A 56,489-nucleotide genomic window follows, 5' to 3' on the forward strand; every position below is an offset into this window, starting at 1 on the left:
TTTTCAGAAGCTTTCGAAGATTTCTTCAACAACTTCAACCACTTGCGCTTCCGATCTCTCGTCAGCGGGAGGCGAATTCTACAGCGTTACACGCTGCTGTCAACACCTCTTTTTCAACTTCCTTTTGGCTTCGATGAACTGAAGCAACCTACTGCCGAAAACTACATAACTCATTGTTTACCAAGGAGTTTTCCGTTTCGACTGCGCCGGAAGTGGGGCGAATTATAGACGTCTGAAATCTGCCGTCAACCCTTGATTTTGCTTTTCTATCAATTAGTTAAAATTGATTAAAAAACCACCAATAAAGGGCCATCAGCATCTTCTATATAGAAGATGCGACTCAAATAACACCTGCCGCCTTAAGAGCAACCACATTCGCCGCGCCCAACCCCAATACATCCTGAAGCACTTGAGCCGTATGCTCACCCAGCAGAGGAGGCGCATTGCGGTACTCCACCGGCGTCTTGGACAACCGTATTGGACTGGCAACCTGAGGCACCATCCCCGCCAACGCATGGGGCAGCGCCATTGCCAACCCGCGCGCCTTGACCTGAGGGTCGGCGAACACCTGCGCCAGGTCATTGATCGGCCCACAAGGCACGCCCACGCGCTCCAACTGCGACACCCACTCAGCCGTCGTCTTGAACACCGTCGCCTGACGAATCAAAGGAATCAGTTCCGCTCGATTCGCTACCCGCACCTTATTAGTAGCGAAGCGCGGATCATCCGCCCACTGTGGCTGCCCAGCCACTTCGGCAAACTTACGAAACTGCGCGTCATTACCCACTGTCAGGATGAAATCACCGTCGGCGGTAGGGAAATCCTGATAGGGCACGATATTCGGATGCGCATTACCCAGTCGCTTTGGCGACGCCCCTGTCGTCAGGTAATTCATCGCCTGGTTGGCCAGACAGGCCACCTGCACATCCAGTAACGCCATATCGATGTGCTGCCCGCCACCGTCATGATCCCGATGAGCCAGTGCCGCTAGTATCGCCACTGTAGAGTAAAGCCCCGTAAGAATGTCCGTCAGCGCCACACCCACCTTTACTGGCCCGGCACCGTCATCCCCCTCAGGGCGACCGGTCAGGCTCATGAGGCCGCCCAACCCCTGAATCATGAAGTCATAGCCCGCCCGCGCCGCGTAGGGCCCGGTCTGGCCAAAGCCCGTGATCGAGCAGTAGATCAACTCGGGATTGATCTCCCTGAGCGACTCATAGTCCAACCCATACGCGGCAAGCCCGCCCACCTTGAAGTTTTCAATGAGGATGTCCGACTTGGCCGCCAGCTCACGCACCAGCGCCTGCCCCTCCGGCCGCGTGAAATCGATCGTCACCGACTGCTTATTGCGATTGGCCGACAGGTAGTACGCCGCCTCACTGGTGTTCTCGCCATAGGCATCCTTAAGAAAGGGCGGCCCCCAAGCGCGCGTATCGTCGCCGCTACCCGGCCGCTCAACCTTGATCACTTCAGCCCCAAGGTCCGCAAGGATCTGGCCGGACCAGGGGCCCGCCAGTACTCGCGATAGATCCAGTACCCGCAGATGCGAAAGCGCGCCCATGGCCGTGCTCCTATTAATAGAACGCCTGAAGACCGGTTTGCGCACGCCCCAGAATCAGAGCATGCACGTCATGAGTACCTTCATAGGTATTCACGACCTCCAGATTGACCAGGTGGCGCGCCACGCCGAACTCGTCGGAAATACCGTTGCCGCCGAGCATGTCGCGCGCCATACGCGCGATATCCAGGGATTTGCCACAGGAGTTGCGCTTCATGATCGAAGTGATTTCAACCGCTGCCGTACCCTCATCCTTCATACGCCCCAGACGCAGGCAGCCTTGCAGGGCCAGAGTGATCTCGGTCTGCATGTCGGCCAATTTCTTCTGGATCAGTTGGGTTGCAGCCAATGGACGCCCGAATTGCTGGCGATCCAGGGTGTATTGGCGAGCGGTATGCCAGCAGAACTCAGCAGCACCCAAAGCCCCCCAAGAAATGCCATAACGCGCAGAGTTGAGACAGGTGAAAGGCCCCTTCAGACCACGCACGTCCGGAAAAATGTTCTCTTCCGGCACGAACACATTGTCCATGACGATTTCACCGGTGATAGAAGCGCGAAGCCCGACTTTGCCATGAATCGCCGGCGCACTCAGGCCCTTCCAGCCTTTCTCCAAGACAAAGCCACGGATGTCACCGGCGTCGTCCTTGCCCCACACCACAAACACATCCGCGATCGGGCTGTTGGTGATCCACATCTTCGCGCCCGTCAAGCTGTAACCGCCGTCCACTTTTCGAGCCCGGGTAATCATAGCACCTGGATCAGACCCATGATTGGGCTCGGTCAGGCCGAAACAGCCGATCCATTCCCCAGACGCCAACTTCGGCAAGTACTTCTGTTTCTGCGCCTCGGTGCCGAACTCGTTGATCGGCACCATCACCAGCGAAGACTGCACACTCATCATCGAGCGATAGCCGGAGTCGACGCGCTCCACTTCGCGCGCGATCAACCCATAACTGACGTAATTCAAGCCACTGCCGCCGTACTGCTCAGGAATCATCGCACCGAGCAAACCGGTCTCGCCCATCTCGCGAAAAATCGCAGGGTCGGTCTTTTCATGGCGAAAGGCTTCAAGCACGCGCGGCGCCAGCTTGTCCTGGGCGAACTGCTCGGCACTGTCGCGCACCATGCGCTCTTCTTCGGTGAGCTGTTGATCCAGCAGCAGTGGATCGATCCAGTTGAAGCTTGCCTTGCCAGCCATGAATAAGTCCTCGCGGAAAGAAACGGATGTCGTGGAACCAGCCTAGGCGCGACAAGCGCTCGGAGCAAACGAGGTTTCCGCATAGGGTTGTGCTAATTTCTCACTTCGAAACCGCCAAAAAGCGCGCATATGCGCTTTACATGTGAGGACACGGTATATGCGCAGAAAAATTCCCAGTACTACCGCCTTGGTCAGTTTTGAAGCGGCGGCCCGCCACGAAAGCTTTACCAAGGCCGCACACGAGCTTTCGATCACTCAAGGCGCCATCTGTCGACAGATCGCCAGCCTTGAGGAGTTTTTGAGTGTCGAGCTGTTTCGTCGCTCACGCCGAGGGGTAAAACTGACGGAAGCAGGGCTGTCATACAGCCGCCGCGTAGCCACGCAACTGGATGCGGTGGAGCGCGACACGCTTTCCGTCATGGGTCAGCAGGGCGCTAACACCATCGAGTTGGCCGTGGTCCCGACATTTGGTACTCAGTGGCTGATCCCTCGCCTCAAGGATTTCCAACGCCAACATCCTGAGGTCACGGTCAACCTGACGAACCGAACACGGCCCTTCCTGTTTGCCGATACCGAATTCGACGCCGCCATCTACTTCGGCGATGCCGATTGGTCCGGTACGGAATCGCACCGCCTGATGGGAGAGAATCCTGTCCCTGTGTGCAGCCCGCGACTGCTTGGTAACAGCACGCAACTCAGCCCCCAGGAAATCGCAGAACTGCCCCTCCTGCAGCAAACGACGAGACCTTACGCGTGGCGCCAGTGGTTCAACGCCCAGCAGCTGAGCGTACCTCGCGACATGACAGGCCCCCGTTACGAGCTATTCTCGATGTTGTCTCAGGCCGCCATGCATGACATGGGGATCGCGCTGATCCCGCCCTTCCTCATTCAACGCGAACTAGAGGACGGCCAACTGGTGATCACAAGCCCCGAAGCACTGAGCAGTTCGAAGGCCTATTACTTGATGATTCCTGACAGAAAGGTCGAATCCGCTTCATTACACGCATTCAGGGACTGGCTGATCGACCAGTCACAGCGCTACAGCCCTTGTATTTAAAGGTCAAAATAACATTATTGACTCTGTAGTCAGCAAATTTTCAATCCTACAGATATACATATATGTCGCATTTCAACAGACTGTATCTGTCAGGCGAAAATAGGACTCAAAGCCATGATCTATATGGCTTGCAGCGACTAATACAAGCCAATGACCGACTATTCACACCAACGATGTCAAAAGATTGCAGAAGCGCCTGCAGCCCTTTAAGCCCATGTATTTGAAGAGGTTATTTCAGCGTGTTGCGACAATCAGTCACAGGGTGACTTGTAGTTAATTTTTCGTCACCCGTCATAATCCCTTGAAGGCCGTAAAGTTCGCCTGCAAAATGCCGCGCCCCGCTGTCATTTCAGCGGGATCGTGCTGATCGGCCGCCCCAGTTGCGCCACTCGCGGTGCACTGGCCTTTTTACAAAAAGATCAAAAGCAAAAAGATCATGCAGGAGATTTGACGTGCACATTGGTGTTCCTCTCGAAACCCAGACCGGTGAAACGCGGGTGGCTGCCACCCCGGAAACCATCAAGAAGCTGATCGGCCAGGGCCATAAGGTCACTGTACAAAGCGGAGCCGGCATCAAAGCCAGCGTCGTCGACAGTGCCTATGAAACGGCAGGCGCAACCATTGGCAGTGCCAACGATGCGTTTGGCGCCGAGCTGATCCTCAAGGTGGTAGCCCCCAGCGACAGCGAACTTGCGCTGATCAAAAGCGGCACCGTATTGGTGGGCATGCTCAACCCGTTCAGTAACGAAACCATCGCCAAGCTCGCGGAGCGCGGCATCACCGCCTTTGCCCTCGAAGCTGCGCCGCGGACCTCGCGCGCTCAAAGCCTCGACGTGCTGTCGTCCCAGGCCAACATTGCCGGCTATAAAGCCGTGCTGCTTGCCGCTCATCACTACCCGCGCTTCATGCCGATGCTGATGACCGCCGCAGGCACCGTGAAGGCCGCACGCGTGCTGATCCTCGGCGCCGGCGTTGCAGGCCTGCAAGCCATCGCCACCGCGAAACGCCTCGGTGCAGTGATCGAAGCGTCTGACGTACGCCCGGCCGTTAAAGAGCAGATCGAATCCCTCGGCGCCAAGTTTGTCGACGTGCCTTACGAGACCGATGAAGAGCGCGAATGCGCCGTCGGTGTCGGCGGCTACGCCCGCCCAATGCCGACCAGTTGGATGCAACGCCAGGCCCTGGCCGTGCACGAACGCGCCAAGCAGGCCGACATTGTCATTACCACCGCCCTGATTCCCGGCCGCAAAGCGCCGACCTTGCTCAGCGCCGAAACCGTCGCACAGATGAAGCCCGGCTCCGTGGTGATCGACCTTGCCGCTGCCCAAGGTGGCAACTGCCCTCTGACAGTTGCCGACCAGGTGGTCGTCGAGAACGGCGTGATCATTTGCGGCCCGACCAACCTCGCCGGCGCTGTCGCCGCCGATGCGTCAGCCTTGTACGCGCGCAACCTGCTGGACTTCCTGAAGCTGGTCTTCACCAAGGAAGGGCAGTTTGAAATCAACCTCGAAGACGACATCGTCGCCGCGTGCCTGATGTGCCGCGACGGCCAAGTCATCCGCAAAAACGCCTAAGCAGGGATTCAGACGATGGAAGAGCTTATCTCCCCCGGTATCTACAACCTGATCATCTTTGTGCTGGCGATTTATGTCGGTTACCACGTGGTCTGGAACGTTACCCCCGCGCTGCACACACCATTGATGGCGGTAACCAACGCCATTTCCGCGATCGTGATCGTCGGCGCCATGCTGGCTGCGGCCCTCACTGTCACGCCACTGGGCAAGACTATGGGCACCCTGGCCGTGGCACTCGCCGCAGTCAACGTGTTCGGCGGCTTCCTGGTCACCCGCAGAATGCTTGAGATGTTCAAGAAGAAAGCCCCGAAAGTAAAAGAAGAGGCGCCTAAGTAATGAGCATGAATCTCGTCACGACGCTCTACTTGATCGCGTCGATCTGCTTCATCCAGGCTCTCAAGGGCCTGTCGCACCCCACCACGTCGCGACGCGGCAACCTGTTCGGCATGCTCGGCATGGCGCTGGCGGTGCTCACCACCGTGGGCCTCATCTATAAGCTGGGCGCTGAGTTGGCTACCGCAGGCATTGGATACGTAATCGTTGGCCTGCTGATCGGCGGCACCGCCGGCTCGATCATGGCCAAGCGCGTAGAAATGACCAAGATGCCTGAACTGGTAGCGTTCATGCACAGCATGATCGGCCTGGCTGCAGTGTTCATCGCGATTGCCGCGGTGGTCGAGCCGCAGTCCCTGGGCATCGTCAAACACCTGGGCGACTCGATTCCTGCCGGTAACCGCCTGGAACTGTTCCTCGGCGCGGCCATCGGTGCCATTACCTTCTCCGGTTCGGTGATCGCCTTCGGCAAATTGTCCGGCAAGTACAAGTTCCGCCTGTTCCAGGGCGCACCGGTACAGTTCGGCGGCCAGCACAAACTGAACCTTGTGCTCGGCCTCGCTACGCTGGGCCTGGGCCTGGCGTTCATGTTCACCGGCAACCTCACCGCCTTCGCGCTGATGCTGGCCCTGGCCTTCGTGCTTGGCGTGCTGATCATCATCCCTATCGGCGGTGCGGACATGCCTGTGGTCGTCTCGATGCTCAACAGCTACTCCGGCTGGGCAGCGGCGGGCATCGGTTTTTCGCTGAACAACTCGATGCTGATCATCGCCGGCTCTCTGGTGGGCTCCAGCGGCGCGATTCTGTCGTACATCATGTGCAAGGCGATGAACCGTTCCTTCTTTAATGTACTGCTCGGCGGTTTCGGCAATGCGCCGGATGCCGGTGCAGCGGCGGGCTCTAAAGAAGCACGCCCGGTCAAATCGGGCTCGGCTGACGACGCGACCTTCCTGCTGACCAACGCCGATACCGTGATCATCGTCCCGGGTTACGGCCTGGCCGTAGCACGTGCACAACATGCGCTCAAGGAACTGACCGAGAAGCTGACCCACCACGGCGTCACCGTGAAGTACGCGATCCACCCAGTGGCCGGCCGTATGCCAGGGCACATGAACGTCCTGCTCGCCGAGGCCGAAGTGCCTTACGACCAGGTGTTCGAGATGGAAGACATCAACTCCGAGTTCGGCCAGGCCGACGTGGTGCTGGTACTGGGCGCGAACGACGTGGTCAACCCGGCCGCCAAGAACGATCCGAACTCACCGATCGCGGGCATGCCGATTCTCGAAGCCTTCAAGGCCAAGACGATCATCGTCAACAAACGCTCAATGGCCAGCGGCTACGCCGGCTTGGACAACGAGCTGTTCTACCTGGACAAGACCATGATGGTCTTCGGTGATGCCAAGAAGGTCATCGAAGACATGGTCAAAGCCGTCGAGTAACACTGCTTCAGCGCAATACTCGAAACCCCGGCCTCCTGTAGGCTGGGGTTTTTTATTACCTCATGAAACCCGACCAAAGGCTCTAAATCGCTGCCTGGCATTCGACCATGGTAGCGGGCCGAATTTTTTTGAAATCACTAAACTGCGCACCTTGCTTCCGTAGCCTGAGATAACAATCCATGTACCGTGATCGTATCCGCTTGCCTTCGTTGTTGAACAAGGTCATGAGCGCGGCAGACGCCGCCGCACTGATCGAGGACGGCATGACCGTCGGCATGAGCGGCTTCACCCGTGCCGGTGAAGCCAAGGCCGTCCCCCACGCTCTGGCCGAACGCGCCAAGACCTCGCCGCTGAAAATCACCCTGATGACCGGCGCCAGCCTGGGAAATGACCTGGACAAGCAACTGACCGAAGCGGGCGTACTGTCGCGACGCATGCCGTTCCAGGTCGACAGCACCTTGCGCAAGGCGATCAACGCCGGCGAAGTGATGTTTATCGACCAGCACCTGTCGGAAACCGTCGAGCAGCTGCGCAACAATCAGCTCAAGCTACCGGATATTGCGGTGATTGAAGCGGTCGCGATCACTGAGCAAGGCCATATTGTGCCCACCACGTCTGTGGGCAACTCGGCCAGCTTTGCGATTTTCGCCAAGCAGGTGATCGTCGAGATCAACCTGGCGCACAACCCGAACCTGGAAGGGCTGCACGACATTTATATCCCGACGTACCGGCCAACCCGTACGCCGATCCCGCTGGTGAAGGTCGATGACCGGATTGGCAGCACTGCTATTCCGATCCCACCGGAAAAGATCGCCGCCATCGTCATCACCAACCAGGCCGATTCCGCCTCGACCGTGACGCCACCCGACAGCGACACCCAAGGCATCGCCAATCACCTGATCAATTTCCTCAAGCAGGAAGTCGACGCCGGCCGCATGACCAACAAACTCGGCCCGTTGCAGGCCGGCATCGGCAATATCGCCAATGCAGTAATGTGTGGCTTGATCGAATCGCCGTTCGAAGACCTGACCATGTATTCGGAAGTGTTGCAGGATTCGACCTTCGACCTGATCGACGCGGGCAAGCTGAGCTTTGCTTCGGGCAGCTCGATCACCTTGTCAGAACGGCGCAATGCCGACGTATTCGGCAACCTGGAGAAGTACAAGGACAAACTGGTGCTGCGCCCGCAAGAGATCTCCAACCATCCGGAAGTGGTGCGTCGCCTGGGCATCATCGGCATCAACACCGCGCTGGAGTTCGACATCTACGGCAACGTCAACTCCACCCATGTCTGCGGCACGCGGATGATGAATGGTATTGGCGGCTCCGGGGATTTCGCGCGCAATGCGCACCTGGCGATCTTTGTTACCAAATCCATTGCTAAAGGCGGGGCGATTTCCAGCGTGGTGCCGATGGTCAGCCATGTGGACCACACCGAGCATGACGTCGATATCCTGGTCACCGAAGTTGGGCTTGCCGACCTGCGTGGCCTGGCGCCACGGGAACGAGCGCGGGTGATCATCGATAACTGTGTGCACCCTGCCTATCGCGATGCCCTGAACAGTTACTTCAACGCTGCTTGCGCCGTCGGCGGGCATACGCCCCACATCCTGCGCGAAGCACTGAGCTGGCACATCAACCTGGAAGAAACCGGGCATATGCTCAAGGCGTGATTGATACAGATCCGGGCTGATGCAAAAACAGTTTCATCAGCCCGGCATTCTCAACGCCACTCCTGCAAAAAACTGTACTGCTGTACCGGTCATTTCCTACCGAAATATCCCACACATCACCTCGAAAACACCAGTTTCGCACCACTTCAGTGCAGATAGGTACAGTTGCCTCATTTCTGTACAGTACAGCACCCATAAACAGTTAACTGGCCCCTCACAATACAGGTGAACTGTATCTAGAGAGTCTTGCGTCGGAAGAGGATCATTGGCGTCAGTTAAACCACTACCTAATCCCGCCACAAGCGGAAGGATGTCATCATGGAACGTACACTCAGTTCCGATCTGTTCTTCGAAGAAAAAGCTGTAAACACCCAGGCCTCCCTGCCTCTGCGCGTTATCGCCAACCTGATGTTGTGGCAGCGCCGCATCTCCAGCCGCCACCAACTGGCTCGTCTGGATTCGCGTCTGCTGGCTGACGCAGGCATCAGCGAAGCTCAACGCTACGAAGAGCTGAGCAAGCCGTTCTGGCGCTGATTTAGCGCTCGCTGGCCCTGACCTACCGGGTCCACCGCCAGCACCCTGATTTGTCAAAGCAAAGCCCGCCCCGGGAAACCGGAGGCGGGCTTTGTTGTTTTCGGGGTATGGGTTTTCAACGGGAAAACAGTGACACAATTCGTGGACAGGTACAGTTTAAAAAATACAACAGTTAAGCAGTACAATTTAACTCCAGTGTATCTGTATCGGTCACATCCTCTCGCTGAACATGGTGTTCCAAGACCTCATGAAAGGTGCACGCCATGGACACGCCATCCCACAGCTATAAGCGGTTGTTAAGTCGAGCCGCTTCGATCCTCGCCAAATGGCTACGCCAGGCCTATGAACGGCGCCAACTGTCTCAGCTTGATAGCCGTGAACTGTCCGACCTGGGCATCAGCCCTGGCGACCGAATGAACGAGCTGTCCAAACCGTTCTGGCGTGACTAGGCAGTCAAGACGCTTCCCGAACGGATAAACGGCGGCTTAATATCCAGTCACCACGTGGCGAACCGCGTAGTACGGGCGTCTGATCCCCAATGGCTGCCCTGCGCCACCTTATCCGTTCATCTACAGGAGTCATCCCATGTCCCGTCTTCGCCTGCTGAGTGCCGCCGCCCTGTTGGCCCTGGCTGCCAACGCCAACGCGACCAGCTTCATCGTGACCACCGACTCCATCGTCGGCGCGCTTAAAGCCACCTCCGACGCTACTTCCGATGCCACCTCGTCCCTGCGCGACAATAAAGTCGTGCGCGCCGCCCGTGACGACGCCGCCAGCTTTGTTGCCAGTGAAGGCGCCATCCGTGGTGTGAAACTGGAAAGTGCCCTGGCACAGATTCGCCAACAAGCGCCGCAGTTGAACACCGCGACTGACGCACAGTTGGCCCAGGCCATCCTGGCGATCTGAATACAGGGCTGATGCCTGGGCGCTGGCTCTCGCCCGGGCATTACGCTAGCCTTGGCGCTCGTTTTAAGTTGTCGAGTCCCATGGCTTTTTCATACCGCCTTTTAATAGTTCCACTATTGCTTTGTGGCGCCTGGTCGCCCGTGGCTTCGGCTTTCGACCTGAGCACCCAAAGCACCGTCGCCAGTGCGTACGCCACCAGCAAGGTGACGTCCGCGCCCTTCGACAGAAAAGTGATTATGGCCGCCCAGGACGACGCGGCTGCGTTTATCGCCACTGACGGCCAATGGCGGGGCGCACGGCTGGAATCCGCGCTGGATTATCTGCGCCGCAGCCAACCAAAACTTAACGCCAGCGACCTTGAACTGGCGCAAGCAATTCTCGTCCAATAATCATCTTTGTATTCCATCTTTTTCATTGGAGTCATCTCATGCGTAGCCCGCTGATCGCCGCCGCCCTTGGCCTGCTGTTATTGGCCGACGTTGCCCAGGCACAGACCCTGGTGGCCACCAGTAACATCATTGTTCGCGCCTCTGGTCGCACCATTGATTTCACCTCGGACACCACCACCTCCATACGCGACTCCAAAGTCGTGCGCGAAGCCCACGACGACGCTGCCAGCTTCGTCGCCACCAACGGCGAAATCCGTGGCGCACGCCTGGAAGCCGCCTTCGACACCCTGCGCACACGTCTGCCGGAAGCCCGCGACGCCAGTGACCAGACCCTCGCCGAAGCTATCCTCGCACTGTGAGGCGAATTGCCGCCTGGCTCCTGGCCGGGGTTGTGCTGCTGTGCGCCAGCGCAGCCCAAGCCGGCCTGCAACTGCGGCTCAAGACCGATGGCTTGAGCCCGGCTGAACAGCAGGCCAGCCAGGCGTTGCTCGACGAAGCGATGCGCGCTTTACCGCCTAGCTTCATCGAGCAGTTGGACCGGCGCATCGATGTCGGCTGGACCGACAAGATGCCCGAGAACGCCTACGGGCAAGCCTCCCTGGTGTCCGAGCTGGACCTCAACCGCAACTTGCTCGCCAGCCTGACCGACGGCAGCGCCGCCACCCAGAAGACCAATCGCCCCCACGGCACCGTGCGCCGCGAAATGCTCGCCACCGTGCTGCATGAGCTGACCCACATTTATGACCGTGCACGCCTGTGGTCCAAAGCAGACCGCGCACTGATCAACCGCTGCAGCCGCCAGAACAATCTCACCGGCCTGATCGGCCTGCCTGATCAATGCCGTGGCCAGAATGGCCGACGTTTTACCCTCAGCGATGACCCGCGCCTGCTGGACCTTGCCGGCTGGCCGCAATACGTCGGTCGTCGTGGCGAACGCGAACAGAACAACCATCAGGTCGCACGCAGCCCGGACATCTACGAAACCACCAGCCCCTTGGAATTCGTCGCAGTCAACATGGAGTACTTCCTGCTTGACCAGAGCTACGCCTGCCGCCGTCCCTCGCTGTTCCGTTATTACAAAGAACACTTTGGCTGGGCGCCGCCGAACCAAGAAACCTGCGCCAACACCTATGCGTTCCTGAACGCCGGCAACGATTTCGCCAAGACGCCGCTGGGCCATGTCGACCCGGAGCGCGTCTACGAAATCGACTACCTGCTGGCCGAAGCCAATCAAAACCTGGTGAGCCGCTGGGGCCACAGCATGTTGCGCCTGGTGATCTGCGCGCCAGGCCGTCCGCGTGGTCCGGATTGTCGGCTGGATCTGGACCAGCACCTAGTATTGTCCTACCGCGCGTTTGTCGGTGACGTACAGCTGTCGAGCTGGGACGGCCTGGTCGGCAAATACCCGTCGCGCCTGTTTGTCCTGCCGTTGGCGCAAGTGATCGACGAGTACACCAAGACCGAGTTGCGCGGCCTGGCCTCCGTGCCGTTGAAACTGACCCGCCAGGAAATCAACGACACCGTCGAGCATGCCGCCGAGATGCACTGGAGCTACGACGGTAATTACTTCTTCATTTCCAACAACTGTGCGGTGGAGAGCCTGAAACTGTTACGCAGTGGCAGCGCCAACCCGCAACTGACCGGCCTGGACAACATAACCCCCAACGGTTTGCTTGAGGTGTTGAGTGCTCGTGGCCTGGCCGACACCAGCGTACTGGACGACAAACGCCGGGCGTTACGCCTGGGCTATCACTTCGACTCCTTCCGCGAACGCTACCAAGCGATGTTCGATGTACTGCGCAAGCATCTGCCGATCCAGCAGACCCAGGTCGAAGACTGGCTGTCCCTCAGCGCAGAGGAGCGCCGCCAGTGGTTCGGCCAGGCCGATCTGCGCACCAGCGCCGCATTGCTGCTGCTTGAACAGGCGAGTTTTCGCAAGCAGTTGATGCTGGCCCAGGACGAAGTCAAACAACGCTACCTCGGCGCCCGCGAGCTGAAAAACGGCGGCATGGAGAAAGCCAACGCTACGCTGCAACAGATCCTTGCCAACAGCGGCTTCCTCAGCCGTCCGGCAGAACTCTTGGGCAGCGGCGGCTACGGCCTGCCGCAGCCTTCGGAAGCCAAGCGCCTGGAATCGGAAAGCGCCGAGCGCCAGAAGCAACTGCAATCACTGACTGGCGAGCTGGATAAAGAGGTGAGGGCGCTGCTGGACCCCTCGCGCTCCGCCGAGATTGCCGCCTGCGAAGCCAACCTCAAGCAGGTAGGCGAGCATTTGCGGGCCTTGCACAAGGCGGCAGGCGGCCTGGAACTGCCCTGAAACCCCGCCGCAGAATCTGTAGGAGCGGGCTTGCCGGCGATGCAGACACCTCGGTCGTTCAGTTGAACCGAGGTGATGCTATCGCAGGCAAGCCAGCTCCCACATTTGGTCTGTGCAAACCTGAAGACCATATACCTACCCTCCATCGTCTGTTTTGTCAGCGAAAGCTGGCTGAAAGCTTACCCGTCTAGGATCGCCCCCACTGCCGGCAACAGACCGGCTGTTAACAACAACAATGGTGATTCCCGATGTCCGCTCGTACCCGCCTGTTCGCCCCAACTCCACCCGTACGCCTCGTGCCTTTCGTTCTGCGCTGACCCCCTCGGTTCGCCATTCCCTAGCCGCGCTACGCCTGGAGTATTCCTATGCTGACTTTCCTTGGCTTTGCCATGGTCATCACGTTCATGTTCCTGATCATGACCAAGCGCCTATCCGCGCTGATCGCCCTGATCATCGTGCCGATCCTGTTCGCGCTGTTCGGCGGTTTCGCGCCGGAGATCGGCCCGATGATGCTCGCGGGCATCACCAAGCTCGCGCCGACCGGCGTGATGCTGATGTTCGCCATTCTCTACTTTGCCCTGATGATCGACTCCGGCCTGTTCGACCCGGCCGTGCGTAAGATCCTCAAGATGGTCAAGGGCGACCCGCTGAAAGTCTCGGTCGGCACCGCCGTGCTGGCCCTGGTGGTGTCCCTCGACGGTGACGGCGCTACCACCTACATGATCTGCGTGGCCGCCATGCTGCCGCTGTACCAGCGCATCGGCATGAGCCCGCGGATCATGGCTGGCTTGATCATCCTCGCCGGTGGCGTGATGAACATGACCCCTTGGGGTGGCCCGACCGCCCGCGCCGCCAGTGCGTTGCATGTGGACCCGTCGGACATTTTCGTACCGATGATCCCGGCCATGGCCGCCGGCGTCGTCGCAATCCTGGTGATCGCCTACATGTACGGCCTGCGCGAACGTGCACGCCTGGGTGAATTGCACCTGCAAGGCGACGAGATCGACCACAGCGAAATCAGCGTGTCGCAATTCCCGGACGCTCGTCGCCCGAAACTGATCTGGTTCAACGGCGCGCTGACGTTCGCCCTGATGTGCACGTTGATCGCCGGCCTGTTGCCGCTGCCGGTGCTATTCATGGTGGCGTTCAGTATCGCGATGATCGTCAACTACCCGTGCCTGCAGATGCAGAAAGACCGCGTCGCCGCCCACTCCGGCAGCGTATTGGCGGTGGTGGGGCTGATCTTCGCGGCCGGTATCTTCACCGGCATCCTGTCGGGCACCGGCATGGTCGATGCCATGTCCAAGAGTCTGCTGGCCGTTATCCCTGACGCGCTGGGCCCGTACCTGGCCGTGATCACCGCGCTAGTGAGCATGCCGTTTACGTTCTTCATGTCCAACGATGCGTTCTACTACGGCGTATTGCCAGTACTCGCCGAAGCCGCCAGCCACTACGGCATCACTGCGGCAGAAATGGGACGTGCGTCGATCGTCGGCCAACCTGTGCACCTGTTGAGCCCGCTCGTACCCTCGACCTACCTGCTGGTCGCTTTGGCCGGTATCGAGTTTGGCGATCACCAGCGCTTTACCCTCAAGTGGGCAGTGCTGGTGTGCCTGTGCATAATGGTCGCCGCTTTGCTGATGGGGATTATTCCGCTGTTCAGCACTCTATAATCCAAACACCCAACCGCGCGGCGCTGCAGCTTGCGCGGTTTAACACTCGCTCAAAGGAATACACATGGAATGGCTGACCAATCCGGAGATCTGGATTGCCTTCTTCACCCTGACGGCCCTCGAGATCGTCCTGGGCATCGATAACATCATCATGATTTCGATCCTGGTCAGCCGCATGCCCAAGCATATGCAGGCGCGCACCCGGATCTTCGGCCTGGCGCTGGCCATGGTCACGCGCATTCTGTTGCTGCTGTCGATCACCTGGGTGATGCAACTGACCGCCGACCTCTTTGTGGTCTTCGGCCAAGGCATTTCCGGTCGCGACCTGATCCTGTTCTTCGGTGGCCTGTTCCTGCTGTGGAAAAGCTCCCAGGAGATGTACCACGCGCTTGAAGGTGAAGACGAAACCCACGACGAGCCGAAGGGCGCCGGTGGCAAGTTCATCTACACCATCATCCAGATCGCGATCATCGACATCGTGTTCTCCCTGGACTCGGTCATCACCGCTGTCGGCATGGTGTCCCATGTTCCGGTCATGGTCGCGGCGATTGTCGTGGCGGTATTGGTGATGATGTTGGCTGCTGGCACCATCAGCGAGTTCATCGACAAGCACCCGTCGCTGAAAATGCTGGCGCTGTCGTTCCTGCTGGTCGTGGGTACCGTGCTGATCGCGGAATCCTTCGATGTGCACGTGCCAAAAGGCTACGTCTACTTCGCCATGGCGTTCTCGCTGGCGGTGGAAGCGGTGAACATCAAGATGCGCACCGCCATCGCGAAAAAGAAAAAACAGCAGGATCCGGTGAAACTGCGCAAAGACATTCCGGGTCAATAAACCCGAGCCAGACAAAAAGGGGCTTTTTAAGCCCCTTTTTTGCATCCACAAAAAGTTGATTTCATGACAGTTTTGTTTCAATCCCCACTTTAGCTATGCGATGCTGGCGCAGAGCCCATTCGCCAACTACAGCTTAAGTACAAGACGTAGAGCGGCACGCGGCAACTTTCATTCGCTCACTTTAGAGCGCACCCACACGGGGGGCCGAGCATGCTGACCTTGCTCAATCTGCTTTCCGCCGTGACCCTGCTTATCTGGGGCACGCACATCGTCCGTACCGGCATCCTGCGGGTCTACGGTTCCAACTTGCGCCAAGTCATCGGGCAGAACATGTCCAAGCGCTGGCTGGCGTTTATCGCCGGTATCCTGGTGACGGCCATGGTGCAGAGCAGCAACGCCACGGCGATGCTGGTGACCTCCTTCGTCGGCCAGGGCCTGATGGGCCTGATGCCCGCCCTGGCGACCATGCTCGGGGCGGATGTCGGTACTGCGTTGATGGCGCGGGTGCTGACGTTCGATTTGTCCTGGCTGTCGCCGCTGCTGATTTTTCTTGGGGTGATTTTCTTCCTGTCGCGCAAGCAAACGCGGGCAGGGCAGTTGGGACGCGTGGGGATCGGCCTCGGGCTGATCATCCTCGCGCTGCAACTGATCGTGGAAGCCGCCGGCCCCATCACCCACGCCCAAGGCGTGAAAGTGTTGTTCGCATCGTTGACCGGCGACATCTTGCTCGACGCCCTGGTCGGCGCCTTGTTCGCGATGATTTCCTACTCCAGCCTGGCCGCTGTCCTACTGACCGCGACTCTGGCCGGCGCAGGCGTGATCGGCTTGCATGTCGCGATCGGCCTGGTGATCGGCGCCAACATCGGCAGCGGCGTGTTGGCCTTCCTCAGTACCAGCATGCAGAACGCGGCCGGGCGCCAGGTCGCGCTGGGCAGCCTGCTGTACAAATTGATCGGCCTGTTGCTGATCATTCCTGTGCTGGACCCGCTGGTGCTGTGGATGGATGGCTTGGACTACAGCGCCCAAGGCATGGTCATCACCTTCCACCTGCTCTACAACGTGAGCCGTTGCTTGATCCTGTTGCCCACCATCGGCCCGATGGCAAAACTGTGCGCCTGGCTGCTGCCCGAGCGTGAAGAGGTCAACGGCAAAGCCAAGCCGCGCCATCTGGACCTGACGGCACTCAGCACCCCAAGCCTGGCCCTGGCCAACGCCGCCCGTGAAACCCTGCGCCTGGGCGACCTGATCGACAACATGCTGACCGCCATGCAGGAGGTGCTGCGCGGCAAACAGACCGCCATCACCCAGGAAATGCGCAGCCTCAGCGACGACGTCGAATCGCTGTACAGCGCGATCAAGCTCTACCTGGCGCAAATGCCCCGCGAAGACCTCAGTGAACAGGACAGCCGGCGCTGGGCCGAAATCATCGAGCTGTCGATCAACCTGAAACTGGCCGGCGACCTGATCGAACGCATGCTGCGCAAAGTTCAGCAGCAGAAAACTTCCCAGCGTCGCCAGTTCTCGGAAGTGGGCCTGGAAGAACTCACTGGGCTGCACAGTCAGTTGATCGCCAACCTGCGCCTGGGCCTGTCGGTGTTCCTCAGCGCCGACCCGGAAAGTGCCCGCCAATTGCTGCGCGAAAAACGCCGATTCCGCGCCCAGGAACGCCGCCTGGCCCACGCGCACGTGAGTCGCCTGCAGAGAAAAATCGTACAGAGCCTGGAGACCAGCTCCCTACACCTGGAGCTGATTGCGGACATGAAACGCCTCAACTCGTTGTTTTGCAGCAGTGCTTATGTAGTGTTGGAAACGTCCGACACCGGCGCGCTCTCCGCCGAAGATATTGCCGACATCACACATTCGCCCTGAACGTACTATGGCCCGCGAAGTCAGTTAAAACTGACCTCACTCGCCAGGAAGCTTGTTATGCGTCGCCTGTTGTTCGCCTGTCTGCTCATGGGCTCTGCCCATGCCTTTGCCTTTGACCGCCTGCAAGTCGAGGGCTACACCTTGCCCAATGGCCTGCAATTGCTGCTCAAGCCGGGCACCGAACGCGGGCATGTGGCGATCCGCCTGGTGGTGGGCGTGGGTCTGGATGACTTCAGTTGCGAGGACAAAGAGCTGCCGCACCTGCTGGAACACTTGCTGTTCAGCGGCATCGACGGCGGTGGAGAAGGTGAGCTGGAAGACCGCATGCAAGCCCTGGGCGGCGAGTGGAATGCCTATACCAGCAACGCCGACACCACCTTCGTGATCGAGGCGCCCGCGCAAAACCAGCGCAAGGTGCTGGACCTGCTGCTGGCGATCCTCACCCGCACCGAATTGACCGACGCCAATATCGACGCCGCCAAGCGGGTGGTGGAGCGCGAAGACGGCGGCCACTACTCACACCTGCAACGCCTGCTGGATCGCCAGGATCTAGGCCACACCGCCAGCAATCAACTGGCCGTCGAGCTGGGCCTCAAATGCGCCGAACGCGCCGAGGTCGACCATCTGACTCGCGACCAGTTGGAGAACCTGCGCAAAAACTGGTACGCGCCCAACAACATGAGCCTGATCATCGTCGGTGACCTCGACAAACTGCTGCCGGCCTATCTGGAACGTACCTATGGCCAGCTTGACCCGGTCGAACCGACGGAACACCCGGCACTCCCGGAAATCCAGCATGCCGCCGCCACCCACCGCGAACTGATCCACGGCTGGGTCGGCGATAGCGCCAAACTGCACTGGCTGTTCCCTGAGCCGGTACTGGACGACGGGCATGATGAAACCTACGACCTGCTCAAGGACTACCTCGACTGGGCGTTGTACCGCCAACTGCGCCTCAAGCACGGCTTGTCCTACGGCCCGTGGAGCGAGCGCGAAGTGCTCGGTGGCGTCGGCTTCCTCAGCCTGAATGCCGACCTGGAGCGGGAAAACCTCCCCAAAGCTGAGCAGGTCTTGCAGGACCTCAGGGCGCAGTTGCTCAAAGACGGTCTCGACCCGGCGGTATTCGCCCGCCTGCAACAGGCCGCCGTCGCCCGTCAGGCCTGGGCCGTGCAGGGCAACAGCGCACTGGCCGACTATTACTGGAGCGCTTCCGGCGATTACAACAACGGTCACTTCAGCGACCCGGTCAAACGCATCAAGGCCGTGAGTCTGGACCAGACCAACCAGGCCATGCGCCAAGTGTTCAAGCAACCCGGCTACTGGCGTATCGAGAAGCCGCTGCTCAGTTACGACCTGCTGAGCTGGATCGGCGCCGGTGTCCTTGGGCTGATCGCCTTTGTGTTGATCGGCGTGCGGCTTTATCGCAAACGGATCGCGTAATGACGCAACGGACGACGGGCTAAGACGTTATTCTGTCTAGGATTTTTTCCTACAAAGACTGCGAACCGCCAGATGCCAAACCTGACCCACGTAATCCAGCGCATTCTCGAGCTGATGAAGCGCTACCCAGGGGTGATTGCACTCGGCGGCTTCATCTCGGGGGTGGGCAGCTTCATCCTGGTGGACCGCCAACAGGGCATGGCCAGTTGGATCGCGGTGATCATGCTGGTGAGCTGGCTGTGGCTGATGCTGGAAAACAGCTTCACCCAAATGTTCACCAAGGTCTTCAAGCGCGAAATCCCCGAACCGCTGCTGCGCTATGCAACCCAGATGATCCATCAGGAAAGTCTGTTTTTTGTGCTGCCGTTCTTTTTCATCACCACCGCCTGGAACAGCGGCCAATCGATTTTTACCGGCCTGCTCGGCGCGGCGGCACTGGTGTCGATTGTCGACCCGCTGTACTACAAATGGCTGGCGCCCAAACGTTCACTGTTCCTCGCGCTGCACACCTTCACACTGTTCGCCGCGCTGCTCACCGCGCTGCCGATCATCCTGCACCTGACCACCGCCGAGAGTTACAAATTGGCCCTCGGCGTGGCCATGGCGTTGTCGATCCCAAGCCTGGCCGTGAGCCTGCCGCTACGCAGCCTTAAAGGCTGGGCGATGTTGCTCGGGGTCACGGCCGCCATTGGTTGCGCCGGATGGTTCCTGCGCAGTTGGGTGCCACCAGCCACCTTGTGGATGACTGAAGTGGCCATCAGCACACAGTTGCAAGACCGCACGCCGGGCGACGACCTCAAGGAAGTCACCGCCGCCCAACTGCGCAGCGGCGGGCTGTACGCCTACACCGCCATCAACGCACCGCGCGGGTTGGATGAGCGCATCTACCATGTGTGGCAATTCAACGGCAAAGAGGTCGACCGCATCGCCTTGGATATCCATGGCGGACGCAAAGAGGGCTACCGCGCCTGGACCCACAAGCAGAACTTCCCCGGCGACGCCGCGGGTCGCTGGCAAGTACGCGTGCTGACTGAAGACGGGCAGGTAATCGGCGTGCTGCGCTTCAAAGTGACGGACTCAGCACAAACGGACAACCCAAAGTAGGCAGGTTCGTGCTATTACGTAGGAATTGTGGATAGCCAAACAAGCTCGGAGCTTATGACCCCCCCTACGACGGCCGGTGCAGCCCACCTCGATACGTCCACCACCCCGCCACAGCTGAGGATTACGGGGGACTGGACGCTTGCCCACTATGCCAACCTGAAGAAGCTGTCGGACAAGCTCGACGGCCAATACGACGCCGGCGCACGCATCGACCTCAACGGCCTCGGCGCCCTGGATACTGCCGGCGCGTCGTTGCTGGTGGAGTTGCTGGGGCCAAGCCGCATCGAGCAATCCGCCGAACAGACCGACTGCAGCCTGTCTGCCGCCGACCGCGCCCTGCTCAAGACCGTCTACCGCTCCCTGAATGACTTTTGCGTGCCGGACAAAGCACCGGAAGAAGCCGCTGGCATTCAGGTGCTAGCGCGCATTGGCCGGGCGGTGGACACCGTCTGGCAGGACAGCAAGAAACTGCTGGGTTTTATCGGCCTGATTCTCGAAACCTTCGCCCGTGGCATTTTCCGTCCCAAGCGCTGGCGCATCACGCCCATGGTCGCGCATCTGGAGCAGGTCGGCCTCGACGCCGCGCCCATCGTGGCCCTGCTGACCTTTTTGGTGGGTGCCGTGGTGGCATTCCTCGGCGCCACCGTGCTCAAGAGTTTTGGCGCGACTATTTTTACCGTCGACCTGGTGGCGTTCTCCTTCCTGCGGGAATTCGGCGTGTTGCTGACGGCGATCCTGATCGCCGGTCGCACCGCCAGTGCCTTTACCGCCCAGATCGGCTCGATGAAGGCCAACGAAGAAATCGACGCAATCCGCACCCTGGGCCTGGACCCGATGGAGTTGCTGGTGCTGCCTCGCGTACTGGCGCTGCTGGTGGCATTGCCGATGCTGACCTTCCTAGCGATGCTCTCGGGGATTGTCGGCGGCGGCGTGGTCTGCGCGGTGGCCCTGGATATTTCGCCGGCAATGTTCCTGTCGCTGCTTCAATCGGACATTGGCGTCCAGCACTTCCTGGTGGGCATGGTGAAAGCGCCGGTTTTTGCGTTCCTGATCGCCGCCATTGGCTGCTTGGAGGGCTTCAAGGTCAGCGGCAGTGCCGAGTCGGTCGGCGCCCACACCACCTCCAGCGTGGTGCAATCGATCTTTGTGGTGATCGTGCTGGATGCGGTCGCCGCGCTGTTCTTCATGGAGATGGGCTGGTGAGTCGTCTACACCGAGCGCCCGCCGAGGCGGTGATTGAAGTGCGCGGCCTATGCAATCGCTTTGGCAGCCAGAGCGTGCACGAGAACCTCGACCTGGATTTGTACAAAGGCGAGATCCTCGCGGTGGTCGGTGGCTCCGGCAGCGGCAAGTCGGTGCTGCTGCGCAGTATCGTCGGCCTGCGTCGACCCAGCGAAGGCGAAGTGCGGGTGTTCGGCAAGAACCTGCCGAGCCTGCCGGAACATGAGCGTTCCCTGGTGGAACGGCGCTTTGGCGTGCTGTTCCAGAAGGGCGCGCTGTTTTCTTCGCTGACCGTGACCGAAAACGTCGCGCTGCCGTTGATCGAACATGCCGGCCTCAGCCGCCGCGACGCCGAGCACTTGGCCGCGGTGAAACTCGCCCTGGCCGGGTTGCCATTGTCGGCGGCCGACAAGTACCCGGCGTCACTGTCCGGCGGCATGATCAAACGCGCCGCCCTGGCCCGTGCGTTGGCCCTGGACCCGGACATCCTGTTCCTCGACGAACCCACCGCCGGCCTCGACCCGATCGGCGCGGCGCAATTCGACCAACTGATCCTGACCCTGCGCGATGCGCTGGGCCTGAGTGTGTTCCTGGTCACCCACGACCTGGACACGCTGTACACCATCACCGACCGTGTGGCGGTGCTGGCGCAGAAGAAAGTGCTGGTGGCCGATGCCATCGATGTTGTCTCGGAAACGGACGACGCATGGATCCACGAATATTTCCACGGCCCCCGTGGCCGCGCGGCATTGGATGCCGCTCAATCGCTTAACGAGGTATGACATGGAAACCCGAGCCCATCATGTGATGATCGGTCTGTTCAGCGTGATCGTGGTGGTCGGCGCGATGCTGTTCGGCCTGTGGCTGGCCAAGTCCAGCGTCGACAGCGCCTTCCAGGACTACGAAGTGATCTTCAACGAGGCCGTCAGTGGCCTGTCCCAGGGCAGTTCGGTGCAGTACAGCGGGATCAAGGTGGGCGATGTCATCAGCCTGAGCCTGGACCCCAAGGATCCGCGCCGCGTCCTGGCACGTATCCGCCTGGCCGGGCAGACGCCGGTCAAGGAAGACACCCAGGCGAAGCTGGCCCTGACCGGCATCACGGGTACCTCGATCATCCAGCTCAGTGGCGGCACCCCGCAGAGTCCCGAACTCAAGGGCAAGGACGGTAACCTGCCACAGATCATCGCCTCACCATCGCCCATCGCGCGACTGCTGAACAATAGCAACGACCTGATGACCAGCATCAACCTGCTGCTGCACAACGCCAACCACATGTTCTCCCGCGAGAACGTCGAGCGCCTGAGCAACACCCTGGACAACCTGCAACAAACCACCGGCGCCATCGCCGACCAGCGCGGCGATATCAAGGTGGTGATGCAGCAACTGATGCAGGTGAGCAAACAGGCGAGCGCTGCCCTGGAGCAGACCACTGTGCTGATGCGCAACGCCAACGGCTTGCTCAACGAACAAGGCAAGCAGGCCTTCGGCAGTGCCGAACAGGCCATGAAATCCCTTGAACAAAGCACCGCGACCATCAACACCTTGCTGACAGACAACAAGGACTCGGTGAACAGCGGCATGCAAGGCCTCAACGAACTGGCGCCGGCCGTGCGCGAACTGCGCGAAACCCTCGGTTCGCTACGCGCCATCTCCCGCCGCCTGGAAGCCAACCCCAGCGGTTACCTGCTGGGCAGCGACAAGAACAAGGAGTTCACGCCATGAAGCGTGCTTACCAAATGATCGCCCCTGTGGCCTTGGCGCTGGTGAGCGCGTGCTCGATCCTGCCCAAGGCCGACCCTTCGGATGTGTATCGCCTGGCCGCGACACAGGCTGCCAGCCAGGCCACGCCGGTCAGTTGGTCGCTGCGCGTGAACAAGCCGCAGACCAGCGAATTTCTCGACAGTCCGCGCATTGCCGTGGTGCCCAATGGCGACCTGATCAGCAGTTATGCCAACTCGCGCTGGAGCGACCCGTCGCCGGTGCTGCTGCGCAACCGCTTCATGGACGGCTTCCAGCGCGATGGCCGGGTGACGCTGCTGAGCACCGACGACACCAACCTGCAGTCCGACTATGAGCTGGGCGGGCAATTGCAGGCATTCCAGAGTGAATACCACGGCAGTGCGGTGGAGGTGGTGATTCGCCTGGATGCGCGGTTGGTGCGCGGCAGTGACCAGCGAATTGTTGCCAGCCGACGGTTTGAGGTGCGGCAGCCGGTGAGCGACACCAAGGTGCCAGCGGTGGTGGCCGGGTTTGGGCAGGCGGGGGATCAGTTGAATAAGCAGGTGGTGGATTGGGTGGTTGCGCAGGGCAATAGTGCACCGAAACGCTGAGGGCCTCTTCGCGGGCAAGCCCGCTCCCACATTTGACCGTGTTCATCCTGACGAAACGCGGTCGAATGTGGGAGCGGGCTTGCTCGCGAAAGCGGTATAAGCCTCAGCCAAAGAACCAGTAGCACACCGCAATAGCCGCCACGACACCGGCCAACTCCGCCAGCAACGCACACCCCACCGCATGTCTGGCCCGTTGAATTCCCACCGATCCAAAGTACACCGCCAACACATAGAAGGTGGTCTCAGTACTGCCCTGAATCGTCGCCGCGACCAGCGCCGGGAAGCTGTCCACACCTTGAGTCTGCATGGTCTCGATCAACATCGCCCGCGCAGCGCTGCCGGAAAACGGCTTGACCATCGCAGTCGGCAAGGCATCGACAAAGCGTGTGTCCATACCGGTCCAGGCGACCACATGGCGAATGCCTTCCAGGCCGAAATCCAGGGCGCCCGAAGCGCGCAACACACCCACGGCACACAGCATCGCCACCAGGTACGGCAGCAGGTTCTTGGCCACGTCGAAGCCTTCTTTTGCGCCTTCGACAAATGCCTCGTAGACCTTGACCTTGCGCAACGCGCCGATCACCAGAAACAGCATGATCAACCCGAACAGCGTGAGGTTGCCGAGGATCGACGACAAGCCAGCCAGCGCCGTCGCGGAAAGGGTCGCCAGCAATGCCATGAAGCCGCCCAACACCAGTGCACCCGGAATCAGATAGGCCAGCACCACCGGGTCCCACAGCCGCAGGCGCTGCATGATCGCCACCGAGAGCAGGCCGACCAGGGTTGAGGCGCTGGTCGCCAGCAGGATCGGCAGAAACACCAGCGTCGGGTCCGCCGCGCCTTGCTGGGCGCGGTACATGAAGATGGTCACCGGCAGTAGCGTCAGCGACGACGCGTTGAGCACCAGGAACAGGATCTGCGCATTACTCGCGGTGTTGGGGATGGGGTTGAGTTCCTGCAGCGCCTTCATCGCTTTCAAACCGATAGGCGTCGCCGCGTTATCCAGGCCCAAGCCGTTGGCGGCGAAGTTGAGGGTGATCAAACCGATCGCGGGGTGGCCGGCAGGCACTTCCGGCATCAGGCGGCGAAACAGCGGGCCAAGGGCCTTGGCCAACCAATCGACGATTCCGGCCTTCTCGGCGATGCGCAAGAAACCCAGCCACAGGGTCAGGGTGCCGAACAGCAGCACCATTACTTCCACCGACAGTTTGGCCATGGCGAAAATGCTTTCGACCATTGCCGCGAAAATTCCGGCGTTACCGCCGACCAGCCATTGCGCCAGTGCCGACACCATTGCCACGACAAAGAAGCCAAGCCACAGGCCATTGAGCATCAGTTGAATCCCCCAAAGAATGGAGCGAATGATAGCGGGGCTGGCAGAAACGACAAACCCCGGAATTATCCGGGGTTTGTCTTAGAGCTGTAGTGCTATCAGCTGCGGGTCGCTTGGGCGGCCGGCGCGGCTTCCTTGCTGCGCCAGTGCGGCAGCGAGTTCCAGTAGCGCTCGCCCTTGGCGTCGTCGTACATGCCTTCCCAACGGGAGATGACCAATACGGCCAGGGCGTTGCCGATCACGTTCAAGGCGGTACGCGCCATGTCCATGATGCGGTCGACACCGGCGATGAACGCCAGGCCTTCCAGCGGAATGCCCACGCTGCCCAGGGTCGCCAGCAGCACCACGAAGGACACGCCCGGCACACCAGCGATGCCTTTGGAGGTGACCATCAGGGTTAGGACCAGCATCAACTGCTGGCCAACCGACAGGTCGATGCCATACAGCTGGGCAATAAAGATTGCCGCGATGCTCTGGTAGAGGGTCGAACCGTCGAGGTTAAACGAGTAACCGGTCGGCACCACGAAGCTGCAGATGGCTTTCGGCGCGCCGTAGGCTTCCATCTTCTCGATCACGCGCGGCAGCACGGTTTCGGAACTGGCGGTGGAGTAGGCCAGGACCAGCTCATCCTTGAAGATACGGATCAGCTTGAGGATCGAGAAACCAAACAGGCGAGCGATCAGACCCAGTACTGCAAAGGCAAAGAACAGGATGGCGACGTAAACCAGGATCACCAGCTTGGCCAGCGGCAGCAAGGAGGCGAAGCCGAAGTTGGCGACGGTCACGGCGATCAGTGCGAATACGCCGATCGGGGCGTACTTCATGATCATGTGGGTGACTTTGAACATGCTCTCGGACACGCCCTGGAACATGGTCACCAGTGGCTCGCGCAGCTCAGGCTTGAGGCTCGACAAGCCCAGGCCGAACAGCACCGAGAAGAAGATGATCGGCAGCATTTCGCCACGGGCAACAGCGGCGAAGATGTTCGACGGGATCAGGTTGAGGATGGTCTCGATGAACGCATGCTCATGCTGCACTTCGGCGGCGGTGGCGGTGTACTTGGAGATGTCGACGGTACCCAGGGTACTCATGTCGATGCCGGCGCCTGGGTGGAACAGGTTGGCCAGCAGCAGGCCGACCACGATGGCGATAGTGGTGACGATTTCGAAGTAAAGGATGGTTTTGACGCCGATACGCCCGAGCTTCTTCGCGTCACCGACACCGGCAATGCCGACGATCAGCGAGGAGATCACAATCGGGATCACGATCATCTTGATCAGGCGGATAAAGATATCGCCCGCTGGCTGCAACACATTGCTGATCCACCAGGCCTTTTCAGCACTGAAATGGTTGAGCACTGCACCGATTGCGATCCCCAGCACCAAACCGATGAGGATCTGCCAGGCGAGGCTTAGCTTTGCCTTCTTCATGTCATTACCCTTACTTCAAGTGAACTTAAGGCAAATGCGCCAGCTGCAACGCTCGAGAGCGAAAAAGTGTGTGCATCTGCCTCCATGGAAGGTCACCGCAGCATGGCCGAAATGGCTTACTGGCAGGCGAAAAAAGGCGCAACTATTCCCATGCAAGGGAGCGACGTCTAATGCCGTAAACGCCTACCCTATGCCGAATCGGCATGGCTTTTTTTCATAATAACTGTCCGAACGGTCAGTTCAAATGTGACATTTTGTCCGACATACATGCCGTGAACCGGCCAAACCCGGCTCGCTCAGAGAATTAGGACGTCTTTCAAGCGCTGGCAGAAATGCTTGGGAATTCCGTTGTTTAGTGTCGGAAATGTCCTATGGGCACCATCAAATTTTATCGATAGATGGTCGACCGGACATACCAAGAAATGGTTCTGAACAAGCAGAAGGGAAATATTCGACTAAGGAGGGCATAACAAAAGAGAAATAAGCCCGCCGCAAGTTCAGCAAGCCGTGAGCTTGTGAACCTGCGTCGCAGCTTTTCGCCTGACCCGGCCCTTGCGCAGGCACTCCCTGTGCCCGTAGGTCACGCCGATCCCGATTGATCAGAGCAACCCGACCCCTTGGTCATGCATCACCCTTGGCGAGCGATGCAAACAGAAAGAAGCGAGGGGCTTCTTCCTATGGACGCAGGCTTCGCAGACGACAGACGCGTCATCAGGCGGAACCTAATACCAATTCGGATCTTTCTTCAGCTGCTCCATGAGCAACTTCTGCATGCCTTCATCCGGCTTACCGATAAAACGGTAATCGGCATGCCGCGTCGGGGATTTGTCCGCCGGAAGACCGGCCGGGACTTCCACCAACATGGCGTAGGCATCTTCCTTGTCGAGGCTGAAGGCAACGATCAGGCGTTTGTTCAGGCACGTGTCAGCGGTTTCGCATAGCGGCCCGACCAAATACTTGTCGCCATCTTCTTCCACGGCATTCATTTGTTCGGCCGTACCGGACAGGTTCATCACCCATTCCGGCAGACGTTCTTCTTTCTTCACCACGCCTTGCCAGGTTTCGCGGTATTGCGGGTCCGCACTGAGCAATTCGTTGGCCCGGGATTGGCCGTCATTGGCGGCCATCGCCAAGCCGCTGCCGCCCAGGAGCAGGGCGGCAGCAAGAGCTTTAAGGGACAAAGTCGTCATGTTCAGCCTCGGCCGCGACGACCAAAGAAGAAGGAAGCGATGAACATCACCAGGAAGACCACAAACAGAATTTTTGCGATACCCGTGGCGGTGCCCGCGATACCACCGAAGCCCAGGACTGCAGCCACAATGGCGATGATCAGAAATGTGATTGCCCAACTCAACATGGTGATTCTCCTTACGCTTTTATAGGGGTAACAGCGGTAGTGCCGTGCAGCCGCTCAATACAAGCGGCTGTTGGTGCCTAGAACACCCAACGCTCCTGGGATGGCAGTTCACTCAGGGCAGACTCCTGGTCAACCATCCGCAATTGCGGGGCTGTTGCATCGGCAGCAACACTGCCAACGGAACGGAAATGGGTTTGGGTCATGGCCGGACGTTCAAACTGGGGGATCTGCTGCTGACTCTGCTGCCAATGTTGCAACTGTTGGCCGCCAATCAGCGTGACCATCAGGGCCAGGCTGGCAAACAGGCCTTGTTGCAAGCGCAGTGGCGATACACGCAATTGGCTGAGGCTTTGGCGAGTCATGCTGCTGTTCTCCCGCATTTTGATTATTCGTTGGGAGAGGTATTGCAGAGTGCATGCCAGCTTTTTTACAAAATAAAACTCAATAAAATCAATGAGTTGAATATTGACGATTGGGTTGCCCCCCAGCATCCTGCACGATGCCCCTCTGAGGGCCGTGCGAAATGCACGATGGCCAGCGGTCGGATCAATGGATAGAAAACGGAATGAGTGTTGCCCAAGTGGCAAGACGGCATGAAAACGCCATCAGCCGGGGCTTTGTAGGCAACGGTGCAGATAGCTGCGCGACGCTGCCTTTTATCGATCAGAATAAACCATGCAACTTGCCCGATTATTCCGGGACTAAACACCATCATTCATAGTTTAAGGAGCGCGGGACAGATGGAATCAGCCAAGGAACTTCAAGGCCGCATTCTTTTAGTGGATGACGAATCCGCGATCCTCCGCACCTTCCGTTATTGCCTGGAAGATGAAGGCTACACCGTAGCCACCGCGAACAGCGCCGCTCAGGCCGATGCCTTGATGCAGCGCCAGGTGTTCGACTTATGCTTCCTCGACCTGCGCCTGGGCGAGGACAATGGCCTGGATGTACTGGCCCAGATGCGTATCCAAGCGCCGTGGATGCGTGTTGTGATTGTGACCGCCCACTCTGCAGTCGATACCGCCGTTGATGCGATCCAGGCCGGCGCTGCCGATTACCTGGTCAAGCCTTGCAGCCCTGATCAACTGCGCCTCGCCACCGCCAAGCAGTTGGAAGTACGCCAACTCTCCGCACGCCTCGAAGCCCTTGAAGGCGAAGTGCGCCAGCCCAAAGACGGCCTCGATTCCCACAGCCCTGCAATGATGGTGGTACTGGAAACCGCGCGCCAGGTGGCCGGCACCGATGCCAATATTCTGATCCTGGGCGAATCCGGTACCGGTAAAGGCGAACTCGCCCGCGCCATCCACGGCTGGAGCAAGCGCTCGAAAAAATCCTGCGTCACCATCAACTGCCCGTCGCTGACCGCAGAACTGATGGAAAGCGAGTTGTTTGGTCATAGCCGCGGTGCGTTTACCGGCGCCAGCGAAAGTACCTTGGGCCGCGTTAACCAAGCGGACGGCGGAACGCTGTTTCTCGATGAGATCGGCGACTTTCCCCTCACATTGCAACCCAAGTTGCTGCGCTTTATTCAGGATAAGGAATACGAGCGCGTGGGCGATCCGGTCACTCGCCGTGCCGACGTGCGTATTCTGGCAGCCACCAACCTGAATCTGGAAGACATGGTCCGCGACGGCCGCTTCCGCGAAGACTTGCTGTACCGCCTCAATGTCATCACCTTGCACTTGCCGCCGCTGCGCGAGCGCAGTGAGGACATCCTGACCCTGGCCGATCGCTTCCTGGCGCGCTTCGTCAAGGAATACGCCCGACCGGCGCGTGGCTTCAGCGATGAAGCGCGCGAAGCACTGCTCAACTACCGCTGGCCCGGCAATATCCGTGAACTGCGCAACGTGGTGGAGCGCGCCAGTATTATCTGCCCGCAAGATAAGGTGGAAATCACCCATCTGGGCATGGCCGAACAACCTGGTAACAACGCCCCACGCATCGGCGCGGCACTCAGCCTGGATCAGTTGGAAAAAGCTCATATCGGCGCCGTGCTCGCCACCAGCGACACACTGGACCAGGCCGCCCGCACCTTGGGCATCGACGCGTCGACCCTGTACCGCAAACGCAAACAGTACAACCTGTGAGCTGCACCTTATGAAGTTAGCGATGAAGCTGCGTACTCGGTTGTTCCTGAGTATCTCAGCGTTGATCACCGTCGCCCTGCTGGGCTTGATCCTGGGCCTGGTCAGCGTCATGCAAATGGCCAAGACCCAGGAATCCCTGATTCGCAGCAACTTCATCACACTGGACTTGGGGCTGAAGCTGCGCCAGAGCTTGGGCGATCAACTGATCATGATGCTGGAGGAACGCCCCGACCCTGAGGCACTGCAAGCCTCCAAGCAACGCTACTTCGACCTGCTGGACCAGGGCATCGCCCATGAGCAGCGCGACGATCGCGGGACTGGGTTCAGTGAGGCCCGAGGCCAGTATCAGGATCTGCTGGACGCCTTTGACGAATCCCAGCAACCGACGCCTCCTCCAGGCTCCAAGGAAAAGCTCACCGAAACCTTCAATACGTTGCGCAACGGCCTGATCAACGAACACAAGCAGGCGTTGGAGAACATCAGCAACAGCGAGCACAAATCACGTGAGCGCGCGTTGCTGATCGCCGGCTTGCTGGGCTTGGTGGGGCTTGCAGTGCTGATCATCGGGTTTGTGACCGCCCATGGCATTGCCCGGCGCTTCGGCGGGCCGATCGAAGCTCTGGCCAAAGCCGCCGACAAGATCGGCCAGGGCGATTTCGAGGTCACGCTGCCGATCTCGTCCGCAGCAGAAATGAACCAGCTGACACGCCGCTTCGGCATCATGGCCGAAGCGTTGCGCCAGCATCAGGCAACCAATGTCGATGAGTTGCTGGCCGGCCAACAACGTCTGCAAGCTGTACTCGACAGCATCGACGATGGCCTGCTGATGATTGACCGCCAAGGCCGTCTGGAACACCTCAACCCCGTGGCCCAGCGTCAATTGGGCTGGGACGAGGAACGCCTCGGTCAAGGTCTTGGCGAAGCACTGGCACGCCCCGAGCTGGATGAGCAACTGCAACTGGTACTGCGCGGTGGTAACCTGGAGCGGGCGCCGGACGATTTGGAAGTGGAAGTGGAAGGCGAACTGCGCCTGCTGACGTACAGCCTGACCCCGGTGAGCCATACCCAGGGGCATATCCTCGGCGCAGTGATGGTGCTGCACGACGTCACCGAACAACGCGCCTTCGAACGGGTACGCAGCGAGTTCGTATTACGCGCCTCCCATGAACTACGTACGCCGGTGACCGGCATGCACATGGCATTCGGGCTGTTTCGCGAGCGTGCGAAGTTCCCGGCCGAGTCCCGTGAAGCGGACTTGCTGGATACGGTCAATGAAGAAATGCAGCGACTGATGCAGTTGATCAATGACCTGCTGAATTTCTCGCGCTACCAGAACGGTCTGCAGAAGCTAACGCTGGGGCCGTGCGATGTGACTGACCTGCTGGAGCACGCCCGTGCACGCTTCGTAGAGCCGGCCAATGCTCAGAACATCGAATTGCTGGTAGAAGCTCAATCCGATTTGCCTCGGTTGTATGCAGACCAGGCACAGCTTGAGCGGGTGTTGGACAACCTGCTGGGCAACGCCCTGCGCCACACGGCGGCGGGTGGGCAGATTCGCCTGCAGGCGCGCCGTCATGGTGAGCGAGTGATTGTCAGCGTCGAGGACAACGGCGAAGGCATCGCTTACGGGCAGCAGGGACGGATCTTCGAACCCTTTGTCCAGGTGGGCCGCAAGAAAGGCGGCGCCGGCCTGGGCCTGGCGCTTTGCAAGGAAATCGTGCAACTGCACGGCGGCCGCATGGGCGTGTATTCGCGGCCGGGGCAGGGCACTCAGTTTTATATGGCGTTGCCGCTTTAAGTTCGATTCAACGCGCGCAGGATTGCGGCACTCTCCGCATCCGGTGTGCCGTCAAACAGCGACGGCCGGAAATGCATCTGGAACGCCGCAATGACATGGCGCGTGGCGACATCCAGCTCCCCGGTCTGAGGCGTCTGGTAACCCAGACGGGCCAATTCTTCCTGGAACCAGGTAATGCTCGGTAGCTCCGCCGCGTATTGCATCTGGAACCGCGCAACAGCCTGGGCATTCGGCCACACGCCCAACCCTTCATCGGCCAGGCGTTTCCAAGGGAACAATGGGCCCGGGTCCAGCTTGCGCAACGGTGCGATGTCACTGTGGCCAATGATGTTCTTGGGGTCGATGCCGTTGCGCTTGCTGATGTCCTTGAGCAACACCACCAGGGATTTAACCTGCGCTTCGGAGTACGGGTACCACAAGCGACCGGTCGGGGTGTCCTTGTAGCCAGGGTTCACGATCTCGATGCCGATGGAGCTGGAGTTGAGCCAGGTGCGGCCCATCCATTCGCTTTCGCCGGCATGCCAGGCGCGCTGGCTTTCATCCACCAGCTTGTAGATGGTGCCGGAGGCGTCGTCGCCGATCAGGTAATGACTGCTGACCTGGCCGTGGGTAAGCAATGCCAGGGAGCGTTCAAGGTTCGTGGAGGTGTAGTGGACAATCACGAACTGCACGCGGTTGTCGTGGTTCACCGAAGGATGGCTGGTGTCCAGGCGCGGGCCGCTGGCGCAACCTGCGAGCAGAAGAAATACAAAGGCGAAGTACAAGGATTTCATGGCGGAAGACATTACACGGAAGACGATAATGCAACAGTGTAACGTACCCTTTGTGACCCAACCGTCAAATTACAAAATGGAACATCTTTTATGCGGCCTGCACCTGGTTCCTTCCCGCCGCCTTGGCCCGGTACAGCGCCTCATCGGCACGTTTGAGCGCCAGGTCACTGCGCTCTCCCGGCTGAAACTGCGCCACCCCCATTGAAACGGTGATGGTCACCGGTTCGCCCTTGAAGTGAAACGGGCACGCTTCAATCGCTGCGCGCAACACTTCGCCCGCCGCCAGCGCATCCGACAGAGAAGAGTTTGGCATCAGCAACACAAACTCTTCCCCGCCAAAACGCGCGATAAAGTCGCTCGGACGCAGGCGCTTGCGCAGCACGTTGGCGATGATCTTCAGTACCTTATCGCCGGCCAAATGGCCGTAACCATCGTTGATGCGCTTGAAATGATCCAGGTCCAGCATCGCCAGCGACAGGTGGTTGCCACGCTGGTGCCAGGTGTTGACCTCCTGATCCAGGCGCTCGCTCCAGGCCGCGCGGTTGGGCAGCCCGGTGAGCGGATCGATCAGGGCCTTCTGGCGCTGCACCTCCAGGTGCTCGCGGTAGCCCTGGGCTTCCTGCTCCATATTGGCAACACGCTCGGCCAAGCCTTTGAGACGCGCTGCCGTTTCCTGCTCGCGCTGGTCACGCTGCTGCTGATGCTCGTCCATTGTGCCCAGTAGGCCTTCAAGGTGGCTTTCCAGCACGTGCTTGAGGCTGTCCAGGTCGGCAGCTTCCTGCACGCTGCTTTGCAGGCCGTCGACCTGTTCGCGGATCTGCGTGTCCAGCTCGCGGGCGGCAGAACGGCTATCGGCGTGTCCGTCGCTGGCGACCTGCAAGTGCCCCTGGAAGGCTTCCAGCCGCTCGTTGAGCTGCTTGAGATATGCCTCGAACTCATGCTGACCACTGTCGGTGATCGCCAGCATCAATACGGCAAGGTCGTCGAGGATCGGCAGCAGTTCGTACCAGTTCAGACCGTGGGCAAGGCGCTCACGCATGGCTTCGGCCTGGGGTCGGTGGCGCTCGGGCAGCGAGAGTTCCTCCAGGAGGCCGAGCAGGGTGTCCTCGATGTGCTTGGCCACGGAGCTGTAGGACGGTTCCGGCGAGTCGGGCAAGGCATAGGCGCCATCCGCTTGCAGCTCGTCGGGATCTGGCTCTTCGACCTCCAGCACCGGAGGCAGCGACAGACTACCGATGACGGTCTCATCCGGCGCTTCGACCTGAACCTCAGGCGTTTCGATGAAGGCGGCGAGCGCGCTTTCCGGCGCAGGCTCTTCGACTTGAGGCTCGGGCTCGACCCGCGCTACTGGCGTTTCAATGGGTGCGGCTTGAGGCGGGGCCTCGTAGACGAAGGTTTCGCTGGAGGGCTCGGCCAGCTTGGCGGGCGCTACGGGCTCACTGACAGGGGCAAGCGTTTCTTGACGCTGCGGCGCAAAGGCGCGCAACGCTTGCGTCAGTTCCTCGGATTGCTCGGGCGGCTGTGGCTCGGCATCCGCAGGCTTGGCTAACGCAGGCTGCGGGGCCAGGCGGGGCGTCGGTTCATTTTCCACCGCCTCGTTCACGACTTCTTTGGAGCCAAACAAGCGCTGCAAAAGCCCGGGCCCCGGACGCGGGGTTTCGCCGTCCGGCTCCAGGTTGTTCAACGCCTGGCCTTGCAGGCCACTCAATTCGCTGAGCAGCAAGGGAATCTCGCGCGCCTGGCTGACTCGGCCGTCTAGCTGCTTGGCGAACGTCTTCAGCGGACGGGCCACTTCACGCGGTAGCGGCAGCTTTTGCAGTTGCGTGACCAGGGACGTCAGCGCCGTGCTGATCTGGTCCACCCGGGTTTCACGGCGCTGTTCCGAATCCAGCACGGCCTTTTCCAGGCGCGGCAGCAAGGCGGCAAGGGCGGCGTCCATATCATCGGTGCGGACAACGTCGCGCATTTCCTTCATGCATTGATCGACCGCGCGGTCGGTGCCCTCAGCGGCCAGGGTGCTGCGCACCAGCCCACGGCGCAGCAGGTCGAGGCGGGCCGCCCAGCGACGTTCGAGCTTTTCTTGTTGCTCGATGCTTTTAAGGTATTTTTCTTTCCAGCGCTGGGCGTCGTCGCTCATGCAAGGGGTCCGCGAGGGCCGGAACTCAACGCGGGCAACGCATCAGCCGTGAGCGAACCCGGCAGACGAATCTCTACCGCGACCGGCAGGTGATCGGAGATGGGCTGCGCCAGCACCTGCACACTTTCAAGTGTGAGGGTAGGACTGAGCAGGATATGGTCAAGACAGCGTTGCGGGCGCCAGCTAGGGAAAGTGGCTTCGGCTTGTGGCGCCAGTAGCCCGAGGTCGCGCAACGGAGAATTCTGCAACAGGTCACTGGCGTGGGTGTTCATGTCCCCCATCAGCACCTGATGTTTGTAATTGCCGATCAGCTCTCGGATGTAGGCCAGTTGCATGGTGCGGGTGCGGGCACCCAGCGCCAGGTGCATCATCACCACCACCAAGGCTTCCGGGCCTTCGCCAAACCGTACGAGGATCGCGCCCCGGCCCTTGGGGCCTGGCAGCGGGTGGTCTTCGATAGCGGAGGGTTTCAAGCGGCTGAGCACGCCATTGCTGTGCTGCGCCAGGCGCCCGAGGTTGCGATTGAGTTGCTGATACCAGTAGGGGAAGGCACCGAGTTGGGCCAGGTGTTCGACCTGGTTGATGTAACCGGAGCGCATGCTGCCGCCGTCGGCTTCCTGCAGGGCAACCAGGTCGAAGTCGCTCAACAGGTTGCCGATCTTCTGCAGGTTGCCAGCTCGACCGTTGTGGGGCAGCAAATGCTGCCAGCCACGGGTGAGATAATGCCGGTACTTCTCGGTACTGATACCCACCTGGATATTGAAGCTCAGCAGACGCAGGCGGCTGTCTGCCGGCAGGCCTGTGGATTCCAGGTGATGTTCGTTGACCTGCGGGTCATGCAGGCCAACCACACGTTCGGTACCCCAGCGACGCATGACAGGCCCCTTACTTGGCTGCGCGCTCTTTGGCGATCAGCTGGTCGGCAACATTGAGGGTCTGCTCAGGACCACCGGAGGTGCCCAGGTCGAAACGGTATTTGCCGTTGACGATCATGGTCGGAACGCCTTGCACGCCGTACTTCTGCGCCAGCTCTTTGGCCTGTTTGATCTGGCCCTTGATGGCGAAGGAGTTGAAGGTGGCCAGGAACTTGTCCTTGTCGACACCTTGGGTGGCCACGAAGTCAGCCATTTCGTCTGGCTTGGTCAGGCGCTTGCCCTGTTTCTGGATCGCATCGAATACTGCGTTGTGGACCTTGTGCTCCACACCCATGGCTTCCAGGGTCAGGAACAGCTGGCCGTGGGCATCCCATGGGCCGCCGAACATGGCGGGGATGCGTCTGAAGTTGACGTCCTTGGGCAGTTTCTCAACCCATGGGTTGATGGTCGGCTCAAAGGCGTAGCAATGCGGGCAGCCGTACCAGAACAGCTCCACTACTTCGATCTTGCCGGGCTCCGAAACCGGAACAGGGTTGGTCAATTCGACGTAGGTTTTACCGGCTTCAAGCGGCACGTCGGCAGCTTGTGCGGTCATGCCGAAGAGGCTGGCAGTGACGAGAGCGGCGCTGAGGATCAGATTACGCATGCTTTACTCCTGGACAAATAAAGTCGCCTCACGCGACCTTTGTTGTGACAGGTCTACGCGGGCATGAGTTCGTTAGTGTAACGGTAGCGGCCACAAAAAAGGGCAGCCTAAGCCACCCTTTTTATGCTTGCATCGATGGATTAATCGAGCGTTAACGTTGTGTGTGCACCTCAGTGCAGGCCCTGGATGTAGCTGGAGACCGCCGCGATGTCTTCATCACTCAGCTTGCGAGCAATGGTGCGCATGATTGCCGCGTCGCCATCGTTGGCACGCCCGGCCTCTTCCTTGCGGAAATCGGTCAACTGCTTGGCGATATAGGTGGCGTGCTGGCCGCTCAGGTGCGGGAAGCCGGCGGCGGCGATGCCCGCGCCATTGGGCGAGTGGCAACCGGTGCAGGCGGGCAGGCCTTTTTCCAGGTCACCGCCACGGAACAGTTTCTCGCCACGGGCGACCAGTTTCGGATCAGCAGCTCCCACGCTGCCCTTCTGGCTGGCAAAATACGCCGCGATGTCTGCCAGGTCCTGATCGCTGAGGTTGGTCAACAAGCCGGTCATTTCCAGGACCGTGCGCTTGCCGGACTTGATATCCTGCATCTGCTTGCTCAGGTAACGTTCGCCCTGGCCGGCCAGTTTGGGGAAGTTCGGCGCCGGGCTGTTACCATCCGGTCCATGGCAAGCACCACATACGGCGGCTTTCGCCTGGCCCGCTGTAGCGTCGCCTGCAGCATGGGCAGCACCGGTGATGCCCAAGGTCAACAGCAGACTCACGATCAGTTTGTTCATCAGCTAATCCAACTACGGCTAAGGGGTTTAAGAGTTATCTACCGGGTTTACTCACCATCAATTGAATGACGGCCTGGTAATCCTCAGTACTGCAGTCCATGCACAAACCACGCGGCGGCATTGCCTTGAAACCCTGGGTCACGTGCTGCACCAGCGTGTCCACGCACACTCGGTTGTACACCGCTTCCGGATCCTGTGTAGCCTGAGCGCCGTAAAGCGGGGCCAGGACACCGATAGCGAGCAACCACTTGGTCATACGTCGACCATTTCAGGGTTTGAGAGCGTTTTGCGTTCTAATGCGCAATAAAGGTCTATCGCTCCCGTGAACTTCATCCTTCGCTGGGACAAAGCACACACAAAATCTGCGGCATTATATACTGGCGCTACTGAAACGGAAACGACACCGCTTGCCGCACCCTTTTTCGGCACCGCCCACATCGGAAATCTCATGCAACTCAAGAATCCCATCCTCGGTCTGTGCCAACAGTCCACGTTCATGCTCAGCGCCGCCAAAGTTGACCAATGCCCCGATGACGAAGGCTTTGAAGTCGCCTTTGCCGGCCGTTCCAACGCTGGCAAGTCCAGCGCGCTGAACACCCTGACCCACGCCAGCCTGGCACGCACCTCGAAAACCCCGGGCCGCACGCAACTCCTCAATTTCTTCAAGCTAGACGATGATCGGCGTCTGGTCGACCTGCCGGGCTACGGATATGCAAAAGTACCTATCCCGTTGAAGCTGCACTGGCAGCGTCACCTGGAGGCTTACCTGGGTGGCCGCGAGAGTTTGAAGGGTTTGATTCTGATGATGGACATCCGCCATCCGATGACCGACTTCGACCTGTTGATGCTCGACTGGGCCGTCGCCAGCGGCATGCCGATGCACATCCTGCTGACCAAGGCCGACAAGCTGACCTACGGCGCAGCCAAGAACACCCTGCTCAAAGTGCAGTCCGACATCCGTAAAGGTTGGGGTGATGCGATCACTATCCAGCTGTTCTCGGCGCCCAAACGCATGGGCCTGGAAGAGGCTTACACGGTGCTGGCAGGCTGGATGGAATTGGCAGACAAGGGCGCGGAACTGGCCGAATAACTTTTCTGCAGGCAAAAAAAACCCCGGACTTCTTATGGGGAGGGGAAGTTCGGGGTTCAAGTTCCGGACCGCTAGGGCGGGGTCCAGATATCTGCCAACACTTAACACAACATAGGAGCATTGAAGGGCTTCACCACCCATTCAGTAACTCTGAGTAGCAGTTCACGGGTTAAGTTCCGGCAGGTTCGAAAAACTATTTGAAATAACCGACGGCGATTTCCGGACTAAAGCACTCTGCCAGCACGCAAGGTGATGGCAGAGTCCCGGACTCAGTGCGCTTCATCCCAGTTGTTGCCCACGCCCACTTCCACCAGCAGCGGCACATCCAACTGCGCGGCAGCGCTCATGTGCTCGCGAATCTTCTCGCTGACCTGCGCTACCAGATCCTCACGCACCTCCAGCACCAGTTCATCGTGCACCTGCAGGATCACCTTGGCATCCAAGCCTGAGTCGGTCAGCCAATTGTCCACCCGCACCATGGCTTTCTTGATGATGTCCGCCGCCGTGCCCTGCATCGGCGCATTGATCGCTGTACGTTCTGCTGCTGCGCGCTCTTGAGGCTTGTTGGAGTTGATGTCCGGCAAATACAGGCGGCGGCCGAAGAACGTCTCGACATAACCCTGATCAGCCGCCTGGGCGCGGGTGCGCTCCATGTACTCGCGAACCCCGGGATAACGGGCGAAATACACATCGATATACGCCTTGGCCGTCTTGGTATCGACGCCAATGTCCTTGCCCAGCTTCTGCGCGCCCATGCCATAGATCAGGCCGAAGTTGATCGCCTTGGCGCTGCGGCGTTGATCCGAAGTGACCTCGCCCAGTTCAACCTTGAACACCTCTGCCGCCGTGGCGGTGTGCACGTCCAGGTTGTCGCGGAAGGCGTTCATCAGGCCTTCGTCCTTGGACAGGTGCGCCATGATCCGCAGTTCGATCTGCGAGTAGTCCGCCGCCAACATTTTGTAGCCCTTGGGCGCGACGAACGCCTGGCGGATCCGCCGCCCTTCGGCGGTACGCACCGGGATGTTCTGCAGGTTCGGATCACTGGAGGACAACCGCCCGGTCGCCGCCACCGCCTGGTGATAGGACGTGTGGATGCGCCCGGTGCGCGGGTTGATCTGCTCCGGCAGGCGATCGGTGTAGGTACTTTTCAGCTTGCTCATGCTGCGGTACTGCATCAGCACCTTGGGCAGCGGGTAGTCATCTTCGGCCAGCTTGGCCAGCACTTCTTCAGCCGTGGATGCTTGGCCCTTGCCGGTTTTTTTCAGTACCGGCAGGCCGAGTTTCTCGTAAAGGATCGCGCCGAGCTGTTTGGGCGAGCCCAGGTTGAACTCCTCGCCAGCGATCTCGAACGCCTGGCGCTCCAGCTCGACCATCTTGTTGCCCAACTCGATGCTCTGGATGCCCAGCAAATCCTTGTCGACCAGCGCGCCTTGGCGCTCGATACGGGCCAGCACAGGCACCAACGGGATTTCGATATCCGTGAGCACACTCGCCAGGCTTGGGATGGCGGACAGTTGCGCAAACAGCGCCTGATGCAGGCGCAAGGTGATATCGGCGTCTTCTGCCGCATACGGGCCAGCCTGCTCCAGCGCGATCTGGTCGAACGTCAGCTGCTTGGCGCCTTTGCCGGCGATGTCCTGGAAAGCGACAGTGTCGTAGTCCAAGTACTTCTTGGCCAGGCTGTCCATGTCGTGGCGGGTGGCCGTGGAATTGAGCACATAGGATTCGAGCATGGTGTCGAAGGCGATGCCGCGTACGGTAATGCCGTGCGCCGGGTCGCCACCGATGGCGCAGTTGGCCAGGATGTTCATGTCGAACTTGGCGTGCTGGCCAACCTTGAGCTTGGTCGGGTCTTCCAGCAGCGGCTTGAGGGCCAGCAGTACGGTGTCGCGATCCAACTGCTCCGGCGCACCGATGTAGGAATGGGTCAGCGGGATGTAGGCCGCTTCGTGGGGCTGGACGGCGAAGGACACGCCGACCAACTGCGCCTGTTGGGCGTCGATACCAGTGGTTTCGGTGTCGAAAGCGAACAACTTCGCGTCGTTGAGCTTTTTCAGCCAAACATCGAAGGTCGCCTGGTCGAGGATAGTGGTGTAGCTCGCCTCTGTCGGCGCCACTGCCTCAACGACTTCCTCAGCAACAGGTGCCGCCTTGAGCTCCACACGCTTGGCGTCGCGCTGGATTTCATCAAACCAGCTCTTGAACTCCAGCAGCGTATACAGCTCCAGCAGCTTCTCGCGATCCGGCTCGATCAGGTGCAGGTCATCCAGGCCGACATCCAATGGCACATCGCACTTGATCGTCGCCAACTGGTAGGAAAGAAACGCACTCTCGCGATGTTCTTCCAGCTTGGCCGGCAGCGTCTTGGCGCCACGGATAGGCAGGGTCGGCACGATATCCAGCTGTTCATAAAGCTCTTTGATGCCGCCGTTCACGCCGACGAGCAAGCCGGAAGCAGTCTTGGGACCAATGCCCGGAACGCCTGGAATGTTGTCGGACGAATCCCCCATCAGCGCCAGGTAGTCGATGATCTGCTCCGGAGCGACGCCGAATTTCTCCTTTACGCCGTCGATATCCATCGAACTACCGGTCATGGTGTTGACCAAGGTAATGTGCCCGTCGACCAGCTGCGCCATGTCCTTGTCACCGGTCGAGATCACCACCGGGCGGTTGGCAGCCGCGCTGCTGCGCGCCAGGGTGCCGATCACGTCATCGGCTTCGACGCCTTCGACGCAGAGCAACGGGAAACCCAGGGCGATCACACTCTGGTGCAGCGGCTCGATCTGCAGGCGCATGTCATCGGGCATGCTCGGGCGGTTGGCCTTGTATTCGGCGTACATGTCATCGCGAAAGGTCCCACCCTTTGCGTCGAACACCACCGCGAATGGGCTGCCCGGATACTGCTTGCGCAGGCTCTTGAGCATGTTCAACACGCCCTTGACCGCACCGGTGGGCAGGCCTTTGGAGGTGGTCAGCGGTGGCAACGCGTGGAAGGCGCGGTACAAATAAGAAGAACCGTCCACCAGGACGAGGGGTGCTTGGCTCATGAGCAGAATCAACCTTTTCGGCGGGTCAGGCGCTAGAATAGCCGGACCAATGACGACAAAGGGACAAGGTTATCATGCGTACATTCAATCGCCTGCTGTTGACCGGCTTGATTGCACTCGCTCCGATGGCTGCCATGGCGGCAGACGATGCGCCTGGGGGCGATCCGGAAGTGACCATTCGCACGGAAGGCGACAAGACCATCCAGGAGTACCGTCAGAACGGTTTCCTGTACGCAATCAAGGTAACGCCGAAGGGCGCGCCTCCGTATTTCCTGGTGCGCGCGGACGGAACCGATGCGAACTTCATCCGCTCTGACCAGCCGGATATGCTGATCCCGTCATGGAAGATTTTCGAATGGAAATGATTTCTTAACTTCAATTGGCGCCGCGCACTGCGGCGCCCGTACTGGCAGTTTTAACCATGTCTGTGTTCACCCCCCTGGCTCGGCCCGAGCTGGAAACCTTTCTCGCCCCTTACGGCCTCGGCCGCCTGATCGACTTCCAGGGGATTGCCGCCGGTAGTGAAAACACCAATTTCTTTATCAGCCTGGAGCAGGGCGAGTTCGTCCTGACCCTGGTTGAACGCGGTCCGGTCGCGGAAATGCCGTTCTTCATTGAACTGCTCGACGTGCTCCACGACGCCAATCTGCCCGTGCCCTACGCCCTGCGCACCACCGACGGCGTGGCCTTGCGCGAGCTGAAAGGCAAGCCGGCACTGCTGCAACCGCGCCTGGCCGGCAAGCACATCAAGGATGCCAACGCCCAGCACTGCGCCCAGGTGGGTGACCTGCTGGGTCATCTGCACCTGGCAACACAGGGCGAGAAGGTACTGGAGCGCAAGACCGATCGCGGCCTGGACTGGATGCTCAGCGAAGGCGCGCAGTTGATTTCGCACTTGAACCACGCACAACAACGCCTGCTGCAGGATGCACTGAACGAGATCGAAACCCACAAGGCCCAGATCCTCGCCCTGCCGCGCGCCAACGTCCATGCCGACCTGTTTCGCGATAACGCGATGTTCGAAGGCACGCACCTTACAGGCTTGATTGACTTCTACAACGCCTGCTCCGGCCCGATGCTGTACGACGTGGCAATCGCACTGAATGACTGGTGCTCGGACGCCGATGGCGTGATCGACGGGCAACGCGCCCGGGCATTGCTGGGAGCCTATGCAGGCCTGCGACCGTTTACCGCCAAGGAAGCCGAGTTGTGGCCGACGATGCTGCGCGTGGCCTGTGTACGGTTCTGGTTGTCACGCCTGATCGCGGCTGAGTCGTTTGCCGGGCAGGACGTGTTGATCCATGACCCGGCGGAGTTCGAGCATCGGCTGGTGCAGCGTCAGCACGTGACTGTGCAACTGCCCTTCGCACTCTAACCTTTGTAGGAGCCGGCTTGCCGGCTCCTACAAGGACTCCAGGCAACCCGCCAAGTCATTACCCAACTTCTCCAACACCTGCTCATAACCCTGAGCGGTAGCCGGGGTATACCCGCCCAACGCATCCAACTCCGCCAGCTTCACCGGCAAATCGGAGACCAGCGTTTCAGCCAGGCGCGGACGCAACGGCGGCTCGCTGAACACGCAGGTCTTGCCCACTTCCTGCAAACGCGTACGCATCGCCGCCACATGCTGGGCGCCGGGTTGTACCTCCGCGGCAACGCTGAACACACCAGTGTGCTTGAGGCCGTAAGCGTCTTCGAAGTAATCGAAAGCTTCGTGGAACACGAAGTAAGGCTTGCCATCGATCGGCGCCAGGCGGGCTTTCAGACGAGCGTCCAGCACATCGAGGCGCTCTTCGAAGGCCTTAGCGTTGCTCTGATAACGCGCGGCATTGGCCGGGTCGGCGGCAGCCAAGTCAGCCGCCATGCGCGCAGCAATCACCCGAGCATTCACCGTCGACAACCACAAGTGCGCATCCAGGCTGCCCGGGCGGTGATCGTGGTCGTGTTCGTCGGCTTCATCGGCGTGTGAGTGGCTATCTTCGGCAAAACGACGCAGCTTCATGCCTGGCAGGTCCTGCACTGCCACTGTCGCGGCCGTACGACCTTTCAGCACGCGCGGCAGGAAACTCTCCATATCCGGGCCGATCCAGTACAGCAGGTCCACCGACTGCACGCGCCGTACGTCGGATGGACGCAGCGCATAGTTATGCGGCGATGCACCCGGCGGCAGTAAAACCTCAGGAACCGCTACTCCGTCCTGCACAGCTGCGGCAATCAGTTGCAACGGTTTGATGCTGGTCAGCACTTTGACCTCGGCCTGAGCGGCGCTCGCGATGAACAAACTGGTGACAAATACGACAAAAACGGGAAAAAGTCGGGACACGATGACCACTCAATGGCGTAGGAACGGGTAACATAATAACGTCTCTATCAAATGTCTGCCGCCGCTTATGCCTAAAACACCGCTTGCCAGCCGTCCCCACGACCACTCTCACTGCGTGCATACCGCGCTGTCGGAGGCCGATACCCTGTGCACACAGAAGGGTCTGCGCCTGACCGCCTTGCGTCGCCGCGTGCTGGAACTGGTGTGGCAGAGCCACAAGCCGCTGGGCGCCTACGACATCCTGGGCGTGCTCAGTGAGCAGGATGGCCGCCGCGCCGCGCCGCCAACCGTGTACCGTGCGCTCGACTTCCTGCTGGAAAACGGCCTGGTGCACCGCATCGCTTCGTTGAACGCCTTTGTCGGTTGTAGCCACCCGGAACACGCGCACCAGGGCCAGTTCCTGATCTGCCGCGAGTGCCACGCCGCCATCGAGCTTGAACAAAAAAGCATCAGCGACGCCATTATCAAGAGCTCTGCCGACGTCGGCTTCCGGGTCGAAGGGCAAACGGTCGAAGTGGTCGGCCTGTGCGCGGGCTGCCAGGGGGCTTGATGAGCAACGCGTTAATCCGCCTGGAACAGGTCGGGGTCACGTTCGCCGGGCAAGCCGTGTTGGATAACATCGCGCTAAGCGTCGAGCCTGGGCAGATCGTCACCCTGATCGGCCCCAACGGCGCCGGCAAGACCACCCTGGTGCGCGCCGTACTCGGCCTGCTCAAGCCCGACACCGGCAGTGTGTGGCGCAAGCCCAAGCTGCGGGTCGGCTACATGCCGCAGAAGCTGCACGTGGACCCGACCCTGCCACTGTCCGTGTTGCGCTTCCTGCGCCTGGTGCCGGGCGTGGACCGTGCCCGCGCGCAAGCGGCGCTCAAAGAAGTCGGCGCCGAACAGGTAATCGACAGCCCGGTGCAAAGTATCTCCGGCGGCGAAATGCAGCGCGTGCTGCTGGCTCGTGCCTTGTTGCGCGAGCCGGAACTGCTGGTGCTGGATGAACCCGTGCAAGGCGTCGACGTCGCCGGCCAGGCCGAGCTGTACAGCCTGATCACCCGTCTGCGCGACCGCCATGGCTGCGGCGTGTTGATGGTGTCCCACGATTTGCACCTGGTGATGAGCACCACCGACCAGGTGGTGTGCCTCAACCGTCACGTGTGCTGCTCTGGCCACCCGGAACAAGTCAGCGGCGACCCGGCCTTCGTCGAGCTGTTCGGCAAGAACGCCCAGAGCCTGGCGATCTACCACCACCATCACGACCACGCCCATGACCTGCATGGCGCCGTGGTCGACGATCCCGCCACACCTCATACCCACGTTCATGGAGATAGCTGCAAGCATGGCTGATTTTCTGCTCTACGCCCTGCTGGCAGGCTTGGCTTTGGCGTTGGTGGCGGGCCCATTAGGTTCGTTCGTGGTGTGGCGGCGCATGGCCTATTTTGGCGACACGTTGTCACATGCCGCGCTCTTGGGCGTCGCCATGGGCTTTTTGCTGGATGTCAGCCCGACTATTGCGGTAACCGTGGGCTGCCTGCTGTTGGCGGTATTGCTGGTGACCCTGCAACAACGCCAGCCACTGGCCTCCGACACGTTGCTGGGCATCCTGGCGCCCAGCACGCTGTCCCTGGGCCTGGTGGTGCTGAGCTTCATGCATGAAGTGCGCATCGACCTGATGGGCTACCTGTTCGGCGACCTGCTGGCAATCAGCACCACTGATCTTGCGTGGATCCTCGGTGGCAGCGCGGCCGTGCTGGTCTTGCTGGTGGCCCTGTGGCGACCGTTGCTGGCAATCACCGTGCATGAAGAACTGGCCACGGTGGAAGGCTTACCCGTGCCAAGCCTGCGCATGGCCCTGATGTTGTTGATCGCCGTGGTGATTGCTGTCGCGATGAAGATTGTCGGCGTATTGTTGATCACATCGCTGCTGATCATTCCCGCAGCCGCCGCCCAGCGCCATGCCCGTTCGCCGGAGCAGATGGCGGTCGGCGCCAGTGTGCTGGGGATGCTTGCCGTGTGCGGGGGCCTGGCGCTGTCCTGGTTCAAGGACACGCCAGCCGGGCCATCGATTGTGGTCACGGCCGCCGCCCTGTTTCTGCTGAGTTTTGTCCTGCCCCGTCGAGGGGTGTAGACTTGCTCGCTTTTTGCGCAAATAGAGAGTCGCAGGAATGAAGCCGTTCACCTCCCGTTATCTGCTCCTTGCCGCATTTTCCCTGCTGCTGGGCGCCTGTCAAAGCACACCGCCCGCCGCCCCCGAGGCCCCGGACGCACGCGCTGCGGCCATCGCGCAGCTGGAACAAAACCTGGCCAGCAGCGAGTTGGCCACTGCCGAAGACCAACTGGCGGCACTGCAAGCCCAGTCGCCCAACGACCCGGCGCTGGAAAACTATCAGCGTCAGTTGGCGGAAGCCTACCTGCAGCGCAGCCAGATCGTGCTGCAAAAGGGTGACGTCAACGCCGCTGCAACCGCCCTGAGCCGCGCCCGCGCCCTGATGCCCAAGGCGCCCGCACTGACCGGCGGCGTCAACAGCGCCATCACCCACGCCCGCAAAGTGGAGCTGGATAAAGCGGAGGAGGCCCTCAAGGCCGCCGAAGCCAAGCCCGCCGCCAAGGTCATCGACCCAGCGGCGCCAAGCACCACCGTGGCGCTGAACCTCACCAATATCGAAGAACTGCGCCACCAGCTGGATGCAATTGCGACCGACGTGGTGAATTACCAGTGCGACGTGAGCATCCAGGCGCCGCGCACAGAGGATTACCCGTGGCTGGCCACGTTGCTGACCAAACGGGTGAAGCGTATCGATTCGGGGTATGACCTGAAGATTCACCGGCAGATTCTGAAGAACATTCCGGCGCAGGTCGTGCTGATTCCGCGCAAGGCGGACTAAAAAAGCATCGCCGGCAAGCCGGCTCCTACCCCTCAACCTGTAGGAGCCGGCTTGCCGGCGATAGCGATCTAACCGACAACCAATAGCTTAAGCTGGAATCGCCTTGGCCTTAGGCTCGCGATCCCAGACCCGATGCTGGCCGATCGCGGCAAAAAACGCCTTGAACGCCTTGGTATCCGATCCCACGATCAGCCCCGCATCCACCTCAAGTTTCAGCAGGTCCAACAACGGCTTCGCGTCACTGGCGACTGTAATCGCCTTGAGGTGCTTGTACGCCTCTAACAGGAAGTGCAACGCCACCCCATCACCGCTCAAGGCTTTCACCGAGTCCTTCCCGCCAGGGACGAACACCGCATCAAACGCAATGGACGGCATGCCTTCCATCGACGCATCCACCGGCAGGCTCTTGCCATCGGCCGTCTTCACTGGCGCCGAGGTTGGCCCCAGCAGCTTGGCGTGCGCCCCTTCTGCTTCCAGTGCCTTTTTCAATGTGGCAATCGCCACGCCGTCCACGCCATTGGCTGCCAGGATCGCCACCTTGCGGGTCTTGATATCGCCCGGTAGCAGGTTCGCCTGGCTCAACGCTGGCGAGCGCTCCGGCTTGGTTTGACGCTCCGGCACGGTGCCTTTGGTCGGTGCTGGCAGCCCCAGGTTCTGGGCCACGCGCTTGGCCAGCTCCAGGTCGATATTCGCCAGGATCTCGTTGACCTGGCGCGCGCGAATAAACTCACGCTCTACCTTGCCCAACTCAAAGCTATACGCCGCGATGATGTGCTCTTGCTCGTGCTTGCTCATGCTTCGGAAGAACAGGCGCGCCTGGGAGAAGTGATCGCCGAATGACTCGCTGCGCTCACGGATCTTGTGGGCATCGATGCGCTCCGGATAAGTCTCGAAGCCACCATCCTGTGCCGCAGGCGGAGTTTCTTTAGGCCAGCCGCCATCAATCGAATTCGGCTCGTAGGACGCACGACCTTTATCGATGGTGCTGCGGTGCATGGCATCACGCTGGTTGTTGTGCAGCGGCGTCACGGGCTGGTTGATCGGCAACTGGTGAAAATTCGGGCCGCCCAGTCGGCTGATCTGTGTATCGGTGTAGGAAAACAACCGACCTTGCAGCAGCGGGTCATTGGAGAAGTCGATACCCGGCACGATATGGCCCGGGCAAAACGCGACCTGCTCGACTTCTGCAAAGAAGTTATCAGGGTTGCGGTTCAGCACCATCTTGCCCAGCGGGGTGATTGGCACCAGCTCTTCCGGAATCAGCTTCGTGGGGTCGAGAATGTCGAAGTCGAAGGCATGCTCCTTATCCTCGGGGATAACCTGCACACCCAACTCCCACTCGGGGTAGTCGCCCATTTCAATGGCTTCCCAGAGATCGCGACGGTGGTAGTCGGTATCTTTACCGGCCAGCTTCTGCGCCTCGTCCCACACCAGCGAGCAAGTACCCGCCGTAGGGCGCCAGTGGAATTTGACGAAGTTGGATTTGCCCTCGGCATTCACCAGTCGGAAGGTGTGCACACCAAAGCCCTGCATGCTGCGCAGGCTTTTTGGAATGGCGCGGTCAGACATTGCCCAGATCACCATGTGAGCGGATTCAGGCTGCAGCGAAACGAAGTCCCAGAACGTATCGTGCGCCGATCCGCCGGTAGGAATTTCATTGTGTGGTTCAGGCTTTACGGCGTGCACGAAGTCAGGAAACTTGATCGCGTCCTGAATGAAAAACACCGGCATGTTGTTGCCCACCAGGTCGAAGTTGCCTTCTTCGGTGAAAAACTTAACCGCAAAACCGCGCACATCACGCACCGTATCGCCTGAACCACGCGGGCCCTGCACGGTGGAAAAGCGCGTGAATACTGGGGTTTTATGCCCAGGGTCACGCAGGAACCCAGCCTTGGTCAGCGCCGAATGGTTCTCATACGTCTGGAAATAACCATGGGCGCCAGTGCCACGGGCATGCACGATGCGCTCCGGGATGCGCTCATGGTCAAAGTGCGTGATTTTTTCACGCATGATGAAGTCTTCCAGCAGCGATGGGCCACGGGAACCGACTTTCAAGGTGTTCTGGTTGTCGGAAATCTTCACGCCTTGGTTGGTACGCAGGGCCTGGCCGGTCGCATCGGAACGGAATGTCTCCAGGGCCTGCAGCTTGGCGTTGGTGTTGCCACGGTCCAAGGTATCGGTGCCCGCGAGTTCACTCTTCGGCGGGGTGGCTGGCTTCTTGGTACTCATCAGACAAAACTCCTTATTCAAATTGGCCAGAGCGATCCCCGGCTCGTTTGAGCAAAACCCCAGGCACGGCACCTGGGAAATCGAGTTGCTTAAGTAGTGACTGACGAGGTTTTGGGCCGTTCCTTTTTTATGACCTTTGATCGCGTTATTGCCAAATCGCTGGATGAATGCGAAATAAATGCTAAGAAACGCTATACGGACAGGCTAAAATGCGCGCCCGGCTAACCGCTGATCCCTTTTCCATGCGCCCCACAAGGTTCGCTACGTGATCGAGTTTCAAAACGTCCATAAAACCTACCGCGTCGCCGGTAGGGATATTCCCGCGCTGCACCCCACCAGCCTGACCGTCGAGAACGGCCAGGTGTTTGGTCTGATCGGTCATTCCGGCGCGGGCAAAAGTACACTGCTGCGCCTGATCAACCGCCTCGAAGAACCGAGTGGCGGCAAGATCACGGTGGATGGCGAAGAAGTCACTGCCCTGGACGCCAACGGCCTGCGCCGTTTCCGCCAGCAGGTCGGGATGATCTTTCAGCACTTCAACCTGCTCGCGTCCAAGACTGTTGCCGACAACGTGGCGCTGCCACTGACGCTGGCTGGCGAGTTGTCGCGTAGGGACATCGACCTGCGCGTCGCCGAATTGCTCGCCCGTGTCGGCCTGTCGGACCACGCCAAGAAGTACCCAGCGCAGTTGTCCGGTGGCCAGAAGCAACGCGTCGGCATCGCCCGCGCCCTGGCGACCAAGCCAAAGATCCTGCTGTGCGACGAAGCCACCAGCGCCCTCGACCCGCAGACCACCGCCTCAGTGCTGCAACTGCTGGCCGAGATCAACCGCGAGTTGAAGCTGACCATCGTGCTGATCACCCATGAAATGGACGTGATCCGCCGCGTCTGCGACCAAGTGGCGGTGATGGACGCTGGCGTGATCGTCGAGCAAGGTTCGGTGGCCGACGTATTCCTGCACCCCACGCACCCGACCACCAAGCGCTTCGTGCAAGAGTCCGAGCAGGTCGACGAAAACGAGCAACGCGACGACTTCGCCCACGTGCCAGGCCGTATTGTGCGCCTGACGTTCCAGGGCGAAGCGACCTACGCGCCGCTGCTGGGCACCGTCGCCCGCGAAACGGGTGTGGACTACAGCATCCTCGCTGGTCGTATCGACCGCATCAAAGACATCCCTTACGGGCAATTGACCCTCGCCGTCACCGGTGGCGACATGGAAGCCGCCTTTGCGCGCTTCACCGCCGCTGACGTCCACATGGAGATCCTGCGCTAATGGACGTCCTGTTGAGTTTCTTCGCCAATATCGACTGGTCTGAAATCTGGCTCGCCACCGGCGACACCATGACCATGCTGTTCGGTTCGCTGTTCTTCACCGTGGTGCTCGGGCTGCCGCTGGGCGTGCTGCTGTTCCTGACCAGCCCGCGCCAACTGTTCGAACAGAAAGGCCTGTACGCGCTGCTCTCGTTGATCGTGAACATCCTGCGCTCGCTGCCGTTCATCATCCTGTTGATCGTGATGATCCCGTTCACCGTCCTGATCACCGGCACTTCGCTGGGCGTGGCGGGTGCGATTCCGCCGCTGGTCGTAGGTGCGACGCCATTCTTTGCGCGCCTGGTGGAGACCGCGCTGCGTGAAGTGGACCGCGGCATCATCGAAGCCACCCAGTCCATGGGCGCCAGCACGCGCCAGATCATCACCAACGCCTTGCTGCCCGAAGCCCGTCCTGGCATTTTCGCGGCGATTACGGTGACGGCGATTACACTGGTGTCCTACACCGCAATGGCCGGTGTGGTCGGTGCCGGTGGCCTGGGTGACCTGGCCATCCGTTTCGGTTACCAGCGTTTCCAGACCGATGTGATGGTGGTCACCGTGGTGATGCTGCTGATTCTGGTGCAAATTCTGCAAACCGTCGGCGACAAGCTGGTGGTGCACTTTTCTCGAAAATAACGGCCATTGCCGGCCGCACGCCGGTACATGCCCGAACAAGGAGCTTGTTGGATGAAAAAACTACTGGTTGCTTTCGCCGCCGTTGCCGCGTTTTCCGCCCACGCCGAGACCATTACGGTCGCCGCTTCGCCGGTGCCCCATGCGGAAATCCTGGAATTCGTGAAACCTGCCCTCGCTAAAGAAGGCGTAGACCTGCAGGTCAAAGTCTTCACCGACTACGTGCAGCCGAACGTACAAGTCGCTGAAAAGCGCCTGGACGCCAACTTCTTCCAGCACCAGCCGTACCTGGATGAGTTCAACAAGGCCAAGGGCACTCACCTGGTGAGCGTTGGCGCCGTGCACCTGGAACCCCTGGGCGCCTACTCCAGCAAGTACAAGAAGCTGAATGAGCTGCCAAGCGGCGCCAACGTGGTGATCCCGAACGACGCCACCAACGGCGGCCGCGCGCTGTTGCTGCTGGCCAAGAACGGCCTGATCACCCTGAAGGACCCGACCAACATCCTGTCGACCATCAAGGACATCACCGGTAACAGCAAAAACCTGAAATTCCGTGAACTGGAAGCCGCGACCCTGCCGCGCGTGCTGACCCAGGTCGACCTGGCGCTGATCAACACCAACTACGCGCTGGAAGCCAAGCTGGACCCGTCCCAGGACGCACTGGTCATCGAAGGCAGCGACTCGCCTTACGTGAACATCCTGGTGACCCGCGAAGACAACAAGGACTCGGACGACGTGAAGAAGCTGGTTGCCGCCCTGCACACGCCTGAAGTGAAGAAATTCATCGAAGAGAAGTACAAAGGCGCAATCAAGCCGGCGTTCTGATGTAACCCGATCTCCCAAACACTGGAGATCAAAAAATGTGGGAGGGGCGGTGCGACGATTCGACTTGCCCCTCCCACATTTGTTTGGTGTCGCCTGTTAGTTGCGCTTCAACAGCCCCGGCAACTGCGCCACCAGCTTCTGGTTGTTCAACGGCGCACGGATGAACCCACGCTGGGTTCCATCCGGCCCGATCAGCGCCAGGTTTCCGCTGTGGTCGACGGTGTAGTTGGGCTTGCTGGTATCCGCCGGAATGAACGGAATGCTCACCGCATTCGACACCTTCTGCACCTCCTCCACATTTGCACCGGTCAGGCCTTGGAACTGCGGATCGAAGTAACCCAGGTACTGCTTGAGCTGAGTCGGCGTGTCGCGATGCGGATCGACGCTGACCAAAATCACCTGCAACTTATCCACAACGTCCTTGGGCAGTTCGCTCTTGATCTGGCGCAGTTGGGCGAGGGTGGTCGGGCAGATGTCCGGGCAGAAGGTGTAGCCGAAAAACAGCAGGCTCCACTTGCCTTTCAATTCGTTGACCACCACCGACTGGCCTTCCTGATTGGTCATGGTCACCGGCGGCAGCTGGCGGCTTTGCGGCAACAGGATGATGCCGGCGTCGATCAAGGCAGTGGGGTCGCCCTGGCCCTTGCCCGATAGCACTTTGTTAACGGTCAGGCCCATGATCAATGCCACCAGGGCCACCAGGATGAAGACAGTTTTTTGAGTTCGAGTCATAGGTTCAACAGTAGGTAGTGGTCGAGGAGCAGCGCGATAAACAGCAGCAGCAAGTACCAGATAGAGTACTTGAAGGTGTTGATCGCCGCGTGCGGCCGACCGCCACGGTACAACACCCAGGCCCATTGCAGAAAGCGCCCGCCCAATACCAGTGCACACGCAAGGTACAGCAGGCCACTCATGTGGATCACATAGGGCATCAGGCTCACCGCCAGCAGGGCGAAGGTGTAGAGCAGGATATGCACCTTGGTGTAATGCTCACCGTGAGTGACCGGCAACATCGGAATATCGGCCTTGGCGTATTCCTCCTTACGGTGAATGGCCAGGGCCCAGAAGTGCGGCGGGGTCCAGGCGAAGATGATCAGCACCAGCAGCAGGGGCTCGGCGCTGATATGCCCGGTGACCGCGACCCAGCCCAGCAAGGGCGGCGCAGCACCTGCCAATCCACCGATGACGATATTCTGCGGCGTCGCCCGCTTGAGAAAGCCGGTATAGATCACGGCATATCCCAACAGCGAAGCCAACGTCAGCCAGGCTGCCAGCGGGTTGGTGAACGCCAGCAGCAGCGCCAATCCTGCAACAGCTAGAAACAATGCAAAGGCCAGCGCCGCCAGCGGTGATACACGGCCCTCTGCCAACGGCCGCTTATGGGTGCGCGCCATTACGGCGTCGATCCGCCGGTCCACCACATGGTTCACCGCCGCCGCGCCGCCCGCGCACAGAGCAATCCCCAGGTTGCCGAACACCAACACCGTCCACGGTACACCCGCACGGGTCGCCAGGAACATGCCCACCAATGAGGTAATGAGCATCAACACCACCACTTTCGGCTTGGTCAGCTCCAGGTAGTCACGCCAGATTGCCTGGCCGTGACGCGCGCCGATCAAGGTCGCCATGGCATCTCTCCTTTAAGCGTGATGAGGCCCGATACATGTTTGCGCGGTATAAAACGCCAGCCGAACGGCAGTTGGTTGCGCACCCGGACCAGGCTGGTGCGGGCGTGGTAATTGACCAGCACCAGACTGAGCAACAACGCGGCGCCCCCGGCGTTATGGCCTACAGCCACCGCCAGCGGCAGCCCGAAAGCCACATTGCTCAGGCCCAGGCAGATTTGCGCGGCCAGGGCGACCAGCAATAAACCCGTCAAACGCGTCATGCCCACCGCGCGCAATTGCCAGGCCAGGCCGAGCAACACCAGGCTGACGATGACGGCGCCGATGCGGTGGGTCAGGTGGATGGCGGTGCGCGCTTCACTGTCCAACTGACCGCCCAGGTAGTTGGGCCCGATGTGCTGGGTGAGATGAAATCCGTTGGCGAAATCCGCTGCCGGCCACCATTCGCCATGGCACGTCGGCAGATCAACACAGGCCACCGCCGCGTAGTTGGAACTGACCCAGCCCCCCAGCGCAATCTGGCCGATCACCAGCACCAGGCCCGCCGTCGCCCAATATTGCAGACGCTTGGGCACGATCAACGCGGGCAACACGCCGGACAAGCGCAGGGTCAGCAGAAACAGCAGGCTCAAGGTCGCAAAGCCGCCCAATAAATGCCCCGTCACCACCTGCGGCCATAACTTCAGCGTCACCGTCCACATGCCAAACGCCGCCTGGGCAAACACCACCGCCAGCAGGAACAGCGGCAGCTTCACCGGCTGGCCCGGATCACGCCGATGACTCCAGGAACGCGCGGCCAGCAACACAATCAGCAAGCCCAGGGTGCCAGCGAAGTAGCGATGAGTCATCTCGGCCCAGCCCTTGTCGGCCTCCACCGGCGTGTCGGGGAAATGCAGCTCGGCATGGGCCAACTGGGCTTCGGTCTTGGGCACGCTGATGAAGCCGTAGCAGCCCGGCCAATCCGGGCAACCCAGGCCCGCGTGAGTCAGGCGCGTATAGGCGCCGAGCAGCACGACGATCAAAGCCAACAAGGTGGCAAACAACGCGAGGCGAAATCCAGGTTTGGCCATGACGGTGCCCTTATCCGATGTTCGACAGTTTCAGCAGGTGGCGCAGGTCGTTGAGCAAATCCTTGCCCTTGACCTTGGCGTCGTAACGCAACACCAGGTTGCCGTGGGGATCGACGATCCACAGCTGCGCGTCACCCGGCGCGGCGGCGCCTTTGCTGAAGGTCGGCAAATCCAGCGGGTAGCGTTGCAGTTGCGGGTATTCAACTTTCAGCTTGGTTTCATACTCCGCGCTCACCGGCTGCGCGCTGGCCAAGGCATGGCTGGCGCGGGAGGCATCACGGCCTAGGCTGATTTGCAGTTGCCGTGCGAGGTACACCAGTTGCTGGCAATCCGCCGCACAGACGGTGGGCGCGGTCACCAGCAGTTGCCAGCGCTGCTCATCGGTTTGTACGCCAATATCGGCGCGGGTCTGGCCGTTGCCGATCATCTCGCCGTGATAGCTGCGGCTTTCAGGCACCCAGAACTGCAGCTTGTACATGAAGGTGGCCAGCGCCATCGGGCCGATCACCATCATCAGGATCAGGATCAACTGCCAGCGGCCTTTGCGCCGATTCGGGGCTTCAGACATGTTGAGTGGATTCGTGGCCGCTCCCATGGGGCTTCTCCTTTTTGTTGTGCCATCCGAGGTAGAGGTAAAGCGCGAGCAACGCCAGCGACATGGCGAACCACTGCACGGCATACGCCAAGTGTTTTTCCGGGCCCATGGCGACGATCGGCCAGGTGGTTTCGTAGGTGCCGAGGCCGGCTTCGGCCCGCAACTCATAGGCGAAACCGTTGCGACCCAACTCGGCCCAGAGCGCGGCAGGGTGCAAGGCCGTGAGCAGACGCGGCCATTGCGCAGTCGTGGGGTCCGGGTGCAACTGGAAGGTTTCGCCAGGAGCGACGTACACCCAGGCATCGAGATTCACCGGCTGATCCGGCGTGGTGAAGGCGGGTGGCGTGCGCCGATCCGGCCAGGGCAGCCAACCGCGATTGAGCAACAGCCACAGGCCACTGGCCTGGTCGTGGAAGGGTTGCAGCAGCTCTACGCCGGCCTTGCCGTCGCGCATGCGGTTGTCGAGGAATACGCTGTGCTCGGCGTCGAATTGGCCGCGCAGACGAACGCGGCGGAAGGCTGGATCGGTCGTGTCGTTCAGTTGCGCGCTGCTGATCGGATCAGCCGCGCGCCGCTCGGCGTAGCTGTCCACCAGCAGCTGTTTTTCATGGCCGCGAGACAACTGCCAGAACCCCAGGCCGACCATCAACGGCAGCAGCACCAACACCACCAATGTCGGTGCGATTCCTGGCCGAAAGCATTTTATGGCGCTGGCTATACTTGTTTTCATTGCCCGCCCATCCCATTGGAGCCAGACCATGCTCAAAGCCGCTATTGCCCTGATGCTGATCGCGACCGTTGTGAGCCTGTTCAGTGGCTTGTTCTTTCTGGTCAAGGACGAGGGCAACTCTAATCGCCTCGTCACTGCCTTGACCGTGCGTGTCGTACTGGCCGTGATCACCGTGGCGCTGATCGCCTGGGGCTTTTTCAGCGGCCAGCTGGTGTCTCATGCACCGTGGTAAGGCTTTTCACAGCACATAGACGAAGAAAAACAGCCCGATCCACACCACATCCACAAAGTGCCAATACCAACTGGCCGCCTCGAAACCGAACTGGTGCTCGGCATTGAAGTGCCCCTTGAGGATGCGCATCAGCATCACGAACAGAATGATCGTGCCGATGGTGACGTGGGCACCGTGGAAACCGGTGAGCATGAAGAACGTCGCGCCATACACCCCCGAGCCCAAGGTCAGGCCCAGCTCTTTATAGGCGTGGATGTATTCCTCGGCCTGAAACCCCAGGAACGCCAGGCCCAGCAGCACGGTGATCGCCAACCAGAGTTTCAGCGCGCCGCGATGACCTTTGCGCAGCGCGTGGTGGGCGATGGTGATGGTCACGCTGGAACTCACCAGCAGAATAGTGTTCACCAGCGGCAGGCCCCACGGGCTGATGGTGCCTTCCGGTGCCGGGTACATTTTCGGGTCGGGGTTGTTCAGCAACGGCCAGGCAAACTCGAAGTTCGGCCACAGCATGTGCGCAATGCCCTTTGAGCCTTCACCCGCCAGCCAGGGCGCCGACATGTGTCGCACATAAAACAGCGCACCGAAGAAGGCGATAAAGAACATCACCTCGGAAAAGATGAACCAGGTCATGCCCCAGCGGAACGAGCGATCCATCTGCGAACTGTACAAACCGGCGCGGCTTTCCTTGATCACCGCGCCGAACCAGCCGAACAGCATGTAGGCCAATAACAGCCCGCCGACGAAAAAGATCCACGGGCCGTGGGATTCCGCCCGCGCGGCCTTGAGGTCGTTGAACCACAGGCCCAGCCCGTACACCGTGATCAACAGGCCAAACGTGGCAATTATTGGCCATTTGCTTTGCGCTGGTACGTAGTACGTATCATGAGACGACATGTATTCGCTCTCCTGATTGAGGGGGCAAACAGTAGCTAGCCGCCGCTGTGGGCAGCCACCGGCGGTTGGCGCGCAGTAATATCAAACAGCGTGTACGCCAGGGTCAGATGCTTCACATCCTTGGGCATGTCGCGGTCGACAATGAAACGCACCGGCATCTCAATGCGCTGGCCCGGTTGCAGCACTTGCTGGGTAAAGCAAAAGCACTCGGTCTTGTGGAAGTACATCGCCGCTTCGGCCGGGGAAATACTGGGCACGGCCTGGGCAGTCATCGGCTTGTCGGTGGGGTTGTGGGCCACGAACAACATCTCGGTCACCGCGCCCGGATTGACTACCACTTCGTCAGC

At 60.2% G+C, this 56,489-nt stretch carries 57 protein-coding genes (1 of these 57 running past the window's edge); 34 read left to right on the forward strand and 23 right to left on the reverse strand.

The window, feature by feature from the left end:
* Positions 1–228 (forward strand): hypothetical protein (locus EJ576_RS29860; protein ID WP_218570328.1); only part of this gene is annotated, 228 nt, incomplete at its 5' end.
* 112 nt (positions 229–340) lie between these two features.
* Here the strand turns inward: EJ576_RS29860 and EJ576_RS00005 are convergent.
* Both EJ576_RS00005 and EJ576_RS00010 read right to left on the reverse strand, forming a co-directional pair.
* Complete coding sequence (locus EJ576_RS00005; protein ID WP_122730131.1) at positions 341–1,561, reverse strand: CaiB/BaiF CoA-transferase family protein; 1,221 nt, start codon at positions 1,559–1,561, stop codon at positions 341–343.
* A 13-nt stretch (positions 1,562–1,574) separates the two neighbouring features.
* Complete coding sequence (locus tag EJ576_RS00010; protein ID WP_003187423.1) at positions 1,575–2,756, reverse strand: acyl-CoA dehydrogenase; 1,182 nt, start codon at positions 2,754–2,756, stop codon at positions 1,575–1,577.
* Positions 2,757–2,913: 157 nt separating this feature from the next.
* Here EJ576_RS00010 and EJ576_RS00015 point away from each other — a divergent pair, with 157 nt between their 5' ends.
* The 20 genes from EJ576_RS00015 to EJ576_RS00110 all read left to right on the forward strand — a co-directional run bounded on the left by EJ576_RS00015 (position 2,914) and on the right by EJ576_RS00110 (position 23,447).
* Entirely contained in the window at positions 2,914–3,813 is a 900-nt protein-coding gene (locus EJ576_RS00015; RefSeq protein WP_164393870.1) for a LysR family transcriptional regulator, read from the forward strand.
* A gap of 452 nt (positions 3,814–4,265) precedes the next feature.
* A complete protein-coding gene (locus EJ576_RS00020; RefSeq protein WP_010207879.1) occupies positions 4,266–5,387 on the forward strand; it encodes a Re/Si-specific NAD(P)(+) transhydrogenase subunit alpha in 1,122 nt (373 codons plus the stop codon).
* Positions 5,388–5,402: 15 nt separating this feature from the next.
* Positions 5,403–5,723 (forward strand): NAD(P) transhydrogenase subunit alpha, encoded by a 321-nt coding sequence (locus EJ576_RS00025; RefSeq protein ID WP_003187417.1) that lies wholly within the window; start codon positions 5,403–5,405, stop codon positions 5,721–5,723.
* On the forward strand, positions 5,723–7,159 hold the full coding sequence (locus EJ576_RS00030) for an NAD(P)(+) transhydrogenase (Re/Si-specific) subunit beta (protein WP_028618674.1): 1,437 nt from the start codon (positions 5,723–5,725) through the stop codon (positions 7,157–7,159). The genes EJ576_RS00025 and EJ576_RS00030 overlap by 1 nt, the downstream gene beginning before the upstream one ends.
* 179 nt (positions 7,160–7,338) lie before the next feature.
* Positions 7,339–8,832 (forward strand): acetyl-CoA hydrolase/transferase family protein, encoded by a 1,494-nt coding sequence (locus EJ576_RS00035; protein ID WP_028618673.1) that lies wholly within the window; start codon positions 7,339–7,341, stop codon positions 8,830–8,832.
* A gap of 318 nt (positions 8,833–9,150) precedes the next feature.
* Entirely contained in the window at positions 9,151–9,366 is a 216-nt protein-coding gene (locus EJ576_RS00040) for a DUF1127 domain-containing protein (RefSeq protein ID WP_010168694.1), read from the forward strand.
* 263 nt (positions 9,367–9,629) lie between these two features.
* Positions 9,630–9,815, forward strand: coding sequence for a DUF1127 domain-containing protein (locus tag EJ576_RS00045; RefSeq protein ID WP_028618672.1), 186 nt, complete (start codon positions 9,630–9,632; stop codon positions 9,813–9,815).
* Positions 9,816–9,951: 136 nt separating this feature from the next.
* A complete protein-coding gene (locus EJ576_RS00050; protein WP_028618671.1) occupies positions 9,952–10,272 on the forward strand; it encodes a DUF2388 domain-containing protein in 321 nt (106 codons plus the stop codon).
* Positions 10,273–10,352: 80 nt separating this feature from the next.
* The gene (locus tag EJ576_RS00055) at positions 10,353–10,661 is read left to right on the forward strand and encodes a DUF2388 domain-containing protein (RefSeq protein WP_122730166.1); all 309 of its coding nucleotides are present in this window, start codon (positions 10,353–10,355) and stop codon (positions 10,659–10,661) included.
* 38 nt (positions 10,662–10,699) lie between these two features.
* The gene (locus tag EJ576_RS00060) at positions 10,700–11,020 is read left to right on the forward strand and encodes a DUF2388 domain-containing protein (protein ID WP_028618669.1); all 321 of its coding nucleotides are present in this window, start codon (positions 10,700–10,702) and stop codon (positions 11,018–11,020) included.
* Positions 11,017–12,978: a DUF4105 domain-containing protein gene (locus EJ576_RS00065; protein WP_122730127.1), complete on the forward strand. Its 1,962-nt coding sequence runs from the start codon at positions 11,017–11,019 to the stop codon at positions 12,976–12,978. Before EJ576_RS00060 ends, EJ576_RS00065 begins: the two co-directional genes overlap by 4 nt.
* A gap of 365 nt (positions 12,979–13,343) precedes the next feature.
* Positions 13,344–14,651, forward strand: coding sequence for a CitMHS family transporter (locus EJ576_RS00070; protein ID WP_028618667.1), 1,308 nt, complete (start codon positions 13,344–13,346; stop codon positions 14,649–14,651).
* Between the two features lie 64 nt (positions 14,652–14,715).
* On the forward strand, positions 14,716–15,483 hold the full coding sequence (locus tag EJ576_RS00075; protein WP_014716354.1) for a TerC family protein: 768 nt from the start codon (positions 14,716–14,718) through the stop codon (positions 15,481–15,483).
* A 210-nt stretch (positions 15,484–15,693) separates the two neighbouring features.
* Entirely contained in the window at positions 15,694–17,352 is a 1,659-nt protein-coding gene (locus tag EJ576_RS00080) for a Na/Pi cotransporter family protein (RefSeq protein ID WP_016978808.1), read from the forward strand.
* Between the two features lie 57 nt (positions 17,353–17,409).
* Positions 17,410–18,792 (forward strand): pitrilysin family protein, encoded by a 1,383-nt coding sequence (locus EJ576_RS00085; RefSeq protein ID WP_126569378.1) that lies wholly within the window; start codon positions 17,410–17,412, stop codon positions 18,790–18,792.
* Between the two features lie 72 nt (positions 18,793–18,864).
* A complete protein-coding gene (locus EJ576_RS00090; protein WP_126569379.1) occupies positions 18,865–19,896 on the forward strand; it encodes a DUF5924 family protein in 1,032 nt (343 codons plus the stop codon).
* Between the two features lie 54 nt (positions 19,897–19,950).
* Positions 19,951–21,099, forward strand: coding sequence for an ABC transporter permease (locus EJ576_RS00095; RefSeq protein WP_028618664.1), 1,149 nt, complete (start codon positions 19,951–19,953; stop codon positions 21,097–21,099).
* Positions 21,096–21,899 (forward strand): ABC transporter ATP-binding protein, encoded by an 804-nt coding sequence (locus EJ576_RS00100; protein ID WP_028618663.1) that lies wholly within the window; start codon positions 21,096–21,098, stop codon positions 21,897–21,899. Before EJ576_RS00095 ends, EJ576_RS00100 begins: the two co-directional genes overlap by 4 nt.
* Before the next feature lies 1 nt (position 21,900).
* Positions 21,901–22,839, forward strand: a complete 939-nt coding sequence (locus tag EJ576_RS00105) for an MlaD family protein (RefSeq protein ID WP_123478344.1) — start codon at positions 21,901–21,903, stop codon at positions 22,837–22,839.
* Complete coding sequence (locus EJ576_RS00110) at positions 22,836–23,447, forward strand: ABC-type transport auxiliary lipoprotein family protein (RefSeq protein WP_122730121.1); 612 nt, start codon at positions 22,836–22,838, stop codon at positions 23,445–23,447. The genes EJ576_RS00105 and EJ576_RS00110 overlap by 4 nt, the downstream gene beginning before the upstream one ends.
* A gap of 103 nt (positions 23,448–23,550) precedes the next feature.
* Here EJ576_RS00110 and EJ576_RS00115 read toward each other — a convergent pair whose 3' ends face one another.
* The 5 genes from EJ576_RS00115 to EJ576_RS00135 form a co-directional block, all read right to left on the reverse strand.
* Positions 23,551–24,780, reverse strand: coding sequence for a nucleoside recognition domain-containing protein (locus EJ576_RS00115; RefSeq protein WP_016978801.1), 1,230 nt, complete (start codon positions 24,778–24,780; stop codon positions 23,551–23,553).
* Between the two features lie 98 nt (positions 24,781–24,878).
* A complete protein-coding gene (gene gltP, locus EJ576_RS00120) occupies positions 24,879–26,210 on the reverse strand; it encodes a glutamate/aspartate:proton symporter GltP (RefSeq protein WP_028618660.1) in 1,332 nt (443 codons plus the stop codon).
* 722 nt (positions 26,211–26,932) lie between these two features.
* The gene (locus tag EJ576_RS00125; protein ID WP_123478348.1) at positions 26,933–27,400 is read right to left on the reverse strand and encodes an inhibitor of vertebrate lysozyme family protein; all 468 of its coding nucleotides are present in this window, start codon (positions 27,398–27,400) and stop codon (positions 26,933–26,935) included.
* Between the two features lie 2 nt (positions 27,401–27,402).
* Positions 27,403–27,567 carry a DUF1328 domain-containing protein gene (locus EJ576_RS00130; protein WP_003170804.1) on the reverse strand — a complete coding sequence of 55 codons (165 nt, stop codon included), beginning with the start codon at positions 27,565–27,567 and terminating at the stop codon, positions 27,403–27,405.
* Between the two features lie 77 nt (positions 27,568–27,644).
* Positions 27,645–27,929: a hypothetical protein gene (locus tag EJ576_RS00135; RefSeq protein WP_028618658.1), complete on the reverse strand. Its 285-nt coding sequence runs from the start codon at positions 27,927–27,929 to the stop codon at positions 27,645–27,647.
* Positions 27,930–28,307: 378 nt separating this feature from the next.
* Between EJ576_RS00135 and algB the strand changes: the two genes are divergently transcribed.
* Positions 28,308–29,654 (forward strand): sigma-54-dependent response regulator transcription factor AlgB, encoded by a 1,347-nt coding sequence (gene algB / locus EJ576_RS00140; RefSeq protein WP_122730118.1) that lies wholly within the window; start codon positions 28,308–28,310, stop codon positions 29,652–29,654.
* Positions 29,655–29,664: 10 nt separating this feature from the next.
* Positions 29,665–31,452: a KinB sensor domain-containing domain gene (locus EJ576_RS00145; protein WP_122730116.1), complete on the forward strand. Its 1,788-nt coding sequence runs from the start codon at positions 29,665–29,667 to the stop codon at positions 31,450–31,452.
* Here EJ576_RS00145 and EJ576_RS00150 read toward each other — a convergent pair.
* The 6 genes from EJ576_RS00150 to EJ576_RS00175 form a co-directional block, all read right to left on the reverse strand.
* Positions 31,449–32,225: an N-acetylmuramoyl-L-alanine amidase gene (locus EJ576_RS00150; protein ID WP_028618655.1), complete on the reverse strand. Its 777-nt coding sequence runs from the start codon at positions 32,223–32,225 to the stop codon at positions 31,449–31,451. The two genes, EJ576_RS00145 and EJ576_RS00150, sit on opposite strands and share 4 nt — an antisense overlap.
* 88 nt (positions 32,226–32,313) lie before the next feature.
* Positions 32,314–34,362, reverse strand: a complete 2,049-nt coding sequence (locus tag EJ576_RS00155; protein WP_126569380.1) for a GGDEF domain-containing protein — start codon at positions 34,360–34,362, stop codon at positions 32,314–32,316.
* On the reverse strand, positions 34,359–35,237 hold the full coding sequence (locus EJ576_RS00160; protein ID WP_016978793.1) for an endonuclease/exonuclease/phosphatase family protein: 879 nt from the start codon (positions 35,235–35,237) through the stop codon (positions 34,359–34,361). The genes EJ576_RS00155 and EJ576_RS00160 overlap by 4 nt, the downstream gene beginning before the upstream one ends.
* A 10-nt stretch (positions 35,238–35,247) precedes the next feature.
* A complete protein-coding gene (gene dsbA, locus EJ576_RS00165; protein WP_122730112.1) occupies positions 35,248–35,883 on the reverse strand; it encodes a thiol:disulfide interchange protein DsbA in 636 nt (211 codons plus the stop codon).
* Positions 35,884–36,053: 170 nt separating this feature from the next.
* Positions 36,054–36,665 carry a cytochrome c gene (locus EJ576_RS00170; RefSeq protein WP_126569381.1) on the reverse strand — a complete coding sequence of 204 codons (612 nt, stop codon included), beginning with the start codon at positions 36,663–36,665 and terminating at the stop codon, positions 36,054–36,056.
* Positions 36,666–36,699: 34 nt separating this feature from the next.
* Positions 36,700–36,921, reverse strand: coding sequence for a cytochrome c5 family protein (locus EJ576_RS00175; RefSeq protein ID WP_126569382.1), 222 nt, complete (start codon positions 36,919–36,921; stop codon positions 36,700–36,702).
* Positions 36,922–37,113: 192 nt separating this feature from the next.
* Between EJ576_RS00175 and yihA the strand changes: the two genes are divergently transcribed.
* A complete protein-coding gene (gene yihA / locus EJ576_RS00180) occupies positions 37,114–37,755 on the forward strand; it encodes a ribosome biogenesis GTP-binding protein YihA/YsxC (RefSeq protein ID WP_028618652.1) in 642 nt (213 codons plus the stop codon).
* Between the two features lie 269 nt (positions 37,756–38,024).
* Here yihA and polA read toward each other — a convergent pair whose 3' ends face one another.
* A complete protein-coding gene (gene polA, locus EJ576_RS00185) occupies positions 38,025–40,802 on the reverse strand; it encodes a DNA polymerase I (protein WP_122555065.1) in 2,778 nt (925 codons plus the stop codon).
* A gap of 74 nt (positions 40,803–40,876) precedes the next feature.
* On the opposite strand from polA, the gene EJ576_RS00190 reads away from it, so the two are divergent.
* Both EJ576_RS00190 and EJ576_RS00195 read left to right on the forward strand, forming a co-directional pair.
* Positions 40,877–41,167, forward strand: coding sequence for a DUF2782 domain-containing protein (locus tag EJ576_RS00190; RefSeq protein ID WP_012721523.1), 291 nt, complete (start codon positions 40,877–40,879; stop codon positions 41,165–41,167).
* A 56-nt stretch (positions 41,168–41,223) separates the two neighbouring features.
* On the forward strand, positions 41,224–42,177 hold the full coding sequence (locus EJ576_RS00195; protein WP_126569383.1) for a homoserine kinase: 954 nt from the start codon (positions 41,224–41,226) through the stop codon (positions 42,175–42,177).
* 27 nt (positions 42,178–42,204) lie between these two features.
* Here the strand turns inward: EJ576_RS00195 and EJ576_RS00200 are convergent, their stop codons facing one another.
* Positions 42,205–43,134 (reverse strand): zinc ABC transporter substrate-binding protein, encoded by a 930-nt coding sequence (locus tag EJ576_RS00200; protein WP_126569384.1) that lies wholly within the window; start codon positions 43,132–43,134, stop codon positions 42,205–42,207.
* Positions 43,135–43,192: 58 nt separating this feature from the next.
* Between EJ576_RS00200 and EJ576_RS00205 the strand changes: the two genes are divergently transcribed.
* The 4 genes from EJ576_RS00205 to EJ576_RS00220 are packed head-to-tail and all read left to right on the forward strand — an operon-like array spanning position 43,193 to position 45,998.
* Positions 43,193–43,675, forward strand: a complete 483-nt coding sequence (locus EJ576_RS00205) for a Fur family transcriptional regulator (protein ID WP_028618648.1) — start codon at positions 43,193–43,195, stop codon at positions 43,673–43,675.
* Positions 43,675–44,460, forward strand: coding sequence for a zinc ABC transporter ATP-binding protein ZnuC (znuC, locus tag EJ576_RS00210; protein ID WP_028618647.1), 786 nt, complete (start codon positions 43,675–43,677; stop codon positions 44,458–44,460). The genes EJ576_RS00205 and znuC overlap by 1 nt, the downstream gene beginning before the upstream one ends.
* On the forward strand, positions 44,453–45,241 hold the full coding sequence (znuB, locus tag EJ576_RS00215) for a zinc ABC transporter permease subunit ZnuB (protein WP_126569385.1): 789 nt from the start codon (positions 44,453–44,455) through the stop codon (positions 45,239–45,241). Before znuC ends, znuB begins: the two co-directional genes overlap by 8 nt.
* A 37-nt stretch (positions 45,242–45,278) precedes the next feature.
* Entirely contained in the window at positions 45,279–45,998 is a 720-nt protein-coding gene (locus EJ576_RS00220; RefSeq protein WP_122730104.1) for a PA5502 family lipoprotein, read from the forward strand.
* Positions 45,999–46,085: 87 nt separating this feature from the next.
* Here EJ576_RS00220 and katE read toward each other — a convergent pair whose 3' ends face one another.
* Positions 46,086–48,299, reverse strand: coding sequence for a catalase HPII (katE, locus tag EJ576_RS00225; protein WP_256656581.1), 2,214 nt, complete (start codon positions 48,297–48,299; stop codon positions 46,086–46,088).
* Positions 48,300–48,492: 193 nt separating this feature from the next.
* Between katE and EJ576_RS00230 the strand changes: the two genes are divergently transcribed.
* The 3 genes from EJ576_RS00230 to EJ576_RS00240 are packed head-to-tail and all read left to right on the forward strand — an operon-like array spanning position 48,493 to position 50,996.
* On the forward strand, positions 48,493–49,500 hold the full coding sequence (locus EJ576_RS00230; RefSeq protein ID WP_122730102.1) for a methionine ABC transporter ATP-binding protein: 1,008 nt from the start codon (positions 48,493–48,495) through the stop codon (positions 49,498–49,500).
* On the forward strand, positions 49,500–50,174 hold the full coding sequence (locus EJ576_RS00235) for a methionine ABC transporter permease (protein ID WP_010207814.1): 675 nt from the start codon (positions 49,500–49,502) through the stop codon (positions 50,172–50,174). The genes EJ576_RS00230 and EJ576_RS00235 overlap by 1 nt, the downstream gene beginning before the upstream one ends.
* Positions 50,175–50,225: 51 nt before the next feature.
* The gene (locus EJ576_RS00240; RefSeq protein ID WP_126569386.1) at positions 50,226–50,996 is read left to right on the forward strand and encodes a MetQ/NlpA family ABC transporter substrate-binding protein; all 771 of its coding nucleotides are present in this window, start codon (positions 50,226–50,228) and stop codon (positions 50,994–50,996) included.
* Positions 50,997–51,092: 96 nt separating this feature from the next.
* Here the strand turns inward: EJ576_RS00240 and EJ576_RS00245 are convergent, their stop codons facing one another.
* From EJ576_RS00245 to EJ576_RS00265, 5 genes are read right to left on the reverse strand one after another with little or no spacing between them, the layout of a single operon-like run.
* On the reverse strand, positions 51,093–51,728 hold the full coding sequence (locus EJ576_RS00245; RefSeq protein WP_126569387.1) for an SCO family protein: 636 nt from the start codon (positions 51,726–51,728) through the stop codon (positions 51,093–51,095).
* Entirely contained in the window at positions 51,725–52,624 is a 900-nt protein-coding gene (cyoE, locus tag EJ576_RS00250) for a heme o synthase (protein WP_028618640.1), read from the reverse strand. Before cyoE ends, EJ576_RS00245 begins: the two co-directional genes overlap by 4 nt.
* A complete protein-coding gene (locus tag EJ576_RS00255) occupies positions 52,612–53,691 on the reverse strand; it encodes a heme A synthase (RefSeq protein WP_126569388.1) in 1,080 nt (359 codons plus the stop codon). Before EJ576_RS00255 ends, cyoE begins: the two co-directional genes overlap by 13 nt.
* Positions 53,692–53,701: 10 nt before the next feature.
* Entirely contained in the window at positions 53,702–54,286 is a 585-nt protein-coding gene (locus EJ576_RS00260) for a hypothetical protein (RefSeq protein ID WP_126569389.1), read from the reverse strand.
* Positions 54,252–55,016, reverse strand: coding sequence for an SURF1 family protein (locus EJ576_RS00265; protein ID WP_126569390.1), 765 nt, complete (start codon positions 55,014–55,016; stop codon positions 54,252–54,254). Before EJ576_RS00265 ends, EJ576_RS00260 begins: the two co-directional genes overlap by 35 nt.
* A gap of 28 nt (positions 55,017–55,044) precedes the next feature.
* Here EJ576_RS00265 and EJ576_RS00270 point away from each other — a divergent pair, with 28 nt between their 5' ends.
* On the forward strand, positions 55,045–55,248 hold the full coding sequence (locus EJ576_RS00270) for a twin transmembrane helix small protein (protein WP_016978774.1): 204 nt from the start codon (positions 55,045–55,047) through the stop codon (positions 55,246–55,248).
* Between the two features lie 6 nt (positions 55,249–55,254).
* Here EJ576_RS00270 and EJ576_RS00275 read toward each other — a convergent pair whose 3' ends face one another.
* Together EJ576_RS00275 and EJ576_RS00280 are read right to left on the reverse strand one after the other, a co-directional pair.
* Positions 55,255–56,142 carry a cytochrome c oxidase subunit 3 gene (locus EJ576_RS00275; RefSeq protein ID WP_028618636.1) on the reverse strand — a complete coding sequence of 296 codons (888 nt, stop codon included), beginning with the start codon at positions 56,140–56,142 and terminating at the stop codon, positions 55,255–55,257.
* A gap of 35 nt (positions 56,143–56,177) precedes the next feature.
* Positions 56,178–56,489: the 3' portion of a cytochrome c oxidase assembly protein gene (locus EJ576_RS00280; RefSeq protein WP_025999925.1), read on the reverse strand. The gene runs 240 nt beyond the window's last position; only the last 312 of its 552 coding nucleotides appear in the window; the start codon falls outside the window, past its right edge — the gene reads right to left on this strand; the stop codon is at positions 56,178–56,180.

Source organism: Pseudomonas sp. C 49-2 (genome assembly GCF_003970195.1).
Taxonomy (GTDB): domain Bacteria; phylum Pseudomonadota; class Gammaproteobacteria; order Pseudomonadales; family Pseudomonadaceae; genus Aquipseudomonas; species Aquipseudomonas canadensis.

Excerpts from the sequence above, each read along its gene's own strand:
- EJ576_RS00105 (WP_123478344.1), top strand. The coding sequence starts at position 21,901 with ATGGAAACCCGAGCCCATCATGTGATGATCGGTCTGTTCAGCGTGATC.
- EJ576_RS00080 (WP_016978808.1), top strand. The coding sequence starts at position 15,694 with ATGCTGACCTTGCTCAATCTGCTTTCCGCCGTGACCCTGCTTATCTGG.
- EJ576_RS00270 (WP_016978774.1), top strand. The coding sequence starts at position 55,045 with ATGCTCAAAGCCGCTATTGCCCTGATGCTGATCGCGACCGTTGTGAGC.
- EJ576_RS00050 (WP_028618671.1), top strand. The coding sequence starts at position 9,952 with ATGTCCCGTCTTCGCCTGCTGAGTGCCGCCGCCCTGTTGGCCCTGGCT.
- algB (WP_122730118.1), top strand. The coding sequence starts at position 28,308 with ATGGAATCAGCCAAGGAACTTCAAGGCCGCATTCTTTTAGTGGATGAC.
- EJ576_RS00035 (WP_028618673.1), top strand. The coding sequence starts at position 7,339 with ATGTACCGTGATCGTATCCGCTTGCCTTCGTTGTTGAACAAGGTCATG.
- EJ576_RS00055 (WP_122730166.1), top strand. The coding sequence starts at position 10,353 with ATGGCTTTTTCATACCGCCTTTTAATAGTTCCACTATTGCTTTGTGGC.
- EJ576_RS00130 (WP_003170804.1), bottom strand. The coding sequence starts at position 27,567 with ATGTTGAGTTGGGCAATCACATTTCTGATCATCGCCATTGTGGCTGCA.
- EJ576_RS00155 (WP_126569380.1), bottom strand. The coding sequence starts at position 34,362 with ATGAGCGACGACGCCCAGCGCTGGAAAGAAAAATACCTTAAAAGCATC.
- cyoE (WP_028618640.1), bottom strand. The coding sequence starts at position 52,624 with ATGGCGACCTTGATCGGCGCGCGTCACGGCCAGGCAATCTGGCGTGAC.
- EJ576_RS00025 (WP_003187417.1), top strand. The coding sequence starts at position 5,403 with ATGGAAGAGCTTATCTCCCCCGGTATCTACAACCTGATCATCTTTGTG.
- gltP (WP_028618660.1), bottom strand. The coding sequence starts at position 26,210 with ATGAAGAAGGCAAAGCTAAGCCTCGCCTGGCAGATCCTCATCGGTTTG.
- EJ576_RS00010 (WP_003187423.1), bottom strand. The coding sequence starts at position 2,756 with ATGGCTGGCAAGGCAAGCTTCAACTGGATCGATCCACTGCTGCTGGAT.
- EJ576_RS00240 (WP_126569386.1), top strand. The coding sequence starts at position 50,226 with ATGAAAAAACTACTGGTTGCTTTCGCCGCCGTTGCCGCGTTTTCCGCC.
- EJ576_RS00090 (WP_126569379.1), top strand. The coding sequence starts at position 18,865 with ATGCCAAACCTGACCCACGTAATCCAGCGCATTCTCGAGCTGATGAAG.
- EJ576_RS00085 (WP_126569378.1), top strand. The coding sequence starts at position 17,410 with ATGCGTCGCCTGTTGTTCGCCTGTCTGCTCATGGGCTCTGCCCATGCC.
- EJ576_RS00235 (WP_010207814.1), top strand. The coding sequence starts at position 49,500 with ATGGACGTCCTGTTGAGTTTCTTCGCCAATATCGACTGGTCTGAAATC.
- EJ576_RS00260 (WP_126569389.1), bottom strand. The coding sequence starts at position 54,286 with ATGGGAGCGGCCACGAATCCACTCAACATGTCTGAAGCCCCGAATCGG.
- EJ576_RS00095 (WP_028618664.1), top strand. The coding sequence starts at position 19,951 with ATGACCCCCCCTACGACGGCCGGTGCAGCCCACCTCGATACGTCCACC.
- EJ576_RS00190 (WP_012721523.1), top strand. The coding sequence starts at position 40,877 with ATGCGTACATTCAATCGCCTGCTGTTGACCGGCTTGATTGCACTCGCT.
- polA (WP_122555065.1), bottom strand. The coding sequence starts at position 40,802 with ATGAGCCAAGCACCCCTCGTCCTGGTGGACGGTTCTTCTTATTTGTAC.
- EJ576_RS00245 (WP_126569387.1), bottom strand. The coding sequence starts at position 51,728 with ATGACTCGAACTCAAAAAACTGTCTTCATCCTGGTGGCCCTGGTGGCA.
- EJ576_RS00030 (WP_028618674.1), top strand. The coding sequence starts at position 5,723 with ATGAGCATGAATCTCGTCACGACGCTCTACTTGATCGCGTCGATCTGC.
- EJ576_RS00265 (WP_126569390.1), bottom strand. The coding sequence starts at position 55,016 with ATGAAAACAAGTATAGCCAGCGCCATAAAATGCTTTCGGCCAGGAATC.
- EJ576_RS00195 (WP_126569383.1), top strand. The coding sequence starts at position 41,224 with ATGTCTGTGTTCACCCCCCTGGCTCGGCCCGAGCTGGAAACCTTTCTC.
- EJ576_RS00255 (WP_126569388.1), bottom strand. The coding sequence starts at position 53,691 with ATGGCCAAACCTGGATTTCGCCTCGCGTTGTTTGCCACCTTGTTGGCT.
- EJ576_RS00015 (WP_164393870.1), top strand. The coding sequence starts at position 2,914 with ATGCGCAGAAAAATTCCCAGTACTACCGCCTTGGTCAGTTTTGAAGCG.
- yihA (WP_028618652.1), top strand. The coding sequence starts at position 37,114 with ATGCAACTCAAGAATCCCATCCTCGGTCTGTGCCAACAGTCCACGTTC.
- EJ576_RS00135 (WP_028618658.1), bottom strand. The coding sequence starts at position 27,929 with ATGACTCGCCAAAGCCTCAGCCAATTGCGTGTATCGCCACTGCGCTTG.
- EJ576_RS00040 (WP_010168694.1), top strand. The coding sequence starts at position 9,151 with ATGGAACGTACACTCAGTTCCGATCTGTTCTTCGAAGAAAAAGCTGTA.
- dsbA (WP_122730112.1), bottom strand. The coding sequence starts at position 35,883 with ATGCGTAATCTGATCCTCAGCGCCGCTCTCGTCACTGCCAGCCTCTTC.
- EJ576_RS00205 (WP_028618648.1), top strand. The coding sequence starts at position 43,193 with ATGCCTAAAACACCGCTTGCCAGCCGTCCCCACGACCACTCTCACTGC.
- EJ576_RS00160 (WP_016978793.1), bottom strand. The coding sequence starts at position 35,237 with ATGCGTCGCTGGGGTACCGAACGTGTGGTTGGCCTGCATGACCCGCAG.
- EJ576_RS00070 (WP_028618667.1), top strand. The coding sequence starts at position 13,344 with ATGCTGACTTTCCTTGGCTTTGCCATGGTCATCACGTTCATGTTCCTG.
- EJ576_RS00045 (WP_028618672.1), top strand. The coding sequence starts at position 9,630 with ATGGACACGCCATCCCACAGCTATAAGCGGTTGTTAAGTCGAGCCGCT.
- EJ576_RS00110 (WP_122730121.1), top strand. The coding sequence starts at position 22,836 with ATGAAGCGTGCTTACCAAATGATCGCCCCTGTGGCCTTGGCGCTGGTG.
- EJ576_RS00060 (WP_028618669.1), top strand. The coding sequence starts at position 10,700 with ATGCGTAGCCCGCTGATCGCCGCCGCCCTTGGCCTGCTGTTATTGGCC.
- EJ576_RS00115 (WP_016978801.1), bottom strand. The coding sequence starts at position 24,780 with ATGCTCAATGGCCTGTGGCTTGGCTTCTTTGTCGTGGCAATGGTGTCG.
- EJ576_RS00150 (WP_028618655.1), bottom strand. The coding sequence starts at position 32,225 with ATGAAATCCTTGTACTTCGCCTTTGTATTTCTTCTGCTCGCAGGTTGC.
- EJ576_RS00170 (WP_126569381.1), bottom strand. The coding sequence starts at position 36,665 with ATGAACAAACTGATCGTGAGTCTGCTGTTGACCTTGGGCATCACCGGT.
- znuB (WP_126569385.1), top strand. The coding sequence starts at position 44,453 with ATGGCTGATTTTCTGCTCTACGCCCTGCTGGCAGGCTTGGCTTTGGCG.
- znuC (WP_028618647.1), top strand. The coding sequence starts at position 43,675 with ATGAGCAACGCGTTAATCCGCCTGGAACAGGTCGGGGTCACGTTCGCC.
- EJ576_RS00005 (WP_122730131.1), bottom strand. The coding sequence starts at position 1,561 with ATGGGCGCGCTTTCGCATCTGCGGGTACTGGATCTATCGCGAGTACTG.
- EJ576_RS00125 (WP_123478348.1), bottom strand. The coding sequence starts at position 27,400 with ATGACGACTTTGTCCCTTAAAGCTCTTGCTGCCGCCCTGCTCCTGGGC.
- EJ576_RS00075 (WP_014716354.1), top strand. The coding sequence starts at position 14,716 with ATGGAATGGCTGACCAATCCGGAGATCTGGATTGCCTTCTTCACCCTG.
- EJ576_RS00275 (WP_028618636.1), bottom strand. The coding sequence starts at position 56,142 with ATGTCGTCTCATGATACGTACTACGTACCAGCGCAAAGCAAATGGCCA.
- EJ576_RS00145 (WP_122730116.1), top strand. The coding sequence starts at position 29,665 with ATGAAGTTAGCGATGAAGCTGCGTACTCGGTTGTTCCTGAGTATCTCA.
- EJ576_RS00175 (WP_126569382.1), bottom strand. The coding sequence starts at position 36,921 with ATGACCAAGTGGTTGCTCGCTATCGGTGTCCTGGCCCCGCTTTACGGC.
- EJ576_RS00220 (WP_122730104.1), top strand. The coding sequence starts at position 45,279 with ATGAAGCCGTTCACCTCCCGTTATCTGCTCCTTGCCGCATTTTCCCTG.